Source organism: Algoriphagus confluentis (genome assembly GCF_036245625.1).
Lineage (GTDB): Bacteria > Bacteroidota > Bacteroidia > Cytophagales > Cyclobacteriaceae > Algoriphagus > Algoriphagus confluentis.
In genome coordinates, this window is the sequence record NZ_BTPD01000013.1 from 65,562 (window position 1) to 123,232 (window position 57,671).

The window sequence follows — 57,671 nt, forward strand, 5'->3', positions numbered from 1 at the left end:
ATCTTCGGTCTTCCGTCTTCCAGCTCATTTATTTACGATTTACGAGGTACGATTTACGACATCTACAGGAACCTCAACCCTGGTTTCCCCAATTCAAACTCCTATCTCCCATCTTCGGTCTTCCGTCTTCCAGCTCATTTATTTACGATTTACGACATCTACAGGAACCTCAACCCTGGTTTCCCCAATTCAAACTCCTGTCTCCCATCTTCGGTCTTCCGTCTTCCAGCTCATTTATTTACGATTTACGACATCTACAGGAACCTAAACCCTGGTTTCCCCAATTCAAACTCCTGTCTCCCATCTTCGGTCTTCCAAATAAACCCTCCTTTATTTACGATTTACGAGGTACGATTTACGACATCTACAGCCCTGGTTTCCCCAATTCAAACTCCTGTCTCCCATCTTCGGTCTTCCGTCTTCCAGCTCATTTATTTTCGAGGCACGAGGTACGATTTACGACATCTACAGCCCTGGTTTCCCCAATTCAAACTCCTGTCTCCCTTCATTGGACTTCGGTCATCCGACATCGGACAATACTTCCCAACTTTCCAACTTTACAACCTAACCATTTTTCAACTTTCCCCCTCAATTCCTTACCTTTGCGACTTACCAGCCCAAGGACATGATTTTCTTCTTTGAATCCCCTCAGAAACTCATCTACGGAGTTCAAGTCTCTCACCCGCTCAGCACCGATGACATCACCAAACTCACCTGGCTTTTTGGCGAAGCACAGCAAATCCAGAGTGAAAAAGTAGCCGGAAAATACTCCGGACCAAGAAAAGAAATGATCACCCCTTGGTCTACCAATGCCGTGGAAATCACTTTGAATATGGGAATCCAAGGCATACAGCGCATCGAGGAATTCTTTCCCATGGCTGAAGGAGACCAAATCGATCCCATGCTTCAAAAGGCCTATGACGGTCTCGATCAGGAAATATTTGACATTCACCTGAAGCCCGAACCCATCAAACCGGTCACTGATATCGCCGCCTACAACAAGTCCGAAGGCTTGGCGCTAAGTCAGGAAGAGGTGGATTATCTGGAAAATATCTCAAGGCAATTGGATAGGCCACTGACCGATTCGGAGGTATTCGGCTTTTCACAGGTCAACTCCGAGCACTGCCGACACAAAATATTCAATGGTTCTTTTGTGATTGATGGACAGGAAAAGCCCATGACACTTTTCCAACTGATCAAGGAAACCTCCAAAAAGCATCCCAACCGGATCGCTTCGGCTTATAAAGACAACGTAGCCTTTATCCAAGGTCCCAAAATCCAGCAGTTCGCCCCAAAAACTCAGCATCAGGCTGACTTCTTTGAAACCCGGGATATCGACTCGGTGATTTCCCTAAAGGCAGAAACTCACAACTTTCCAACCACGGTCGAGCCGTTTAATGGCGCAGCGACGGGTTCTGGTGGAGAAATCCGAGATCGATTGGCAGGAGGAACGGCTTCCATCCCTTTGGCTGGTACGGCAGTCTACATGACTTCTTATTCCCGAGCTGAAAAAGGAAGAAGCTGGGAGGAAAATCTTGCCGAGAGACCTTGGCTTTACCAAACCCCCATGGATATCCTAATCAAAGCTTCCAACGGAGCTTCTGATTTTGGAAACAAATTCGGACAGCCCCTGATAGCAGGGTCTCTGCTCACCTTTGAGCATGAGGAGGGAGAAAAGCATCATGGATTTGACAAAGTAATCATGCTGGCTGGTGGAGTTGGCTTCACGAATGCCAACTACACCAAGAAGGGAGAACCTGGCACCGGAGATCAAATCGTCATCCTGGGCGGGGACAATTACCGAATCGGGATGGGCGGCTCTGCGGTTTCTTCTTTGAATACCGGTGAACTTTCCAATGCCATCGAGCTGAATGCCGTTCAGCGTTCAAATCCCGAAATGCAAAAGCGGGTTTCCAATGTGATCCGAGCCATGGCCGAAAGCGAAAACAACCCAATCATTTCCATTCACGACCACGGGGCCGGAGGGCATTTGAACTGCCTCTCTGAATTGGTAGAAAGCACAGGAGGTACCATCCACATCGATCAACTTCCTGTGGGTGACCCTACCCTTTCCGCCAAGGAAATCATCGGCAACGAATCCCAGGAAAGAATGGGCTTGGTAGTCGGTAAAAAAGATATCACCACACTTAAGCAACTCTCCGAGCGGGAACGAGCACCTTTCTATGTAGTGGGCGAGACGACCGGAGACATGCACTTCAAGTTTGAAAATCAGAAGACTGGGGAAAAACCTGTCGATTGGGACTTGGCGTACATGTTTGGCTCCTCTCCCAAAACCATTTTGGAGGACCAAAGCGGATTGGGCACCCCTTTCTCCGAGCCTGAATTGGCTCCTTCAAAACTTAAATCCTATATCCAGGAAGTCCTTCAGCTGGAAGCTGTAGCCTGTAAGGATTGGCTGACCAATAAAGTGGACCGCTCCGTAACCGGACGGGTGGCTACCCAACAGACCGTAGGAGAAATCCAAGTTCCTCTGAATGATGTTGGCGTGATGGCTTTGGATTTTACCGGGAATAAAGGGATCGCCACCTCCATCGGCCATGCTCCCGTTGCAGCTTTGGCCAATCCTGAAGCCGGTTCTCGATTAGCGATTGCCGAAGCCTTGACCAACCTGGTTTTTGCTCCGGTAGCAGATGGCTTAAGAGGAGTTTCCCTTTCTGCCAACTGGATGTGGCCTGCCAAAAACAAAGGAGAAAACGACCGCTTGTATCGGGCGGTAAAAGCCTGTTCTGACTTTGCGATAGCACTTGGAGTCAATATCCCTACCGGGAAGGACTCCCTCTCCATGACTCAGAAATATCCTGACGGGAAAGTGGTGTACTCTCCGGGTACGGTGATTATCTCCACGGTAGGCGAATGTACCGATGTAAAAAAGACTGCGAAAGCTGCCCTTTTGCCTAAGGCACGTACCAAAGTTTTGTATCTGGACTTTTCCAAAGATGCAGCCAAACTAGCCGGATCTTCTTTGTACCAAATCCTCAACAAGGTGGGTCAGGAAACTCCGGACGTCACCGATGCAGCTTATTTTGCAAAAGCCTTTGAAACTGTCCAGCAATTGATCGAAAAAGGTCTGGTCCTGGCAGGACATGACATTTCCTCAGGTGGCATTTTGACCGCCTTGCTGGAAATGTGCTTCCCAAGCAAACAAGTCGGTCTTGCTGTGAAAGAAAGCCGATTGGCCGAATCCAACCTGATCAAGGCGCTTTTCTCCGAAAATCCTGGCATCCTGATTCAAGTGAAAAATGATCATGCTGCAGAAGAAGTGCTTGCTGCCTCAGAAATCGACTTTGTGGAACTGGCAGAGGTAACTTTGGACGGAAAGGTAAGCCTGGAATCCGAAACCTTGGAAGTGGCACCTTTGAGAGACCTTTGGTTTAAATCCTCTTACCTGCTGGACAGAAAGCAAAGCGGAGAAAAGCTGGCCAAAGACCGCTTTGACAACTATAAAAATCAAATCCTGAGCTATGAGTTTGCTCCCAACTGGACCGGTAGCTTTGCGAAACTGGGCTTAAATCCTGATCGCAAAGAAAAAGGGAAAGCCAAAGCCGCCATCATCCGCGAAAAAGGAGTGAACGGAGATCGGGAAATGGCCTATGCCCTTTGGTTGGCTGGATTTGAAGTGAAAGATGTTCACATGACCGACCTGATCTCAGGACGTGAGGATCTCAGCGACGTGCAGATGATTGTCTTTGTAGGCGGATTCTCCAACTCTGACGTGTTGGGTTCAGCTAAAGGCTGGGCTGGTGCCTTCCTTTATAACTCCAAAGCGAAGCAGGCTTTGGACAACTTCTACGCAAGACCTGACACCCTTTCTTTGGGTGTATGTAACGGTTGCCAGCTGATGATCGAATTGGGTTTGGTGACTCCAGATCACGATCAAAAACCAAAAATGCTGCACAATGCCAGCCATAAGTTTGAGTCCTGCTTTGTGAATGTGACTGTGCCTCAAAACAACTCCGTGATGTTGGGTAGCCTAAGCGGTCAGCGACTAGGCGTTTGGGTTGCACATGGAGAGGGTAAATTCTCACTGCCAAAGGGAGAAAATGCATACCACTTCGCGATGAAATACAGCTATGCTGCTTATCCAGGCAATCCAAACGGTTCCGACTTTGCGACAGCGGGAATTGCCTCTGAGGACGGCAGACATTTGGCGATCATGCCCCATATCGAGCGAAGCTTGAAGCCCTGGAATTGGGCCCATTACCCAAGTGAAAGAAATGACGATTTCACCCCATGGATGGAAGCGTTTGTGAATGCTAGGAAGTGGGTAGAAAGTCATTCTTAATTTTCCTTATTCGGTATTCAGTATTCGATATTGGAGCTTGATTGATTGAAAAATTGAAACATTGGAAAATTAGATAAGTCCCTTCGGGTATAAAATCTCAAATCTCAAATATCCGATTTCAAATCAAAATCCCCTTTGGAGCAATCTGGAGGGGATTTTTTTTGTGAAATTTTGTTAAGACAGATTCTCTCTACACTAAGTGGAATCAATTTCGCAGCATAAACCCAAACCAAATTTCTATGCGGATCACTGCAACTCTTTTCACCCTGTTCAGCCTTTGCCTGATAAGTACTTGGGCTTTCGGGCAGGAAGAAATCTCCGAACAAATCAAATTGGAGCGGGACTATCAGCTCAAAGAGTTAAACGAAAAGCTTAAAACCAACGAAGAGCTAGTCAGCAAGCTCACGGAGAAAATCGCTGCTGCGGACAGTAGAACCGCCTCAGATAAGGAAAAAATAGTCGATCTGGAAAAACTACAGCTAGCACTGGACGACCGGCTGAAAATCCTGGAAGAAGCCCCCAAAACCAAAATCAATCTTAATGGACAACTGGCCTTTACCGAGCTACTCAGCATACAGCGCGACATTCAGCCGGTTGAGCTGTTTTTGACTTCCCAGTCCTTTTTTGATCAGCTGGGAAACGTGACCAAAATCCAGCAGTACAAGTCCTTTACTTCCTGGAAAACCGAATTTGACAAGTGGTACTCCAAGGAAGGTCAAAGTGACGGCATGATGAAAGTCATTCAGCAATCGCTCAACCTGATATCTACCGCTTCCGCCACTGTACCCCTGTATGGTACCATGGTCAATACGGCCATTTCAGGTGTGACAAGCATGGTGACCACCTTGGGCAAAAAGGAAAAGGAACTATATGAAAAATCCCCGGAAATGCTCCGGATTTTGACCGTGACAAGCCAGTTTGAGCAGCAAAAGTCCATTATCGACCACGAATGGACCCTGATCAACAAGGAATTGGAATTGCTCCAAAAGGAAAACAATCAATTGCTGGAGGAACAATTGACCTATTTTGGCATCGACAAAAACCAATTTCAAAACCGTTACCTCAAAGCCACCCTCGATTCCGAACGGGAAAGCTTCAAAAACGAATGTAGAAAGGCAATTTCAGATAAAATCGCCGCCTTTGAGCGCTCATCTGATTCCCGAGGCAAATGGCAGGGGCAGGTAGAAACCTACATGTACAAGGTTCAGTCGCTGAGAATGCGGTTTGGGACGCTTACCCTTCGCATGCAATCCAATATCGAACAATACGAAAATCTGATTCAGGTCTATGGAGATTCTGGCAAGTTCCCCACTGAATTTACTTCCAAAATTATGGGGCTCAACAATCCCTTGAACAACCTGAAAAACAAGTTTTACTCTTCCTTCAATCCTATTAAATACATCGAGGATTCTGCGGTGATGTATATCGAAAGGAATTAAGAATTACGACTTATTATTGGGGAGGCTCCTCGGAATTTCAAAGCTGATTTCTAGAAGCCATCATCTTAATGCCCTGAAAGTCAAAATCAAAAGTACAAATATCAAAATCCCTTCAGACTCCCCCTGAAGGGATTTTTTGTACTCATTCGTGTTTGTGCCAGTAGAGGAAATTCTAAGTGGAAGTGTAGGGAATGATCCTAGATTATTATTTTGAAATACCTCAATGTTATGAAAGAAGGGAAAACAGAGAGGTTCCTTAACAAAATGTATTTGTACTAAAAACATCCTTATCAAAGCAAACGATTCCGAAGAATTTGGAAGAACTTCAGAATTACCTATGTCAGCTTTTGCTAAATTGATTTCAATCCAGCCCAAAAATTAACCGATGAAATCGAGCAAGACCCAGACCTCAAATACTGAGACAGTCATTCCTTCTGTGAGATTCCATGCGGCCTTTGAAAAACAAAACACAAACACATGAAATCCACCCTACTCACCTTTTTATTCGCACTCAGCCTGATAGTCTGCAAGGCCCAAGAAACCAAACCCGGTCCGCAACTTCCTCCCGAAACAGGCGAAACTTTCAAAGTAGGAGTGGCAGGCTACACCTTCGTTCGATTCGACCTCGACAAAACTTTGGAAACCCTGAAAGCCTTGGACGTGCACTACCTCTGCATCAAGGATTTTCACTTGCCGATGAACACTACCGACGCTGAGATTGCGGAATTTCATGAAAAACTGAAGGCTCATGACGTAATTGGCTATGCAGTGGGACCGATCTATATGAGATCTGAAGAGGAAGTCGACAAGGCATTTGCTTATGCCAAACGAGTGGGCGTCAAACTGATCGTAGGCGTTCCCAATGTGGAACTGCTTCCCTATGCTGAAAAAAAGGTGCAGGAATACGATTTCAAATTTGCGATCCACCTCCACGGACCGGATATCAAAATCTATCAAGATGCCGACGAAGTCTGGAACCACACCAAAGATCTCGATCCCCGAATGGGCATGTGCTTGGATATCGGACATGACACTCGAAATGGCAAAGACCCTGTTGCGGACATGGAAAAATACCATACCCGGATTTTTGATATGCATATCAAAGACGTGACAGGACCGATCAAACAAGGCTATTCCATCGAAGTAGGCCGAGGGATTATCGACTTTCCGGCCATGGTCAGCATGATCCGAAAAGTGGGCTACACCGGCGTTTGCAGTCTGGAGCATGAGCGGAATATGGACAACCCCTTTTTGGGAATTGCCGAGTCTTTGGGTTATTTCCGTGGGGTGATCGAGGCGACCAAAGAATAAGGCTTCGTCATCATTTTTAGGCTGAAATCTGAAAGGGAATTCGGGGTTGCAAATCCCGAATAGCAAAGGGCAATAGCACAAGTCAGGAGACCTGTCCGTCCTCCAGGCGGGCTTGCCTTAGGTCCTGATTAGACTTGTGTGAATATTTACGGATTGCAAATCCTGAAATAAGTGATTCGAGATTGCAATTCTCGAACAGCAAGGAACCCTGACAACATTCTATCTTAAAGCCCTGAAGATCAATTGAAAGTCTGATTTTTGGACAATCATCGGTCATCGGACTTCTTACTCAAAATTCAAGAAAACTTCCTCAACTTTCAAAAAGGCATACCATCAGTAAAACTAATTCACTATTTTACATCCATGAACCGCAGACCATTTTTACATAAACTCGCCCTGGCGGGTACTTCCCTGATGACCATGCCTTTTATTACCTATGGGAAAATGGACTTCCCCAAAGCCACCCGACTCAAATTTATCACTGCCTCGGACGGACACTGGGGCCAACCCAACACCGACTTTGAAGGAAGTCACCGAGCCCTTATTGAAGCCATCCACCGCGAAAAAGACGTAGACTTTGTAGTCTTCAACGGGGATCTGATTCACGACGAACCCAGCCTGCTTCCCGAAGTGAAAAAGGTCTACAACCAACTCCAAGTTCCTTACTATGTCTGCCGGGGCAATCACGACCGGGTCAGCGAGGAAGACTTTATGCAAATCATGCGTCAACCGAGCAATTACTCCTTTATCGAAAAGGAAGACTTTGGCGTGCTGCTGCTGGACTGCTCCAATGAAAAAGGAGAATACCTCTGTGCCGATCTGGAGTTTTCAGGGCTGATCTTGGAAGAATACGCGAAGCTTCCCCACGTCTTTGTCTTCATGCATATTTCCCAAAATGACTGGACCAGGCACGGGGTGGACTGCAAACCTTTTCTGGACTTGGTAACGAGCTTTCCCAATGTGCGGGCGACTTTCCATGGACATGACCACGATGTGGACGGGCAGATGCTCTATAAGAAAAAACCTTTCCTCTGGTCCGGGCACTTCGGAGGCAGCTGGGGCAACCCCTTTCCCTCCTATCGGGTCTGCGAAGTGGGCGAAGACGGCAAAGTAATCAGCTACCTAAAAACAGTGAAAGACGGGACGATCCTTAACGGGCATAATCTTTAAGAATCAGTATTCTCTGGAAGAAGATTTGGCAATAGCTGGTTTTTTATAAATGAATTCCTCCTTCCTTCCTAACCCAATCAAAAAACCAGTAACTTAAAAAAAATCGAAGTGAACCTTCTTTTTGAATGGATTGCCAGAATTCGGGAAGGGGAAAATCAAAACATAGAAACCATGAAGCATTCATTTTTAGCGATTATTTTTTTGATCGCCGCAGTCAGCTGCCAACCGGGAAAAAAAGAAGATTCAGCAAGTGCAGATCAAATCGGAGCGAATTTAGAGCCGGTAAGCTCGGCTTCTGAATTTTTCAATGAAAACGGAAGGATAGTCACTCCAGAGAGCTATCCCAGGGACGAAACATCCCGGCAAATCCTTATGAGACAAAGTATGGGAGGAGTAAATACCTTTATTCACAGAAGACAACTTACCCCTACTGATGATCAACCAGTAGTCAGAATGAATCGGGATACCTACTATTCTATGGCAGTGGTGGATGTCTCAACAGGAGCAAGCGTTGTGATGCCAGAAATCCCCGAGGGAAAATACATTTCCGTACAGCCCGTCACAGAAGACCATCGGATTCAGGCCATGAAGTATGGTTCAGGATCTTTTGATCTATCCACACACAGGCACACATTTGTACTTGATTGTACGCTTGGATGGTACTTTTTCTGAGGAAGAGGCAAAAGCCATTCAGGATCAAATGAGCATTCAGGCGCAATCCGCTGATTTATTTAAAACTAAACCTGTCAACCAAGAATCATTTAATCGAGTAGAATCGGAGTTAAAATCCAAAATGCCGGCGATTCTGGAGCGGGATGGGATTTACGGAATGCGGGGAATGTTTACCGACCCCAACGATGCATCGGTCAAGGATTTTACCGAGGAAAAGTATCAGGTGGGAGCTGCAGTGGGATGGGGCGGAGCGCAGATGAGTGATAATATCTATGAGTCCTCCGGTAATTTCTCAACCGATAGCTGCTATCAGCTCACTTTTGAAGATCCGGGAAATGCTGGATTTTGGTCCATCACGGTCTATGATGAAAAGGGCTTTATGTTCAACGATCTGGTCAATTACAGTTCCAATACCGCAAAAGAAAATCAAGACGGAACCTATACGGTAAGCTTTGGATGTGGTGCAAATGCACCCAACAATCTGGAAATCGACAATCCTACAGGCGTATTTAATTTTACCGTGCGTCACTACCGCCCATCCGAACGAGTATATAAAGAAGGCTATCGACTTGTGCCCTTGGTCAAGACTGTTTCGGGAAAGTAAAAATCAGGATCCGAAGTGGAGAGATAAGTCCCCTCCAGAAGTAGAACGCTAGTATAAGCGGAGTCCCGACAGCTGTACGGGAGCAACTCCGCTTTTCTGTTTTTTTTAGAATTTGTAATTACAGAATCAACCTATCTGTTTACTAGCTCAGCAGACACAATTCCGCTACTTTATCCACTTCTGAAATAAAGCATCTGAATGTTTTTTGTCTCCAAAGAATAAAATCAAAAAAGAGGCGTATTAAAAATCTCCATTTTTTCCCTTAAAAGCGGTTACGTCAGGCCTACCCTCTTCGACATAAGACACCAAATATCATTTTCAACTTAATCGAATGGTTACCATGAAAAATTTCAAACTTATCAAACAGAATATCCCAACCCAGCCATTCCTGGATCAAATAGATTCCATAGCGAATGCTTGGGCCGGATCCACTGGTCGACAAGACAAAATTATGGTTCAACGTGAGGCACTTGCTATTCCTTTAAGAGGTCTGAGAAAATCGGCTATCGGAGGTAGAAAGCGTCGGGATGTACACGAAAGCCGATGGACTACAGCCAGCAAACAATACTCTTTTTTTGTGCAATTTCTAAAGGACTTTGCGAAGGAAAGAAATGAAATTCTGGGAAGGGCAAAAATTGTTTGTTTGCCTGCCGGAAAACAAGTGTACCCCCATATCGATCGAGGTGAATACTATCGTGTTCGAAACCGCTATCATTTAGTCTTAAGATCCAGCCTCGGGTCATGGATGAAAACAGGAGACGAGGAGGTACGAATGCGCGAGGGCGAACTTTGGTGGTTTGATAACAATGAGGTCCACGAAGCCCGCAATGACGGAGATCAGGATCGCATTCATGTGATTTTTGATATGTTACCAGCCGAACTTGAGCATGAAGTTTTTAAAGCCAATCCTGCTGCTTCAAAAGGTGTTTTGGCCAATTGATCAATTCCTCTGAGTTTTGCTCTTTATCCTGGGAGTAGAGCTCTTACCTAAGCGGAGTCCTCTGTAGCATCGGGAGTGGCTCCGCTTTTTTTTATTCTTAAGAATTTGCTATTGTTAAACTTTCCCCATCCTTAATGGATCAAAATGACTTATTTTTCCAATCGCTTTTTTTGCCCGCTCTATATCCCATAAATTAAGTCAACTCCATAGCCATGACACCCAAACCCAACCTTCTGATCATCTGCGGGAAAAACAAAAGACGAAGCAGGACGGGAGAATTTATTTTTAAAAATGATCCACGATTTCATGTTCGCTCAGCAGGGGTAAGCCCGAAAAGTGATCGGAAAATCTCCGAGGCGGACTTGAATTGGGCAGATTTGGTACTTGTAATGGAAAGCGAGCATCGAGCCAAAATCCGTGATCTATATCGGAATTTGGATCTACCGGTCATCGAAGTGCTCCATATTCCGGATGAGTATGCCTTTATGGACGAAGAACTTGTGGATCTCCTTACCGAAAGAATCAACCAATCTCTACAAGCAAGATTCGGAATTTAACCTACCTAAGCAGGGTCTAATTTGCCGAAGTATCCCTATATTCCAGTACAAGAAATTTTCGGAATTCAAGGAATGGCTTGCACTACTTTTTGGGATCGATTTTACTTGCCGATTCCAAAGGATATGGAAATGAACTACTTGACGTATAGCTGTTGTACCTAAGCATCCCTTTGCCTGGCAGACCAGTCTTTGGGTTCAAATTCCTACAAACCCCATAGCCTTGGCTCTGGGGCTTCATTAAAACCACTACTTATGAAGTATTTCCTCTATGCCGGTATTTTGGGATTTTCATTTTGGTTAGTATCTGAGGTAATGGAAATAATTGAGGGTTACACCCCTACAGTTTACTACCTGACTGCTGGGTACCATTTTTTGGCAGGAATTGGGATTTGGGGTCTCCATAAAGCTCAATCCCCCGGTAAAAACCCCCTGAGCCAACTTGGAGCTTTACTAGCCTTGATAGCCTACCTAGGCCTGACTTTTTTCCCAATTCAGGTGATGAATTCCGGAATGAGTATTTCTGAGTTTTTGGAAGCAAAACCATTATATAAAGTCCCCGGAGCAGTTTGGTTTGTTGGAATGATCCTGTTTGGGATATCGGTTCGCAATACCCGATTTTTTCCGTCTTGGACTCCCCTAGTATTTATTTTGGGGACACTTCTATTTACCGCAGGCCCATTGCTAGGCTTGCCTACACTTCTGGTCAATTGTACCAATAGTCTATTTGCAATCACCGTGATCTATATGTGTCTATTCGGATTGAAGCAAAAAATGTCGGCAAGTAGTCTACTTTAGGAAGTTTTTGACTTCCTCTTTATCACCATACCCCACTCAAAAGGTCAATTTTCACCATGTAAAACCAAAGAAATGAAATTTAAATTTTTATACCCCTTTCTGGTCACAGTCTTGATTATTTCATGCAATCAAGAAAATGACTCCTCAGATTTTGATAAATTTTCAGGCAGGTGGTCCCTAGCTCTAGTCGAAGTTCAAATGGATTCGAGTTCCATTTGGGTGCCTAGACAGGGCGACTACAAAAACCGAAAAGGCTTTATCATCTATGATGGCCAAGGCGGAATGGGCGTCCATCACGTGACTGAAAACTACGAAAACTATGTACTCGAAGGTACGGGAGGGCTAAATAGCCTGACAAAGGAAGATTTGAGGCATCTGGCTAACAATTTTGTGTATTTCGGGAGGTATCAAGTGATCGACTCCCTTCAAACCATCGAACATCATATTGAATCCGCCAATTTTCTAAATCTCTGGGGCACAGTCGCTAAAAGAAAATATGTGTTTTCGGGAGACACCCTGATTCTTTCTTCCATTACGGACAGGTATCCCAAGACTCGGCTCAAATGGGTACGCCTTAGGGACATCCAATAAAAACCACTCAACAATAAAGCCTTAACTTAAGTCGGATCCATAGTACTAATTCCAAATCATGAACTGCTTGAAATTGCCTATCCTTGCCTTGATTCTTTACAGCTGTAGCCAAAAGGCTGAAAATCCCAGCCATTTATCCAATTCAGAAATGGCTGAGCCCTTGGCAATAAGCGGAAAGGATAGCCTAGAGATCAAAAAAATAATCAGCATCCAAACTACAAATGGAAATTTCGAAGAGCGGGAAAAGGTCTGGGCGGAAGATGGACGATGGCTTCAGGCATTTGGACGGGTTTTCTACGGCAGAGACACCATCATCAGCTTTATCAAGGTGCTGCACTCCAATCCGGGATATGCAGAATCCACTACAAACCAATACAGCGATCCTGAAATCAAATTTTTAAGACCCGATGTGGTGGTCGTTCATCAATACCATGAACGGGAAGGACAAGTCATCAATGGTGAAGTAACGCCAACCCGGAGGATCAATACGACTTATATCATCACCAAAGAAAATGGGACATGGCTGCTTAGGGATAAGGTAACCATGGATGAAAGGCCCAGAACCCAAAACTAAGCATCAAAAGGACCTTTGATCACAGGTTCTACATCTGCTTTTTGTCCAATATTCGGCTATTTTTGTTTTCACTTAGCGGCATCCTTGCAATAAAGATTTTCTCCTTCTTCGCATGCTAATTGCACATCGCCTATTGAGAACTTAATAATTTTTCGACCTATTTAGGACTACCTGCTCCTGAACTTGAAACAAATGGAAATTGCCGTAAAAAACATCATCAACTACTTTGTCAAAAAACCAGCTAGGCTTTTTCTGGTAGACAGCATCGGTGCAGCCTTGACCGCATTTTTATTGTTTTTTGTATTACGACAATTCCAGGATCATTTTGGAATACCGACCTGGGTATTGATCTATTTATCTTTAATCGGCCTGATTTTCTGTCTTTATTCCTTGACTTGTTTCCTCTTGCTCAAAGGTAATTGGACCCCATTTTTAATGCTGATTGCATTGGGCAACTTATTGTATTGTGTTTTGACCCTCGTATGCATGTACACTTATATTGAAGAGCTGACCAAGTTGGGAGGGATATATTTTTTGCTAGAAATAGCTACCGTACTTGCAATCGTATTTGTGGAATTTCGAGTGGCAGCTGCCTTAAAAAATGATAAAAAGCTTTCTTCTGGATAGAAAATGGGGATTCCGGAGCAATAGGTCGAGCTCAGAAAAAAAAGTGCCTTGCTAAGCAGTCTCTACTTTTTTAGCTTTTTTTGAGATTGCTATCCTTCTACTAAAAGTAGGCGAATCCATTTTTTATATCATGGATTTAGCCATCAGAAGCAGCTTTCCTTTCCTTTTTCCAAGAAAATTCCATTCCTTTCCACCTTTGCATGGATAAAAAACTTAGAGTAAAGTCCTCCCCAAAGAAAGCAGAACCAAACCCGTCCACATCCAAGCCCTCCAGCGATTGACCTGTAGAAGTTTGGGAAGATGGCCTTCTACTGTTTCATCTCGATCGATAGCTTCGTGTATGGGAACGGCAATGAAAAAGGTATTGATCCAAATCCCTCCCAAAATCAATCCATCCAGCAGAAATACGAGGGGGTCAAACAGGAGTTGCAGAGCGATCACTCCTGTCTGAATAAACATCAAAGGACCTACGAAATAGAGGATTTTTACCGTGTAAAGCCGGTGCCAATAGTTTAGCCTTTCTCTGTCGATATACAGAAATGAGGGATAAATGATGACTTGCACCAACCAAACCAAAATAAAAAGTCCGGAGTCTACCGAAAGACGAATCCAATCCATGATTATCTATTTTGGTTCACCGGAGTTGCCACTGCGTCTCCGTATGTACTCGCTTAAGGATCAGGAAAAAAGGAATCCACCAAATCAGATCATTGGTGTAGAGGGTGTAGCTGAATTCAAAGGGGATTTCCTTCAGGACCAGATGATTGAACAAGAACCCCAAAGGGCCGAATATCTTTCCCAAAAAGCCCACTGCCACAATGGGCCAATGCTTGAGCGGATGATAGCTGGCCCACCAATAGCCCAAACCATAGACCCCGACAATCATTCCCGTCCCTTGCCAAATGGTAGGGTGCTGCAAAGGCGCCATTCCTGTCCATTCAAAAAAGGCATGAGGCCAAATCACCACCCAAGCTCCCCAGAGAATATTGTAAACTGCTGCCAGTTTGAGGCAGGTAGCCATCCATTCAGGGTAATTTTTTTCCATGTCCTAAGGACAATCTCCAAGACAAAAAGTTTGAGAATGTCCTTAATCTTTTTCGATCCTGTTCTTTCGATGGTCAAATTTCCAAACTTGAAACGAAAACAGGCACAGGCTTGGGGATATTAATCTCTTTTCCTGATCCTTAGAAAAAAATCCCGAAAAACATCCCTTTTGAAGTTATAAGCTCCCCCTAAAAGTCGGCTTTTTAAAAGTTGAATTGAAATTATCAACTTTTAATGGTTATTGTGAAAAAATCGAGATTCACAGAAACTCAAATTGTAAATGCAATCAAAGCTCATGAGGCGGGCAGAAAAGTCGGGGAACTGACCTTTGGTTTCCACCTCACCCCATAGGATAAATTGGTACTTTAGCGCATGCTGTCCCTGAAAACCTTCACGCAGTTACTTCTGATATCCAGGCCTAACTTTCGCTCATGAGTGAACCTCTATTGAAAAATCTATGAAGTGGATTACCAGAGAACGCCCTAAAATCGACAGACTGGCTTGTCCTTGGCTGATCAAAAGATTTATTGATCCCGAGGCTGAATTTTTCTTCGTTCCTGCTGTCGAAGTTTTGAACAAAAGCAAAGAGATGGGTGCAATTCCGTTTGATATTCCTCATGTGGAATACAGTCACTTTGAAGAAAAAGTAACCTTTGATTATTTCCTGAAAAAGCATCAGCTTTCTGACCCTGCTTTAAACAAACTAGCAGTGATAATTCGGGGAGCCGATACTGACCGGCATGATTTAGCTCCGGAAGTAGCCGGGCTTTACGCAATTACTTTAGGACTCAGCCACAACATCAAGGATGACTATAAACTTTTGGAAATCGGGTGTATACTCTATGATGCACTATACTCTTGGGCCAAAGAACTCACTGAGGTAAGGCATCTCGCAGGGAGTCCTTTTGAAAAAATGCTGCACGAAGTCTATGTGAAATTTTTGAAAACTAACAAAATAAACTCCCCCGCCTGGGTGAATGAAGTAAAAGCCCTAATCCAAGACCAACTCGACGCCCAATATAACATAGAGTTGCAAAAGCTATCCGAAGAACTCAATCTCAATTCGACTTACATTTCCAGAGAATTTCCGAGGTATTTTGACAACCTAAATTTTGGAAAATACATCCAGAATGCACGAATCCAAAAAGCAAAGGACCTTTTTACCCAACCAGAGTACTCTTTAAGTGAAATTGCCTATTTGACAGGATTTTCAGACCAAAGCCACTTCACTAGAGTATTCAAGCAGATTACCGGAGAAAATCCATCAACCTTCAGAAAAAAATTGCTCAAAAGTAAAGCTTATTCAAAAAAGTAAAACCTGTGCTATTTTACAGGTGCCCACGTATTTACTTTTGGGTATAGTCAAAGATAAATAGCGTGAAAAATGACGAAAATCCAGGTTTTGCTCTTCATTGGTTTTTTTTTCCTCACTTCCTTGGTTGCGCAGGGCCAAGATACGACCTCAAATCAATCCCACTCTAAATTTGACATAGGCCTAGAAGGAATGATAGGTGTCTCTTTTGGCAGGGACTTTTACTCGATGAATGTGGGGGGACCAAGCCTATTTCTTATTCTGGGTAAGGATTTGAAACTAGGTGTTGGGGCTTTGCCCTCTCTCTACTTATTGGAAGGGAAGCTGGGAGCGAGGCTAGGAGTAGCTCCAAGAATCGATTACAAAAACATGGTTTTTTTCGCCCCGTTTTTTCATCGGGACAAAACAGAAGAATGGATTGCCTCGGTGGGTTTCGGCTATAAATTCCATCGAAAAAAGTCAAGCTGATCCAGCGGAAGAAGGAAATTCTATCGCTATTCGCAGGCCATTGGAAGAGGAGAAGAAAGCAGCAACCTTGTACCAGATAAATGGAAGATTTAGCAGCTTATTTTTCAAAAGGGGTTCTGACCAAAAAGTCCAGGTTCATGTTCTGGAACTTCCCATGATTTCCCTGCCAATCCTTTTCAAAGCCAATTCATTTGAATAAGGAGATTTAGGTGTTTGGAATCGCTTAGCGAGGTCCCTATGGAGACACCCGGAAAGCTCAGGAATCCAAGTCTATAGCTGAGTGGAAAAAGAGCTGTCAATCCAAGCTTATGATAAAAATTGGTATTTTTAAGCTGTTGGGAAAACAAATCAGAAATAGGGAGCAGTAAAAAAATATCTCTTGCAGGTACAATCCTGCAATGCACAAGCAGCGTCTCGTCAGGCTTTTTCAAATCAATGTATTACCATGAGATTAGTACCGCTTTTTCTATTGCTGATCGGCTGGGCAACCTCTTGTGACGCCAATCAAAAAATTGACAGCTCCCAAATCGTCCAATTCCAAGTCACTTTAAACCTGCTCAAAGAGGCAAAGACAGAGAAGGACAGCGTGGAAATAATCAATTTTCACTACATAAACAGTAAAAACAAGGACGTTAGCCAGTTTTTCAAATCAAAGAATATAACTGCAAGGTCAATCTATGAAAATATAAAGGCCTACCCTAAGTTTTTTGAAGGCCTGGAAGGCACAAGAATCGATATCGATTACTTATCAGACACCCTGGCTCACATCAATGCTTCGTTTCTAGAATACTTTGTTCACTTTCAAAAACCCAACATCTACCTGGTTGTTGGGGATTTAAGTGTAGGCGGTACGATAAAAGGAAAAAATCTTTTTATCTGCTTGGAAATGGTTTCAGATAATGGAATTGAAGATAAATCAGAATTGCCGAGCTATTTGGAAAAAATCACCAATAAGGCAAATCTCCTCACCTACATCTGCCATGAAACGGCCCATACCCTGCAACGCGGTTTTCCACTTTCTGATCTTTGGGGAATGATCCAATTCAACAAAAACAGCCTTTTAAACACCTGCTTGGTAGAAGGTAGTGCCGATTACATCATTTACCACTTGTTTGGAATGAATCTCAATGAAAACTTGAGGCTTTATGTAGAAGAAAACCAATTTAACCTTTGGGAAAGGTTCAGGACTGATCTCGAGAAAGAGCCATTCAATTACCAGGATTGGGTATACCACTTTAGGCCCAGAGACCAGAGTCCTCCAGACTTGGGTTATTTTCTTGGCTTTCAAATCTGCGAATCCTATGTGAATAATAGTAAGGATAAAAGAAAGGCACTGCTGACCCTAACCAAGAAAGGTCAATACAGAAAAATTTATCTGGAAAGTGATTATTCTCCGAAGGATTGAATAACAAAGTAAAGGAAATCATTGCAGATAAACCTAGTCGGAAACTTGAGCAACCGCTTGGCCAACAGCGGAATAACCACCTACATGCAGAAACCTATTTGATCAAGAGATAAGTTGCGAACTATCGACCGAGAACCTATATCCGCAACCTTTACCCAAAAATTTTCCTTTATTGGCCTGATTGACCGAACTACATCTGACTGAAAATCAAATATTTACTATCCATCCTGTAATTTTTTAAAAAAAATAGAACAAAAACAGGGAAAGTAAGCCTGGAAAAAGACTAACTTAATAAAAAGTTGAGCTTCAGGCAAATAGCCATATTTTAAGTCATGGTCATTTTTCACCTCATCTAATTCTTTCGAGTAGCCTTACCATTTGGGATGCCCTAGTATTTTATTCCCAAATCTTTATTGATTATCAGTAAAAACCATTTTACCAGTAAAGATCATCACACCATCAACCATTAAAGCATGAAAAAATTATTTGCTTCTTTTTATGCAATCAGCCTACTCTTGGCAGTGGCTTGCAGCCCGAACACACCAACTAGTAATCCAAAACCCAGTAGTGGAGATGGTTTGGACCGAACGGTACTTCCGATAAAAGAGCCGACTTACGAGGCGGTAACTGAATTGGATGCCAGAAATACGAATCCCCCTCCACGATTTGAAGTAAAAGCCCCGGAAAAAGCCCCAAATGTGGTTATCGTATTGATTGATGATCAAGGTTTTGGTACTTCAAGCTCCTTTGGAGGTCCTGTGAATGAACCGACTGCGGATAGACTGGCCCGCCAAGGACTTCGCTATAATCGTTTTCATACCACAGCCCTTTGTTCCCCTTCCCGCACTGCCATTCTAACAGGCCGAAATCACCATCAGAATAACGCGGGAGCGATAATGGAATTGGCGACCGGATTTCAGGGCAACACGGGTATTCGCCCAAACAGCATTGCACCACTGGCGGAGATGTTGCGATTAAATGGCTATAGCACGGCCATGTTTGGCAAATACCACGAAACTCCACCTTGGGAAGCTTCCCTTTCCGGCCCTTTTGATCGCTGGCCTACCCGCTCGGGTTTCGATAAATTCTATGGATTCATTGGTGGGGAAACCAATCAATGGGCTCCTGCTGTATACGATGGGACCGTTCGGGTGGAAGTGGAGAGATCTCCGGATTATCATTTTACCACAGATATGACCACTCAGGCCATCAACTGGGTAAGTGCACAACAAGCCCTCACCCCAGACAAACCCTTTTACATCTATTTTGCCACGGGTGCAACCCACGCCCCGCACCACGCTCCCAAAGAATACATCGACAAATACAAGGGTAAATTTGATCAGGGCTGGGACAAGTTGAGAGAAGAAACTCTTGCTAAGCAAATTGAAATGGGAGTAGTGCCTCCGGGTACAAAACTTACAGAAAGACCTGCCGAAATTCCTTCTTGGGATAGCCAAACACCGGAACAGAAAAAGTTATTTGCCAGACAAATGGAAGTATTTGCCGGATTTGCGGAGCATACCGATTATGAAGTAGGCCGGTTGGTTTCTGCTTTGGAAGAAATTGGAGAATTGGACAATACACTGTTTCTGTATGTAATCGGGGATAATGGATCAAGTGCAGAAGGCGGCCCCCAAGGAACTTACAATGAAATGATGGCCTTGAACGGCATTATTGGAGAGGCTTCGCAAATGATGAACCATATAGAGGAATGGGGAGGCCCCAACACGTTTCCTCATTTTGCCATTGGCTGGGCACATGCCACCAACACTCCTTTTCAATGGACCAAACAAGTAGCCTCCCACTTTGGCGGAACACGAAACGGTATGGTCGTACATTGGCCTGATGGAATAAAATCCAAAGGTGAAGTCAGGTCTCAGTTTACCCATGTGACTGATGTGGCACCGACAGTTCTTGAAGCAGCCGGTTTACCTTTCCCAACCTCGGTAAATGGCACAGAGCAAACCCCCTTTGCGGGAACCTCCTTTGTCTATTCGTTTGAAGATGCCAAGGCACCGGAAACTCACACTACCCAGTATTTTGAAATGTTTGGAAACCGTGGCATTTATCATGAAGGATGGACTGCTTCCGCCCGACATTCGATACCTTGGCTTATGGCTGAATTGGCCCCTTTGGAAGAGGATATTTGGGAATTGTATCATGTGGATGAGGATTTTTCCCAATCCAACAACCTGGCTGAGTCTAATCCCGAAAAATTAAAGGAGCTTCAAGAGCTATTTATGAAAGAGGCGATTAGGAACCATGTCCTTCCGATTGATGACCGAAGAGTGGAGCGCTTCAATGCTCAGATAGCTGGAAGGGGAGATATCATGGGTGACAGGACTTCTCTCACTCTTTATGAAGGGATGACCGGGATCATGGAGAACGTTTTCATCAACAATAAGAGTAAGAGCTACACCATTCTGGCGGATATTGAACTCAAAGACGCTGGTGCAAACGGGGTGATTATCTGCCAGGCAGGCCGATTTGGGGGTTGGTCCTTGTATATGAAAAACGGCAGGGTACATCATGATTACAACTTCTTTGGGCTTGACCATACCAATATTGCAGCCCCCAAACCCCTGAATGCAGGTAAGCATCAAATCAAATATGAATTTATTGCAGATGAAGAATTAAAGCCAGCCACGGGCGGAAAATGTATCCTGTATATCGACGGAGAAAAAGTCGCTGAGGGTTATATTCCCAAAACACAACCCTTTGCATACTCAGGCGATGAAGGGGTGGATATCGGTACAGACAACGAGACCAATGTGACCAACGATTACAAGGAAGGCAACAATAAATTCAGCGGAAAGATCAATAAAGTGATCGTAGATATAGCACCGAAATAAATCCTTGATTCATCCCGGCTTTCCACCTCAAAAACACAAATCCCTTCATCAACCCTTTCTCAGCAAAAAAACAAGCTAGGAAAAAGAAGTCGGGAAGAAGTTGAAGACAATTAATTCAGCTCCTTTGGTTAGGTTTTTCGGTACTATTTAGTCAAAGATGGATTTCCATCAATGCAAAAACAGTCTTGTCTATTTTCCCATCAATCGAAGCCCTTTCAGAGCGATTCTGAAAGGGCTTTATGGTGAAAATTTGCAATTTACAGTGATTTCCTTGCTGAGGATGGGGAATTCCCGATAGGTGGATTCCCCTACTCCTTCTCGTATTCTATCTTTTTGATCATCCACTTCATCTGCATAGTCGGCGTTTGGACAACCGCCTCATCGCCTACTTCCTTTTTCAAAAGAGCTTGGGCCATGGGCGAATCGATGGAAATATAATCCCGGCGATCTATCATTTCCTCCCCTCCCACAATCCGGATTCGGAGCTTTTGTCCCTTGGCATTCTCGACCTCTACCCATGCGCCAAACATGACTTTTCCCTCTTGATAAGGGGTATAGGGAATCACCTTCAGATTATCGATGCACTTGCGAAGGTAATGTACGCGACGGTCGATTTCGCGTAAGCGTTTTTTGTTGTAGGTATAATCAGCATTTTCCGATCGATCCCCCAAACTCGCAGCCCAAGCCACTTTTTGGGAAATCTCCGGTCGCTCCACTTTCCAGAGATGATCCAGTTCGGCTTTAAGTTTTTCCAAGCCTGCCGGCGTAATCCACAGCGTTTTCATGGGGTAAAATTGGAAAATTTGAAGATCTAAAGATTGAAAATTCAAAAAAACAGGGTGAATAGACGCTAAAAACAAAACCAGCTATTTCATTTTGATTCATTGCTCATTGGTCATTGGTCATTGAGAATTGTCCTATTCCATTTCTTCCAGATACTTAATCAGATTGGAATAAGTCTCAAATGGACCTTCTGCCAGGGAAAGGTTCAGCAACCAGGCAGGAATCGAACCTCCCGGGTCCACCGAAAGCACGTGATTGACTTCCAGTCGATCTTTGCCATGGACTTGAATTGTCCAGCGCCCGTCACTTACCGGCACCCGTACAAATCCCTCCCTCAGAGGAATAAAGTCCGGTCTTCCTACCGTGGAGAAAACATACTCCCCTGGCTTGGTACCCGGAGCCATTTTCAAATGCAGAATCAAATCCCGGTCAGCAACGGGCCATGGAGCATCCAACTCCGCCCGGTAGATCAACTCTTCTTTGGAAATAGCCTGTAACAATTCCGCCTTTCTGATTTTGTACTGCCAAAGGTTAAAATTTTCCCAATCCAACAAGACCTCCGCAAGGACTGAGAAGGGAACGTTCACCTGAAATGAAGCCTGTATGGAATTGATTTTAGAACCTTCCATCTTACAGGTGTAGACTTCTAAATCTCCGGTGGATTTTCTGAGCTCGCAGTCCTTTTGCTGGGCCAAAGAGGTCCCTAGACTGAGGAACAAACACATAAGAGGTAAACTCTTTCGCATGGATTTGATATTTAGAAAAGAATCCTGGCCGAAAATAGAGAGAAAAAGGTCAATTCTATCTAGTCCCACAAAGAGGTGTACTTGGTTTGATCCAGTAATCAGCTGGAAATCGAAGGTCTCGATAAGTTGCCCATTTCCAATTTGAAGTCAGTGTTGAAGTGTTAAATGAATTGTCTCCAACTTCCTGAATTGACAAAGACTGCGTAATTTTTCAGCCTGATATCCCCTGTACCAAAGAGTCCATGGCTTGGCCCTTATGTTCTAGTATTTCTTAATTGGAAAACATTTCTTTGAAGATAATGCTTGATATATGCCATGAGAAATAAAGAAAAAACCGAGTGGATAGCCCTGATTTTGGGTTGGTTTGCCATTTTGGCTCAATTTGTATTGATCATCCAAAACAGACAATCGGATATACCGGAGACGATACTTCGTTTTTTCAGCTTTTTTACGATTTTGACCAACTTCCTGCTTGCTCTTTTTTTTACTGCCCAAATTGTAGGGCAACCAAAATTCCCACTCAAATGGTTTTTCAAAGGAGGAACAATCACGGCACTGACCTCATTTATCTTGATTGTTGGTTTGGTGTATCAGATAGCCCTGAGGCCACTTTGGGCACCCACAGGACTTCAATGGCTTGTCGATGAACTTTTGCATACCCTTATCCCACTCTTGATGCTGGCCTATTGGTTTTTCCAGGTTCGCGCAAGAGATGTCAAGGCAAGCTCCGTTTTCAAATGGCTGATTTATCCGATCCTCTATGCCGTATTCATTTTGATTAGGGGTCATTTCTCCGGCTTTTATCCTTACCCCTTTTTGAATGTCAGGGAAATTGGCTACCTAAAGACCATGCTCAATATGGGAGGAGTAGCGTCCATGACTTTGGTAATCATGGCTGCCTTGGTTCTCTTGGGAAAGAGAAAAACTAAGGAATTGAGGACGGAAAACTGAGATTGGAAAATTCATTTTAATAATTATTCCTAGGATGTCTGTAGAATAAAATGGCTTCGACTCGGTTCGAAAAAGCTCACCAAGCCTCGATCGGCCTCTGGATAGGGGGTAATGATTGGAGCTGTGGAAATTGAGGCGGCGCATCAATTTCCACAGCTCCTCAACTAAAAAATATCTTAGGGTCTTCGAGTGAAGTCGAGGGGAATATTCCTGGAATTTGGTTACTGGTAATCATACGGATAGGTATATCTATTTTCATCTGGTTCTCTTTTTTTAAACTATTTGATTTTCCATTCTTTACTAGGCGTGCCTGATTTATTACCGGTGAAAAAACCAAATTTAGGTATTCATCTAAAGCGCACTCCTGCCAAGTGGGTTGCCGGTCAATCTTGGACGATTATCCGCAAATTTTCCAAGGTGGATTTTCTCAGCTGGCACGATTGGAACTGATCCTACTTAAATCTTGAAGGAGTTTTTTCCCATACTCGACTGATCTTAATCCCTTGGCTTATTGGGTTTTCACAATTTTCTGAATAGGAAACAAATACCCTTTGATACTAGCTATTTTTTCATTTGATTGAGTAGAGTTTTATTCAATGTAAATGATGAAAAGATCGGTTTTTCTTGTCCCACTGGTTTTTCTGATTCTTGTCACCTTTAAGGGATTTAGCCAGGTTTTTACCAACAAAGAAGTTGGCAAGAAAAAACTGGACCTAATTGACAGCCTGAAAACAGCAGATTATCCTTATGCTCTTCCGATTTGGGGAGACAAAGCCACCCAACTGGGCTATTCCTTACCCTATTCAGCGGGAATCAGTGTGCAGTATTTTGGACAGCGGTCGGATTTTATCATCGAAGACCTCATGGTAGGTTTCAATGATGGCAGAATGTTTGACCTGGACGAAGTGGTGAGGTTTGATCGTGCCATATCGACTGCCTCAGCGATCACGGTCAGGCCGGATATCTGGTTGTTTCCATTCTTGAACATCTATGCTATCCTCGGCAAGTCCAGCGCATCGACGGATATCGGATTTGGAGTATGGGTTCCTAACGGGTCCAATGAATTCGTACAAATTACCACTGCCCAATCACTTGTTGAATTTGATGCTTCTTCTTTTGGAATAGGAATGACCCCAACCATAGGTGTCGGCGGAGGCTTTATGGCCTTGGATCTTAATATAGCCTGGATTGACGTACCCCAACTTTCCAAACCTGCCCGTTCCTTTGTATTTGGACCCCGATTCGGGAAAAATTTTCAACTGAAAAAACCTGAGAAATCCCTTGCTCTTTGGGTGGGTGGATTTAGAGTTTCTCTGAATTCAGACACCCGGGGATCCATTGCCATGTCTGAAGTCATCCCTCCCGGTACTTTGGGAGGAAGAATTGAAGAAGGCTTCCAAAGGGTAGAAAATGCCCAAAATCAAGTCGACGCTTGGTGGAACGGACTTAGCCCTTTAGAGCAAAACAATCCCATCAATAAAGCGAAATACCAAAGCGCCAATAGTATTCTCGAGCGTGCCAGTAACTTCCTGGTCGCTGCGGATGGGGCTGTAAGCACCATCGAAAGCTCAACTGTGCAATATTCTATGCAAAAACGGCCTGCAGACCGTTGGAATTTCATCGTGGGTGGACAGTATCAATTCAACAAGCACCTAATGGCACGTTTTGAATACGGCTTTTTGGGAAGCAGAGAGCAAATTATGGCTGGCATCCAGTACCGGTTTGGGCTATAAGCTTCAACAAACTTTCATCCTATCGACCCATACCGAGACAACCATGAATAGAATTCTTCCCAAGTGGACTTTTTGCCTTGCGGTTTTCTGCATGCCCTTTTGCGCCCAATCCCAAGTTTTGATCTCCCTTATCTTCGGAGATGCGCTCAATTCCGAAAAAGTGGAGTTTGGCTTAACTGGCGGTATGAACCGGTCCTATCTGAGTGGAATCACCTCTGCTGAAGGATTGAACAACTTCAATTTGGGTTTTTACTTTCATATCCGCATGAAGGAAAACTCCTTTATCAGTACAGGAGTCTTGGTCAAATCCAATGTGGGTGCCAAAGGAATGCCTACCTACTCATTGGATGATCCTGCATTTGACGGGATTTTTGAGGAAGGCTCTTTGACTAAAAAAATCAACTATTTCTATGTGCCTATCATGTGGCAACAGCGGATCCAAAAACGCTGGCTTCTGGAGGGTGGCATTCAAGCCGGCCTTCGGTCCAAGGCCTTTGATATTTTTGAAGTAGAAAGAAATGAGGGAGACTTGGAATTCAAAACCGAAGTAGGAGATCAATTAAGCCGACTTGATGCCGGACTGGTGGGAGGATTAGGGTACAAGCTCAAAGAAGACCTGAAAAGCATGAGTGTGGGAATTCTCTACTATCAAGGCTTGGTCGATATCGCCAAATCAGATAGCCAAATTTCAAAAAACTCCTCTTTGAACTTTTTCCTGAGAATCCCAATAGGAGCAAAAGGAGAATAAATCCCAGCTTCCTACTGCTCATTTACTCCCGGATCGTCTAGTCCTCTAGCCGGTGATCATTCATCTCCGATTTGTCTCTGGGCCATCCTTGCTCTCTAGCAAGGCGGGGACTTAAGAAATGTTAAAAATTCACCGGATCTGTCAACCTAATACAACGCAACCGGTACAGTAAGCATCTACCGTTAAATATCATTAATGGCATATTATGAATCGGAAAGCATTTTTAAAGACTTGCATGCAGATGGGGTTGGGAATACCGCTGCTTTCGACTTGGAGCTGGGAAGCACTTCCGGAAAGTGAAAATGACAAAAATATCCCCCATTCTAAACCGCCAAGGAAAATCCTGATAATTGGAGCGGGTGCCTCAGGGATGGCCGCTGCTTTGCTGCTCAAGTCCATGGGGATTGATTTTACTATTCTGGAAGCATCCAATCGAATAGGTGGCCGAATCAAGCAGGCTGCGGATTGGGCAGATTACCCTATAGACTTGGGTGCAGAATGGATCCATACCGATCCTAAGGTTCTGAATGAACTTCTCCTTAAAAAAGAGGAGGAAGGATCCTGGGGAGTCATGGATTATTCCCCTCAGACGATCCAAGCCTGGAATAATAAAAAGCTTAAATCCCACCATCTTTTAAAACATTTTTATGCTGAGTGGAAATTCAAAAGCAGTACTTGGTTCTCTTTTTTTGAGACGCAAATCTACCCTGATATCCGGGAACATGTTGTGCTTGGGAAGCCGGTAGAACAAATCAACTATGCCGAAGATTCAGTAGAAATTCTGACCCGGGACGGAAGCACATTTTCGGCAGATAAGGTGATTTTAACTTGTTCGGTAAAGTGCCTTCAAAATAATAGCATTCGGTTTATTCCTCCCTTGCCCGATGATACCAAAGCGGCTCTGGAACAGATTTATATGGGAGATGGCATCAAGGTCTTCATCAAATTCAAAGAGTCTTTTTACCCGGATTTACTGTTTTTTGGACCGATCCTGAAAGCAATTGCAAACGAAAACAAGTTTTTCTACAATGCTTCTTTTGGAAAAGACACCTCAGCCTGTGTACTGGGCCTACTAGCCATCAACCAAGAGGCAGTTCCCTACGTCTCCTCCCCCTCGGAAAACGATTTGATTCAACTCATTTTGAAAGAATTGGATGCCGTCTTTGAAGGAAAAGCAAGTCAACACTATGAAAAACACCTCATTCAAAACTGGAGCAGGGAGCCCTTTGTCCAAGGTGCTTATTCCTATACCTATGACGGGTCTCAAAAACGAATTACCGAGGTATTAAAAACGCCCGTTCAAAAAAGGATTTATTTCGCAGGGGAAGCTTTAGGCGGAAAAAATCATTCCACGGTCCACGGAGCTTGTCAATCCGGATTTGCCGCGGTGGAGGAAATTCTAAAATCAACCTAGCCCCTGAGAATGAAAAGGTGGGAGTTGGTCGGCTTTTAAAAAAATCGGATCATAAAAGACATGGGAGATGATAGGATTATAGGTGTATCCGGAACATTGCACGTAGGTCTCAAGTTGCAAATTTTTCTTTATGAAAAATCCTCCCTAGCCCCCTTTTGGAAAGAGTGAATCCGCCTATTTGGAACCTCAAAACCTAATTTAAATTGATAACGTGCAAACATGCAAATACACATTTAGAATCATCCAATTTCTTCACTGTTGGCCATACTCCTTGAACAATTTCTCTTTTGAGGTTCAATTTTTGCCGGCTTCGGTCTTCCGCCCACTCCTCCAAAGGAATTATGGACCAAGGTGTACTAGCGGATAGTCCTAGTGATTATCCTTAGAATGCAGGCTGATCTATGGGCGCAGGTAGGAGTAATTTTAAATAGTGCGATTATCCGCTATCCTGGCAGCAATTCAAAATGGCCTCGACTTGGATCGACTATGCTCACCAACTCTCGCTCGGCCTCCGGATTTGCGGTTAACTCTGGTAGGGATGAAAACACGGCTATGCCGCATTTTCATCCCCACCCCTATTTTGCACCATAACGCTCTCCAAGTGAAGTCGAGGTGAACATAAGATAATTTGGTTACTGGAAAGAAAGCGGCCATTCCTATTGAATATTTACCTCTTAGCCTGAAAAGGCATAAAAAAAGCGACTCAAAAATTAGAGTCGCTCTTTATTTTTATAATCATGTAATTAAGAATCAAATCGATCCAGATTCATCACTTTAGTCCAAGCTTTGATGAAATCCTTGGCAAACTTAGCTTTGCCATCTTCGCAGGCATATACTTCTGCATAGGCTCTCAGCTCAGAGTTGGAACCGAAGATCAAATCCGCCCGGGTTCCTGTCCATTTTGGTTCGCCGGTTTTTCTGTCACTTCCTACAAATACATTCTGCTTGTCAGAAGTAGCTCTCCAAGTGGTGCTCATGTCCAGAATATTGACAAAGAAATCATTGGTCAGCTTGCCCGGGGTAGAAGTCAATACTCCATGCTTTCCGCCATCCCAGTTAGTTCCCAATACGCGCATACCACCCAGTAGCACGGTCATTTCCGGAGCAGTCAAGGTGAGCAGCTGTGCTTTGTCAATCAATGCTTCCTCAGCTTTCACACTGGATTCAGCACTCATGTAATTACGGAATGCGTCAGCCCAAGGCTTCAGCCACTCGAAAGAATCCACTTCTGTGTCATCCTGTGCAGCATCTGTTCTTCCCGGGGTGAAGGGTACGCTTAGGTCAAATCCCGCGTCTTTGGCCGCCTTTTCGACCCCTGCACAGCCTCCCAAAACAATCAGGTCAGCCATGGAGATTTTCTTGCCTCCACCGGCAGTGGAGTTGAATTCCTCCTGAATGCTTTCCAACACTCCCAAGACTTTGTTCAACTGGGTAGGATTATTTACCTCCCAGCTTTTTTGCGGCTCCAATCGGAGTCGACCTCCATTGGCTCCACCTCGGAAGTCAGAACCTCTGAAAGTAGAAGCAGAAGCCCAGGCGGTAGAGACCAATTCTGAAACTGTCAGACCGGAAGCCAAAATATTGGCTTTTAGGCCGGCAATGTCTTTCTCATCTGCAAGAGGATGGTTCACAGCAGGAACAGGATCCTGCCAAATCAAGTCTTCGGCAGGTACTTCAGGTCCTAAATATCTGGATTTTGGCCCCATATCCCGGTGAGTCAATTTGAACCAAGCTCTGGCAAAAGCATCGGCAAACTCATCCGGGTTTTCATAAAATCTTCTGGATACTTTTTCATACTCCGGATCAAATCTTAAGGACAAATCCGTAGTCAGCATAAATGGCTTATGAAATTTGCCTGGGATATGCGCATCAGGAATGATGGCCTCGGAATTTTTAGCCACCCACTGATGGGCTCCTGCAGGACTCTTAGTCAATTCCCACTCGTGCTCGAAAAGAAACTTGAAGTAGTCATGGCCCCACTTGGCAGGAGTCGAAGTCCAGGCCCCCTCGATACCAGAGGTGATGGTGTCTTCTGCATTACCTTTGCCATAGCTGCTGTTCCAGCCGGTACTCATCTCTTCAATAGAAGCACCTGCAGGCTCAGCACTCACGTATTTCCCTGGATCTGCTGCACCATGAGTTTTTCCGAAAGTGTGTCCACCTGCAATTAGAGCTACTGTTTCGTAGTCATTCATTGCCATTCGTCCAAAAGTCTCCCGGATAGCATGGGCTGCCAAGAGAGGATCGGGAACATTGTTAGGGCCTTCTGGATTGACATAGATCAAACCCATTTCAGTAGCCCCTAGGGGGTTTTCCAAAGCCTCAGGACTTCTGTGAGCCTTCCATTCTTTTTCTGATCCCCAGTATACATCCTTTTCAGATTCCCATACATCCTTTCGGCCTCCGGCAAATCCAAAGGTCTCAAAGCCCATAGATTCCAGAGCCACATTTCCGGTAAGGATCATCAAGTCTGCCCAAGAAATTTTCTTTCCGTATTTCTGCTTTACCGGCCAAAGCAAAAGCCGAGCTTTGTCCAAGTTGGCATTATCAGGCCAAGAATTCAGTGGCGCAAATCGCAAAGTACCTGTTCCGGCACCACCACGACCATCCTGTACCCGATATGTCCCAGCGCTGTGCCAAGCCATTCGTATCATAAATGGACCATAATGGCCATAATCAGCAGGCCACCATTCCTGAGAAGTAGTCAGCACTTTTTCAATGTCTGCCTTTACCTCTTTGAGATCCAAAGTTTGGAATTCCTTGGCATAATCAAACCCTTCGTCCATTGGATCAGAGAGAGAAGAATGTTGCCTAAGAATGTTGACATTCAATTGATTGGGCCACCAATCCACATTTTGCTGGCCTTTTCCTGCTGCCGCAGTCATTGTCCCGTTGTGGAAAGGACACTTGGAGATGTCTCCTCCATTGTTGTGATGTGTATCCATAGTATAAATTGATTTAGTGATTACTTAGATGACGAAATTAATGAAAACTATCCGTATTTAATTTTTTTTTCGATAGATAAAAACTATGACTCTTCTATTAATCCTGTTCCTCTCAATTTCCAAAATAGGCCTTGATTTCAAATAGAAGGGTATTTTCTGTGAGAATCAGTTAGATAAAATGAATCGCCCTTCGAAAGGCTGACAAAACTCAGCTTACTAAAATTCAACGCCCAAGCTCCACTTTTGTTTGAAGAGGCAAAAGGGGATTAATCTAAATGAAGAAAATAGAATTCCCTACCGGAATTCAGATGTAGAGAATCCAGAAAAAAACAAACACGCCAAATCCCATTCCCACGATAAACACACTGTAGGCCCTATTGAGTAATCGGTATTTTCGGCTTAGTATTTTCCCCTGGTAATAAAGAGAGACAGACATCTGATCCATGATGTCGTTTTTGCCTTGCAAAACCTGATGGGTTTTTTCCAGGTATTCTTCCAGATTGTAATATTCAGTGGTGCCGAAAAAAAGCACACTGAAGGAAGGCTTTTCCCCCGGATTTTTGGGTTTCCCTAAAATCTTTGGCTTGGCGACCTGCACCGCCAATACAGTTGAGATAATTATAATCCCCAGAAAAATCAAAATGGGGAAAAGGACCAGTAAATTGTCGATCTCCACTTGGGAGGAGATTGAGCCATAACTAATGAGGGCGATCATGGAAGAAAGAACTAAGGCATTGATGCTGATAATGATATTAGCCTTATTGTCTGCGATTTGAAGAAGGTTGCTGGAGTTTTGGAAAGCTACCCGATAAAAGGTCTGCCGTTCTCTTCCTGCTTTATCCTTTGGCTCTTTGTGAAAGAAATTGGTTTCCATAGGCAATGATTGATTTGAAGATAAGCAAAAAATCAATTTAGGGTTTCCCTCCTGTTTTTTTCTTTTCTGAGATCCCCTCCTTGCTTCAATGCCTGGCTTCCCGGCACAAGTTGAAATCAAGGCCAAGCAGTAGAATCCTCACTGTTTCCGGCTTTTTCCCCATATTTGAGTACGAATTGTGACTATGAAAAATAACGACATCCTAAAAATCCTGAGATATACTTTTGATCTGAATGATTTTGTCATGATGGAAATTTTTGCAAACGGGGGTATTCAGGTAGACCGTTCTCAGGTCAGCAATTGGCTCAAAAAAGAGGAAGACGAAGAATTCAAATCAATTTACGATGTGGATTTGGCAGCTTTTCTTAACGGATTCATCATCCTAAAGCGAGGAAAAAAGGAGGGAGATTCTGCACCCGAACCCGAAAAAAAACTGAACAATAACCTTATCCTTAGAAAACTAAAGATAGCACTTACCCTGCGGGATGAAGACATGCTGGAGTTGTTTGGGCTCAGAGGGTTCCGCATTAGCAAGCATGAGCTCAGTGCATTTTTCAGAAACCCTTCCCAGCCTCAATATCGGGAATGCAAGGATCAAATTCTGAGAAATTTTCTGATGGGGCTGCAAATGAAATACAGACCTTAGGCCTTTCTGTTTTCAGGAACATACTTACTTTTTTGACGGCAACTTTTTCTTGCCGATCGTCCCCTTATCTTGCATTTCCAAATCTTTTCTTGCCCTTTTCCCCTCGATTTCTTATACCTTTTAGGCTGACCTGACCAATCTCAACCATGGATAAGCTGAAAAAAGAAGACATTCCTCAGGAGGCATTTGATCTGTATGACTACTATTGTCACAATAAGCTGGACCGGAGGACTTTCGTGGAAAAGCTGTCTGCCTATGCAGTAGGTGGAATTACTGTCACTGCACTCATGAGTTCGATGATGCCCGATTACATCAACACCCGAACTGTAGAACCAACGGACGAAAGGCTGCAAAGCTCAGACTACGTCTTGTACGACTCTCCAAAGGGAGGAGGACAAATCAAAGGATTACTATCCAAACCGGCAGGAAGTGGGAAATTTCCCGGGATTGTGGTAGTTCATGAAAACAGGGGACTCAACCCCTATATCGAAGATGTGGGAAGAAGATGCGCAGTGGATGGATTTATTTCCATTGCCCCTGACGCCCTGACCCCACTTGGCGGATATCCCGGTAATGACGATGATGGAAGAGCACTACAATCTCAACGCAATAGAGATGAAATGCTGGAGGACTTCATTGCTGCCTACGATTACCTGAAAAACCATCCTGACTGTGACGGAAACGTGGGCGTTGTCGGATTCTGTTTCGGAGGTTGGATTTCGAATATGATGGCTGTACGAATCCCAAGTTTGAAGGCTGCAGTGCCCTTCTACGGAGGTCAGCCTGCCACGGAAGATGTCCCCAAAATCCAAGCTCCTCTATTGGTGATTTACGCCGAATTGGACACCCGGGTGAATGCCGGCTGGGAAGCTTACGAAGCAGCCCTTAAAGCCAATGGAAAGAAATACGTGATGATCAATTATCCTGGGGTGAACCATGGGTTTCACAACAATACCACTCCCCGGTACGATGAAACTGCTGCCAAACAGGCTTGGGATAAAACCATCGCCTTTTTCAAGGCCAATCTGAAATAAAAAAAGAGGCTGTCTCGAAAGTAGAGTTTTTCACATTGAGTCTTAAATATTCGATAAACATACAAAAAGGAAATGACGGGTCATTCGCCTTTTAGTAGTATCACTGTCACCTTGAGCGGAGTCGAAAGGTCCTCGTACTTCCCGACTCTCGTCGGAAAGGTGCTCGGACTGACTAAATTTCCTGCCTTTAATATCAACCCGCAATTGGTAGCGAAGTCGAAATTGGTAGCGAAGTCGAAATGTGTTCCAGATAACTGGAAACGACCTTCGATTTCGAGACTCTCGTCTCTCAATTGCTCAGGCTGACAACGATACGATTTATGAGACAGCCCCAATCATACTTTTTTAACTCCTGATTATTTCAATGAAAAGAAATTATTACCACGTGGTATGCTTCAATTTTGGAAATGCTCTGACCACATCACTCAAACTGATTTGACCTACCAACCGCCCTTCTCTGAGGACAGGGAACCTCCTTATCTGATAATCCAAAAATTTCTGCGCAGCATCGAACAAGCTGATATCCGGACTCAAAGTCATGACTTCTTTGGTCATCAGGTCCTTCACTTGTGCAGGAAACCGAACTGTATTCGTGTATTTGCCTTTTATAATTTCACGAAGGCAGTCTACCTCGGAAATAATTCCCACCAAACCACCAGATTCGTCCACCACCGGAGCACCGGAAATTTTTCTCTTGGTCAAAATCTCCATAACCTGATCTATCGTATCCTCCGGCCGAAAAGTGACCAAATTGGTACTCATGTGATCTTTGACTAAAATCGGCTGTGCGGGGGTCTTGGACTCTACCATCCTCACCCCTTGAAAACTTTTTACCATGATAAAATAATTATGTGAAAGAATAATAAGATACTGATTTTAGCCAAAAAATAAAATTAATCAACCCTATTTTTAGAAAGAAAAAAATATTATTGATTAAAAATACCAATTTAGCAAAATTATATTTTGACAATCCCAAACATCTTTCAAACTTTAAGAATAAAATCTTAGTAAAATGCACTTTGCCTGTCAAAAAGCTAGTCCAAGCATAATCAAGGCTTTAGCTGGTTTTTCAAGATTACAAAAGGTCTCCAATTGCCTTTTGGTGCCTGATAGAGCTCATTAAAATCGAAAGCCCCCACGACCAAATCCTGATCCCCATCTCCATCCAAATCTCCTTGAGTGAGTGTCAACCAATGCATATCCGGAGACGGGGCCAATACATAGGGCTGAAAACCATCATTTTCCTGATGAAAATAAACCAAATCCTGTCTGGGTTTTTGATTGGAATCCGGAAAAAAAGCAATCACAAAGAGATCCATTTTTCCATCTTGGTCAAAGTCTCCAACTTCCAGCCCACTTGCCCCGTGGAGAGGGTAAAACCAGGATTCTTCAAAGCTGCCTTTACCAGTATTCTTAAAGATTCTTACCCCATGATAATTCTTCAAAATTTGGGACTGATCTGCATTATCTCCATTTACCAAAACAAGATCTCTGAGCCCATCTCCATCCATATCCACCCAACGGAAATCACTCGAACCAAAGGCCGGGTGGAATTCCAAAAGCCTTTTTTCACGGAAAGATCCCTGACCCTGATTTTCAAATAAAAGCACAGACTCCTTGGCCTGAGTCATCAAGACCAACAGATCCAAATCCCCGTCACCATCCCAATCTGTGGATATGGAGCGCCTAGCACCCGGGTCTTTTTTAAGAATCACCTCTTGATGCCCTTCTGGCTGACTGAGATAAAGAGAAAACTTACCGAGGTGATTCCCAAAGTGGCAAACCGCATAGTCCTCTCTCCCATCCCCATTCCAATCGTCAATTGAAATATGAACCGGCCGAATCAGCTGATCGAAAACAGGAGTAGCTTTCCAAGATGCCCCTTGTCTGGAAAAATCTGACCAGTTTCCCAAGGAATCATTCGCCGGGTCCATTAGCCCCATACTCAGCAGCTGGAAGTTGGAAGAATCCTTCCAGCGGATCTCCACCGGTGCCACGGCGGTAGGAATGGAATCTACCTGTGAAAATCCTTGAGAAGAATTCAGTTCAAACAAAGCACGGAAGCGATGCCCCAACCACAAATTTCCCGTTTCGGGATGGATTTGCAGCATGGTCACCAAACTGGGACGAATAAAATCAAACTCAGGAATCTCCAGCTTAAACCCGGGAATCCCCGATTTGGGTTCTGCCTTCTCAGCTTGAGGGAGCGGGCCCTCCGGAGCAGTCTGAAGGTAAAATTCCTCAATTTTGACCCAATTCTCTCTTGAAATCAATGGCTGATTGGAATAAATCCCTTCCGGCACTCCCTCATCCTGAGGCAGTGGAGTTCCAAAATCTTCCTCCAAATACAAGCCCAATCGCTTTCGCATATCGGGAAGTACCCGAGCCCAAGTTTTTTGGTCCAAGATATCAGGATCGGGCATCAAATGACAGCTCCCGCAATAGCCTTTGGCCAACTGCTCCCCGGAAAGATTCAGATCACTTTGGGCAAGTTCATAAAGCGAAGGAGGAGGCTGCTTTCGCTCTCCGATCTGACCACAGGCTGAAAACAACACCAAGACACCTACTACCCAACTTCTCTTCATGATTTTCAAAATCTACAGTACTCCATGAAATGCCCGAACCAGTTCCTGACTGACTCCCCACTGCTTACCATAATCCAAAGGTGCGGAAGAAAAGGAAAGTCCCGGGGTAAGATATTGATTGCCTGTAGCTTGCTCCAGCTTGCAAGAAGCATGCACTTCCTTCAAAAATCCGGTTGCCTTCAACGAAGGAACATGTTCAGGTTTGGTTCCTCCTCCGGGAAGGATGATTATTCTTTCTCCGGCTAGATTGAGCAGAGAAACGACCTGCTGAAGCCCTTCCGTCAAGGTATTCTTACCTCCTGACGTAAGAATTCTCTGAAAGCCCAAGGCAATGATTTTTTCCAGAGCATCAAATAAATCCAAAGAAGCATCGAAGGCCCGATGAAAAGTACAGGGCTTGCCATTTGCGGCCCTCAGCAGGGTTTCACAGGCTGCTTCATGGACTTTGCCCTGCTCATCCAAGACCCCAAAAACAAATCCATCTGCACCCAAATCTCCCAAAAGCTGAATATCCTGTTTCATGACCAACAATTCCTTATGAGAATAAACGAAATCACCGCCTCTGGGACGAATCATGACAAAAACAGGAACATCCACCTCACTTTTGACGAAGCGAAGCATTCCTGCGCTGGGAGTTTCTCCTCCCTCAGGAAAATTGGAACACAACTCCAACCGGTCAATCCCTTTTAGCGCTGCCTCAAGCGCTCCATGGAGATTAAATACAGGGGCTTCTAGTAGGATTTTGTTCATGATGAATAATAGCTTGCCGCGTCTATCAATACATTTCCGGACTCTGTCGCACGGGCATAGTTGAAACCGGGACGAATCGCATAAGCACCCACCTCTCCATATTTATTGATAGCTAAAAAACCGGCCTGAATACCATCCCCCTCCTTATTTTTTGCCACAAGACGCCTCACAGCTTCTTCGCAAGCTTCTTGGGGAGTTCTACCTTGTCGCATCAATTCCACAATCAAAAAGCTGCCACAAACCCGAATGATGGTTTCTCCCAATCCGGTGGCGGTAGCTGCACCGACTTCATCATCTACATACAGCCCCGCTCCGATGATGGGACTGTCCCCTACCCGTCCGTGCATCTTATAAGCAAGGCCACTCGTGGTACAGCTTCCTGCCAACTTACCTCCTGCATCGATTCCGATCATCCCGATGGTATCGTGATTTTCGATGTTGATGATTGGCTTATACTGGCTGGTCTTTTTCCATTCTTCGTAGGCCACTTTGGCTTTGGGGCTTAGTTCTTCTTTTTCCAAAGGAAAGCCCTGGGCAATGGCAAATTGCCTTGCGCCTTCCCCTGCAAGCATCACATGAGGGGTCTTTTCCATCACCGCACGGGCAAGAGAGATCGGATGTTTGATTTGTCTGACAAAGGCCACCGAGCCACAGGAACCGTCACCTGTCATGATCGAAGCATCCAGCGTGGTAATTCCCTCTCGATCCGGAAGCCCCTGAAGGCCCACGGTAAGATTATCCATATCCAGCTCGGTATTTCTCACTCCTGCCTCTACGGCATCGAGAATACTCCCTCCTTCCTTCAGCTTCGCCCATGCATCGGCATTGGCAGGGATCCCGTGATTCCAGGTGGAAAGGATAAGAGGTTTTTCTCCCGAATTTGGACTTTTCTCGGCGGTCTGGGCGCAGGCCGAAGCTACTCCAGGTAAAAAAAGAGCAGAACCCATCAGGCTTTGCTTGATAAACTTTCTTCTTTGGGACATGAATCTTATTTTAGAAATCAGCTTTCAAATTATCATTTTTGAAAGAAAGATTTCCTTCCTTTTCCACAAATCCCAAAATAAGTATGAGACCCTATCTACTCAAAGAAGCCAATTGGAAAGACCTTCAGCACGTTCGCTACGAAATGGCCGTGCTTCCTTGGGGAGCTACAGAAGCCCACAACTTTCATATGCCCTACGGAACTGATGTCTACGAAGCCGACGCAATTGGCGCGGAGAGTGGAAGAAAGGCCTGGGAACAAGGGGCAAAGGTGGTCATTCTACCCACCATCCCATTTGGGGTCAATACGGGTCAGGCAGACATCTACCTCGACATGAATATCTTCCCAAGTACACAGCTAATTATTCTTAAGGATATTTTGGAAACACTGAACCGTCAGGAAATCAACAAATTCCTGATTCTGAACAGCCATGGGGGGAATAATTTCCAGCCCATGCTGAGGGAATTGGGCTTGCAGTTTCCGGAGATGATGCTGTTTACCTGCAATTGGTTTCAGGCCTTGGACAAAAGCCAATATTTTGAGGAATCCGGAGACCATGCCGACGAAATGGAGACGGCCTTGATTCAGTATCTTCACCCCGAATTAGTGCTTCCTTTGAATGAAGCTGGCGACGGGGCAGAAAAAAAATCAGTCATCCGGGGAGTCCGGGAAAAATGGGCTTGGTCTGAAAGAAAATGGTCCCAAGTAACCGCAGACACTGGTATAGGAAACCCAAAAAAGGCGACACCTGAAAAAGGAAAGCGCTACTTTGACGATGTGACCGACAAAGTAGCGGATTTGATTTTGGATATCTGTTCGGCAAGACCTGGAGAGCTTTATCGCTAAGCTTTCTCAATCCCATCCGCTCAGCACACAGGTGAGAGGATTAAGGATTTGACTTTTGGAAAACGAGCAGTTTTCCCCTGTTTTGAGCTGCCGCAAAAAGGGATTGACCATTCGCTCCTTGAAGCTTAACTAGCCCTTTGGCATCTCCGGGGACTACAAAACCGCTATCTTTTGCCTTGACTGCTGTAAAACCTCCTTTTCCATCTCCCAAAAGCATCAATCCCAAAGAAGCATCCAATCTCCCGATGAATATTTCATTTCCATAATCATTTCCTGTAAGCAGGATATCCAAGTGACCATCCCCATTTACATCTTCAGTGGCAATGCCATATACCGGCGCCAATTGGGCTAGCGTGGGCAATTCATGAACTTGGAATTTCCCACCTCCAAGATTTTCTACCCACACGGTGCGATCGTAGTTTCCAGTCAGGATTAGCGCATCTTTTTTCTCCTCTTCGGTGAAAAGGGACTGCTCCGTACTCAGAGCAAAATACTTGTATCGCTCGAATTTCCTTCTGAATAGCGTGCTTTGCCCATTCAGGTCATCCCAAAAATGGCTGGGGAAAGAATTGTACCCTCCACCGATTTTATCTTTGTAATAAGAAAAGACCACCGGATCCACACTGCCATTGGAATCAAAGTCTTTGGCATAGACCTTCACAGGACGTTCGGCCGAGGGGTGATGGTGATTGTTCGCTCCTAGATTTCCTACTACCCAATCCATATCCCCGTCTCCATCCAAATCGGCCGTTTGGATTACATTCCACCAACCCAGATGATTTTCCAGCCCGGTTTGGGTCAGCTTTTGAAAATTGCCTCCGGAATTCTTGAAAACCGTAATCGCCATCAGTTCCCCTACTACCACCAAGTCCAACTGACCATCTCCGTCGATATCTGTCCATGCAGCATCCGTAATCATTCCCAAATTCCGGATTTCAGGAATTTTTTCCAGGGTCACATCCACCAAAGTCCCGCCCTGATTATGGAGCAAATAGCTTTGTTCAGGATAAGGAAACTGGGCTACTGGAGTTCGTCCCCCTACAAAAAGATCGACAAACCCATCCCCATCAAAATCCGCTCCTTTTACGGTGCTTCCATTTCCTTTGATTCCGGAGAAGTTTCTATCCAAAGTGAAATTTCCTTTTCCGTCATTGAGAAGCAGTCTATCCTCGTAGTAGACCGAATTAGGCGGAAACTCCGCACTTCCACTAACAAGATATAGGTCCAAATCCCCATCATTTTCCACATCAAAAGCAAGAATAGCCGCTTCTTCATAGGTAGCGTCCTCGCCCGGAATCAAGGGGTTTTCCGTAAAAGTACCGGAAGCATTTTGTGCATACCACATTGGCGCATTTCCCGAGGAAGAGCCGACAATCAAATCCTCCAACCCGTCGCCGTTCAAATCTCCAACAGCCAAAGCCGGTCCAAACTGAGAGAGTTTGTGGGGCAGAGTCCGCTGAATATTAAAATCAATTTTGTCCTCTTCCTGATGGATAAGGCTGATTCCAAGCTCATCAGAGACCTCTTCGAAGACCGTTTTTTCTTCACCCCAATCCATAATTGCGAAGGAATTGGTACCTATCGAGGCATTTTCATAGCTGATTTCCAAAACTTGGTTTACGGTTACCCCTGCCAGCTTACTTTCTTTTCCATCCAGCCATACCACTCGGATTTCATTAACTGAAGATGATTTACCCAAACCAAAATGGAGAATATTTTCCACTGAAGACATATACCCACGAGCTACTTGGGCTTCTTGAAAAAGCTGAAGTGAATCATTAACTGAAAGTAAAACTTTAGCGCCCAAACCATCCGGATTAAGGGCAGGGCCTTTAAGCTTAATCCTCAAAAAATTGGGAGCAGGAGTATTTTGATTCAACCTATTTTCAAAAACAAAGGCAGGGTCATTGATATTGTTCACCACATAATCCAAGTCCCCGTCCAAATCCAAGTCAGCAAAAATAGCCCCGTTGGAAAATGAAGGAATATTTAGCCCCCATTCTTCTCCGCTGTCTTCAAAAGTTAAATCACCCAGGTTACGGTAGGAGTAATTGGGGATTTTCACAATGGGAATAGAATCCAAAAGCTGTCTTACTGTGGCGACACTCCCCACATCAGCCCGATAATTGGCAAAGTCCTTATCAGTGATATCTCTTGGAAACCCATTGGTAATCAATAAATCCCTGAATCCGTCATTATCCACATCTACAAAAAGCGGAGCCCAGGACCAATCTGTCTGATAGACACCTGCCATCAACCCGATTTCACTCATGGGCAAGTCGGCCCCATTGTTCAGATGAAGCATGTTCCGGACATATTGGTATTCGTAACCCCATTGTTCGTTATTGATATAAGTCTGATATACATTCTTACCGATGGTAGTTTTCTTTCGGTAATTGTCCTCTCCCAACATATCTATGGTAATCAAGTCAGGCAAGCCGTCATTGTTGAAATCAGAAATATCCGAACCCATGGAAAACTGGCTTTGGTGGCGCAATCGGTCTTTGGTCTGATTGGAAAAAGACCCATTCCGATTATTGATGTAAAGAATGTCATTGGTGATGTAATCGTTGCTGATATGGATATCAGGCCAGCCATCATTGTTCATATCCGCGATGGCAATCCCCAATCCAAAACCCTCAATGGTAATGCCTGCTTCCAGCGTGACATTAGTAAATGTTCCATCTCCATTGTTTCTGTAAAAGGCGTCGTTGTTAACGGCAGAACCATCGGTTACCTTTTCTTTAAAATTGGTAGGTTTAGCAGTGACTTGTTCGTTATTGAGTACATAGAGATCCAAATCCCCATCCAAATCATAATCCAAAAAGGCAGCCCCCATTCCGTTACCAGGATCAGCGATACCATAGGACTCTGCCATTTCCAAGAAGGTGACTTCTCCCTTTTCATTTTTTCCCTGATTGACAAAAAGCAGATTATTTCTTTCCCCGGGTCCTTTAAGCATGGCAGCAGACACATAGAGGTCCGGCCACCCATCCGTATTGATATCTACCACGGTGACTCCTGTGCACCATTTTTCGGAAGCCATGATCCCGGCACTTTCTGAAATGTCCTCAAACTGAAGTTCGCCTTTATTCAAATAAAGTCGATTGGGAACCTGATTCCCGGTAAAAAACAAGTCCGGCAAACCATCCCGATCAAAATCCGCTATAGCGACTCCTCCCCCGTTGAAAATATACTCGTCAGTCAGAATATTGAAGCTGTCCGACTCAGTTATTTGATTATTGAATGTAATTCCAGTCTCATCCGAGGGCTTTAAGACAAAAAGTTTGTCCTCTTTTTTACAGGAAAAAAACAAGACCGATACCAAGAGAATGGAAAGAGGGTAATTGAATTTCATAAATTTCATTGGGTGCTTAGGGAAAGGAAAAATACCCATTTCCAACATGGAAATAAAGAAATCATCAAACAAAAGGGACAAAAAAAGAGAAGGCTTTTGGCCTTCTCTTTTAAAGTATTTAGCTGATTAAGATTAGAATCCAGGATTCTGAATCAGAATTCCCGGCTGAAGATCAATCTGATCCTGAGGGATAGGCACCCACTTAAACTTCTCAGTATATCGTGCGCCATTACCCAAAGCAGCAGGAAGCTTAGCTCCATCATAAGGGAAGTAGATATTGTTCAACTCTGCCTCGGCAGTGCCCCATCTCTGAAGATCATAGAATCTGTGACCTTCCATACCCAATTCAAGCAATCGTTCCATTCTCACCGCTTCTCTGGCGATATTGGCATCTGTCCAAGGAGAGTCATAAATTTTGATGTCATAGTTGGCCGCCATGGTGCCATCTTCTCTCATCAATTTGGAGTTGATCGCTCTTGTTCTTACTCTGTTCACATAAGTTCTGGCAGTTTCCAAATTGCCCACTTCGATTTCAGCTTCTGCAGCCAAAAGAAGAACATCTGCAAAACGGATGATCATGAAGTTGATCCCTGTGTAACCTGGTGTCCAAGAAGAATTGTCTTGGAAAGAACCTTGCTCGGATCTAGCATACACATATTTCCTTGGAGAGTATGGTCCTCCGTTAGGCTGGTTTCTGATCCAAGCCTGACCTGGATGGTCTTGCCAATCCAAATAAGGAATGCCTCTCCTTCCCACGGTGTGATCCAATCTTGGGTCAAGTGTTCCAGAATCTGGAGTAAATGGCTGATCAGAAGCTAATCCCATATCATTTTTCACCTCGTTAGCCGGACTGTTGAAGGACTTATCCAAAAGAGGGAGTCCATTTCTAGTTCGGAACGCATTGACGAAAGTAAAGCTTGGCTGGAAGAATCCGCAGCAGTTACCAGGACCAGCAGGACCGGTATTGTAGGGGAAATTCAAGTCAAACTCTGGGTTTGCATTTTGTACCGCACCCGTATTGGCTGCAGACTGGTAAGCCCATACTGATTCTTCATGATTGTCATTGGCAGCACGGAAAGCATCGTCATAGTAGGGTACCAAGTCATACTTCAGCCCATTGGAGGTTACCCCATTGGCAATCACATCGTCAAACAAAGCTTTGGCTCTGCTGTATTCTTTGGTGTACATAAATACTTTACCCAAATAAGCCTTAGCAGCCCATTGATTTACCCGGCCCACTTGGGGCTGAGTACTTGGAAGATTGGCAATCGCATATTCAAAATCTGCGATGATGAAAGGCCAGAGATCTTTGTCATTTTTCACCTCTTCCAAACCTGAACCATAGTCTACAGTTTCATCCACATAGGGTGTTCTATTATAGTCTCTGGCCAACTCAAAGTAGAAGTGTGCTCTCAGAAATCTCGCCTGTGCACTTAACCTGATTACGTCATTGTCTGTCACATCAGATTGACGCTTTTCCAACAGTCTCAAGACATTGTTGGCACGGGCAATCCCTTCATAACACACGTTGTATTTAGATCCCATTTCTCCCCCTGCAGCGTTATTTTCAAACCGCTGAATAGGATTGATTGTGGAAAAATCTCCAGGGTCGGTACCTTTATTCGCCTCTCCCCCTCTAATACTCCCCCAAACCCAGTTGGAAGGAGACCCTAATCTGTTTCCGCGACCGTTTACCTGAGAATAGGCTGCGATCAAAGACGCATCCAATCCCGCCAGAGAAGTCAACTGTGCTTCAGACAGCTGTCCCACCGGTGGTACTTCCAGGAAATCATCGCTACAACTCACTGCTACCATCATCGCTGTGGATGCTAGTAAGGCGCCGATTTTTAATTTGAAATTGTTCATTTTGTTAATCTATTATATGGTCTATAACTCGATTCTTGATAATTGGTTTGGTTTAGAAGCTTAGATTTAAACCAAATGTCCAGCCTCTGGTAACTGGGTAGTTTCCTACATCAATACCAAAAGTCAAATCCGCATCACCACCTACTGCAGGATCCAATCCCTCATAGCCGGTAATGGTAAACAGGTTGTTTACAGAAGCAAACACTCTAGCTCTTTCCATCTTCAATTTCTGAAGTAGGCTGGCTGGTGCAGAGTAACCCAGGGTCAGGTTTTGCAATCTCAGGTAAGAACCATCTTCTACATAGAATGAGTTGGCAACGTCAGAAGTAGAGAAGTTCGCAGTTCTTTCAACCACTGGAATTTCAGCATTCAAGTTTTCCGGAGTCCAGGCATTTTTCAAACGCTCTGAGATAGCAGCACCTTCGAATGTCTGGAAGAAGTCAGTAAACCAACGGGACTGATTCCAAATTTCATTTCCGATAGAAGTGTAAAGGTAGGCAGATAGGTCAAAACCCTTGTAACCCAAAGTGAAAGTCAAACCGCCTGTGAAATCGGGAACTGGATTACCCAAGAAGACCCGGTCATCGGGAGTAATCACTCCGTCGCCGTTTACATCTTCAAACTTAAATCGGCCCGGAGCAGCACCATCCTGAGTTGCATGTCTATCTACATCCTCTTGATCTCTGAAAAGACCTAAAACATTAAACCCGAAGAAAGAAGAAAGGGGCTGATCCACTGCATTTCGGATGGGCTGAATGCCTCTGTAGGAGGGGTTTACTGTGGTGATGAAGTCCAAGCCTGGGGAAAGAGAAACAATTTCGTTCTTCAAAGTAGATCCAGTCAATGTCAATTCATAAGTCAAATCAGAAGTGAAGTTACCTCGTGTAGTTACCAAAAGGTCCAAACCTCTGTTCAACATTTCACCAATGTTTACCGCTGGAGGGGCAGCATTGCTACCTGCAGTCAATGGAATTGGCACAGTAAAGAGCAAGTCTTTGGTATCTTTTTTCCACCAGTCGAAGATAATATCCAATCGGCCATTGAAGAAAGTACCATCAAAACCTATGTTTTGAGTAACAGCAGTCTCCCATCTTGCATTAGGGTTACCGATTCGGGATCTTCTGAATCCAATGATCGCACTGGAGTTGGTACCTCCGATATCATAGGAAGAAGCGTTGATATTCCCAGCAAACAAAGAGAATTGGTTATTGGGGTCTACGTTATTGGAGTTACCCATCTCACCCCAGCCGCCTCGGATTTTCAAATCATCAATCCAAGTGGTACCCTGAAGGAAGGATTCAGAAGAAATTCTCCAGGCTGCTGAGAAGGCAGGGAACACCCCATATCTGGAGTTTTCACCGAATCGGGAAGAACCATCCCGACGAACTACAGCACTGAACAGATATTTATCGTTGTAGGTATACTTTACTTGTCCGAAGTAAGAGTTGAAATTTACTCCCTTGAATTGGTTGGAGTTAACCTGACGGGTACTTACAGGCAAGTTGGAGATGGTAATGAAGTCAGGGTCCTGAGAGAATGGATTTTGACCCACCGCGTTCATATTTCTACCTGCACCGGTATTCAAAGCTTCCTGACCTAACAAGACGTCAAATGCATGCTTGTCAATTTTCTTTTTCCAAGCCAAGGTGTTGGTAAAAGTCCATGCAAAGGAATACCCTGCAAATTCATTGTACCCAAACGCTGAGTTGTTTTCAGAGTTTTCATACTGCAATCGGGTATAACCAACCCCGTAGAAGTTGTCATATTGACCGCCGATGGAGGTTCTGAAAGTCAAATCATCAATGATATCCCACTCCCCATACAAGTTACCAAAGGCGTTGGCGTTGAAGCTTCTGTTGTTCAACTGACCTTCTCTGTTAGCTACCGGGTTTCTAGGGTTGTTAAATCCTCTAGATGCAGTACCTGCATAGCCACCAAACTCATCGTAGACAGGAATAATGGATGGCATACGGAAGGCCTGAAGGATGTCGTTTTCGTCATCGGATACACCTCGACCTCCGGTACCCCCTTGCTGACCCAATACCTGACGGTAAGTGGCCTGGAAGTTTTGTCCGATCCGGATTCTCTTGGTCACGTCAAACTCAGAGTTAGCTCTCAAGGAATATCTTCTGAAGTCGTTTCCGATCATGATACCCGCCTGCTCCTGAAGGCCTACACCGACGAAGAATCGGGAAGTCTCAGAACCTCCGTTGAAGCCCAAAGAATGTCTATGTAATGGTGCATTTCTAGTAAGGGCAGCATACCAATCAGTACCTTCACCGGTCATGGCTCGAGTCAACTGACGGACTGTGCCTCGGGTAGGATCGATGTTGTACCATTCTCTTTGCTGATCAATTTGAGCTTGAGAAAGTGGTCCAGGTTGGCCTGAAGCCACACCTAAGGCTCCTGTAGCCGGATCTCGGGTGATTAAGCTCAGGTAATAAGGCATCACTGGAGATGAACCTGTACCGAATTGAGGATGTCCATAGGCTGGGGCAACACCGTTAATTCTAGCAGTATTGGTCTCCGCCAACCAGGTGTAGGTAGCATAGTCCTGTGGGTTCATCATATCCAAGCCAGTACCCGGATCAGTAATTCCATACATTCCATTGTAATCCACACGAAGCTTTTTGTTTCTGGAGCCTTTCTTGGTGGTGTAAACAATTACTCCGTTTGCAGCACGGGCCCCGTAGATAGAGGCTGCAGCCGCATCTTTCAATACAGTTGTAGATTCGATATCATCCGGATTCAAGAAATCAGTAGAACCTGTAGGAAGACCATCCACAATGTACAAAGGTTCGTTACCACCGAAGGCACCGAAACCCCGAACACGGATAATGGAAGAAGTACCTGGCTGACCGTTGGTAATTACGGTCACACCGGATACACGACCTTGGAGAGTTTGTTCCACGTTACCGGTAGGGATTACCTGAAGATCTCTAGGATCGACCGTGGCAATCGCACCGGTGGTTTCTCTTCTGGAGTCAATGGAATAACCCGTTACAATGAGTTCTGTGAGAGTTCTCTCATCAGGCTTCATGCTTACATCAATAATACTTCTTGGACCGACCACCTGCTCAATGGATGAATAGCCGATAAAAGAAAAGACCAAGGTTGCCTGGTCATTGGGCACATTGAGGGAGTACTTTCCGTCAATGTCTGTGGCAGTACCGGTAGTAGTACCTTTTACCAGGATAGAAACACCCGGCAAACCTACTCCGTACTCGTCAAGAACCGTACCCGTGACTGTTTTTTGCGCCATGACGGCACCAGCGGATAGGACTAAGAGCATGAGACACACACTTAGAATTTTGTAAACTTTTTTCATATACGTAGATAGATTGGGTAACAAGATTAATCTCAAAAACTTGTTCGTTTATTGTTTGTGCAATCGTTTGCGATTATTCTTAAAATAATAGCAATAGGAAAGACTCTGATTTTCAGACTTCTATTGCAACTATACCTGGTCTGAGTGTGACCTGCGAATTAAATAACCTGTAGGTTTGAGTGCATCGGATGATGCTAGGTGAGAGTAGGGAAATACTAAGTAATAAGGTGCATAGGCAGAGTAATTTTGGGTTAGTTGTTAATTCTTAATCGTCAATGTTAAATAATCTAAAACAAATTTCAAATGCAAAACCCTAAATATTATTCTGAAAAGACGTTTTTTTATTTACTAAAAATTTCTAAATAAAAAAAACAACCAAATATTCCCTTGAAAAGCAAGGGTTTGCTACCTCCTGCCATCGAAAAGAATTCTACTAACCTGAAAATCCGAATTTTCTTTTCTTTATCGGCGGGAATTGAATACCGAGAAAAACTCTTCTGTTTCTCTTAATTCCTGAAAAACAGGATCCTGAAAAGCCTTCTCTGCCAATTGCCGATTGGATTCTACTGCCCTTTTTAGATGAATCAGTGCTATTTCCGCCTGCCCAGAACCTGCCGCTATCATGGCCAAGCCGTAATATCCATAGCCAAAACTCCTTCCCAAAATCACCGATTCCTCAAATGCAGCATTAGCTTCCGAAAAATCCTCTATCAGGTAAAAGGCCAAACCTTTATTGAAATAGTCTTTGGGATCGGAAAATTCATAGTCAAACCTCAAGGTAGCCAACTTATAATCCCCTCTCAAAATATCCAATGCCCCACGGAGGGCCTCGTTTCTCCGGACCAAATCTTTATTCTGTATTCCAACCGAAGCTTCCGAAAGCTTTTTATAGGCATCCCAGTAGTTTCCTTTCAAAGCCAAAATCTGACCTTGATTGTGTAAAGAATAAGGATTCGCCTCCACGCGATAAGCTTGAACCAACAATCGGTCCGCTTCATCCCAAAGAATCTCCTTGGATCCATAATCCAAGGTACGCTGGGCCTGTCGCATGCGGACTACCGCCATGTTGTTGTAGGGCAATGGAGAGTGAAAATATTCCGTCATCTTGGAATAGATTAGCGCTTTTTCATCTAAGCTATTCGTGGCTTCAGCAGCCTGAATCCATTCCTCAAGGGTTAACAGTGAACCTGAAGTGGTATTTTTCAAGGCCACATTGAGCTTTCGAGTCTGCTCCATAGTCAAGCCTTTTCTGGGTTTGGCTACAATTTCAATTTTCACAGCTCGAAGCTTGGGAAACAAATCTTTCTGTACCTGTGAAAAACCCGGAATTTTGACTAATCTCGAATACTGATCCTGAAAAGATTCCCTGTTCATCAATACTGCATACATTTCATCTTTTCGCTGAGTGGATATTCCCTCATAATCCCTCAAAAGCAACCTCAAATCAAACCAGTCGTTCCATCTCGAATCTATACGAATAAGGGAGTCCGGAAATGCTTGCAAACGATCCGCAAGGCCTTTTTTGACCGCTGAAGCACGGGCCATTCCCAGTTGACTGGATTTGCCCTCAGAAGTTTCCGGAGATTGCAATCCGGTAATTTTGAAGGATTGAAGAAGAGGGAAATTCTGAAGAAAAACATCCAATTCGTTTAGGGTGGATTGATAAGCCGCATTTTTTTTGAGTTGGGAGGCTCCCGGATCAAAATAAACTACGAATTCCCCTTTTTGCGCAGCATCTTTATCTGTCTGTCCTGACAAAATGTAGGCCCCAACTTCCGGAATGGGCTCATCGGAATAGACCTCCCCCAGCTTGACCATCAGCTGTGGAGCAAGGACTCCTTTGGTCAGTAGTCTTTTTTCCAAAACCTCCTCACCTGACCGCTTTTGCTGAACAAACTGCAACTCCAAACTTGCGCCCAACATCCAGTCTTCAAAGAAAAGCGAGTACCCCTTTTCAAACCTGAAAACCGTCCCTTCTCGGATCAGGGGAATTTCCCCCAATTCCATTTTTCGGGACTGTGAGACAAAATAAAGCTTCAATTTACTGTTGCGGATTGCCATCACAGAGGCAATGGGAATATTGCCTTGGACTTCAAATCTCAAGGAGTCTCCTTCCAATTTTAATTTGTATGGGTAAACTGTGGCATTGTTCAAATACTTGCTTTCAGGCACAGTTCTTGCCAAAGATTCGCTACAATAGCCTGATAGCCAAAGAAAAATTGTCAGGTAGGAAAACAATCTGACAGAAAGTTTACTTATTGGAAAGACCGGCATTTATTCTATTTTTGATCAACTAAACCACCACAAATCATGGAAAAATTAAAACTGTTCTTCGAAGAAAGAGCTTTTGGCGTGTGTTCCCGCCTTGGGGAGAAATTAAATTTTCCAATTGACAGCATTCGACTATTTTTCATTTATTCCTCATTCATCACTTTGGGGTCCCCAGTCATCGTCTATGTATCGATGGCTATGATGATGAAAATCAGAAAGTATTTTCGCAAGATGAACAATCCAGTCCTATTCGATTAAAGTTCCGAAAACTTTCTTTTGCCCAAGATAAAAAAGTGCCAAAAGAGAAAACGCACAGGTCCAGACCGGAAAATACCCCGGTCTTTTTGTTTTTCCATCTGATTTTCGAACAAATGCCTGCTCTTCAGAAAATCCAAATAGCCTTTCACTATTGCCCGGGAGGCTTCTTTATCCCCTTTGAGGGAAAACTGAAGGGCCGATATGCTTTCCAAGATCCACTTCAATAAAAAAATCATCCAAAACCTGCTTTTGGATTCATTTTTATAAAGCATACTCAGACTGTTTCTGATATTGAGGTGAAGCTTTTTGGGACTGGAACGGGAAAGGGTGGCTCCTCCCTGATGATAGACTTTCACTGCTCCACAATACCCGATTTTTTTTCCGGAAATCCGCAATCTCCAACAGAGGTCAATTTCCTCCATATGGGCGAAAAAATGTGCATCAAATCCTTCCTGTTCAAAAAAATCGGCTGACCGAATGACCATGCATGCGCCGGAAGCCCAATCCACGGTCAAAGAATCGTCGTATTGCCCCTGGTCTGTTTCCAACACATCCCAAATCCTCCCTCTGCAGTAAGGGTAGCCCAAGCTATCCAAAAATCCCCCTCCCGCACCGGCATAATCAAACTGCTCCCGGTCGGACCACGAAAGAATTTTGGGCTGTACACAAGAGTAATCTGGATACCTTTCCAGCCAGCCTATCAGGTTCTGGTCCCAAGCAGGAGTCACTTCCACATCCGAATTGAGCAAAATAAGAAATTCATATTGTCCCTTGAGCGATTCAAGCCCCCAATTGTATCCACCTGCAAACCCAAAGTTTGAGGAGAGTCGAATGATTTTTACCAGAGGAAACTCATGCTCAAGCAAGGAAAGAGAAGAATCCGTGCTGCTATTGTCAATCACCCAGATATCCGATTGGCTATGGGCCAATACTGAGGGAAGGAAAGTTGGCAAGACCTTTTCTCCATTGTAATTGAGAATAACAACCGCGGATTTTTTCATAAAAAAAGAGGGCTTCTCTGATTTACCACAAAGGAAAGTTCCCAATAGAAATACCTTTTGTTGCTCATCCAAACATACTCCCCAAGTCCATACCCGGAATATTGGGAAGCATGCCTTGAGTAGCAGCTTTCATCTCTTCTTTGATTTTCACCTCAATGGCTTCCATGGCTTTGTTGGTAGCCGCCACGATTAAGTCACTCAGCATCTCCTTGTCATTTGGACTGAGCAGAGATTCATCCATTTCGATGGTCAGAACTTTCCGCTCTCCATTCACCCACACTTTGACCATACCGGCACCCGCCTCTCCTTCAGCACGCAGATGAACCAACTTGGCCTGAGCCTCTTTTATTTTTGCCTGGGCTTCTTTGACTTTGCCCATCATTCCCATCAAATCGAACATAATGCTTAATTTTTTTTCAAATATATCTTTTTCGGGAGGTAGAAATAAGCAAGCTAAATAAGATAATATTCTATTTGAATCTGGATAACAAAATATTATTCCGTTGTATCTCTTTTTATACCATTCATAAGAATATTTTAGCCAACTTTTACCTCATAAATTCTGTAAAATAGAATATAACTTAACCTCTTCGACCATGAAAACCATTACCCGGATCGAAAAAGAAGCGATCCGCAATTTAACCTTTTCGAAAAAAGAAGTCCTATCCACTGCTGAACAGAAAAAACTTAGAGAAGCATCTCTTCACCGATCTCAGACGCTGGGCAACCTACTTCAAACCAAGGTATACCTGACTTTCGAAACCGCTGATGGAAACGTATATCAGGTGCACACCACGGTTTGGGCTGTAGGGGCCGACTTTGTGGTACTCAAAGAAGGCATTTATCTTCCGGTATCTGCCATTGTGGAGGTGGATTGACTTAAGGTTTTTACTGCTTCTTCTATAGTATAGGCTTGCTGATCCCCGGATCTTAGGTTTTTCAGCGCCAAGGTGCCGGTACTGATCTCGGCATCACCACAAATCCCCACGTAGGGGATTTCTTTTTTGGAGGCAAATTCCAACTGCTTTTTGAGCTTGGAGGGATCAGGGTAGATCTCAGCTTTGATCCGGGCTGCTCTGAACTTACCTAAAATGGACAAGGCATAATCAAAGCCCTTTTGGTCAAAATAAGCCAAAAGCAGGCGGGTCCCCTGTAGGTTTTCTTCAGGAAATAGTCCCAACTCTTCCAATACATCGTAGATTCGGTCTACTCCGAATGAGAACCCTACTCCCGACACTCCCGGCATTCCAAAAACGCCGGTAAGGTCGTCGTACCTTCCTCCTCCACTTACAGACCCAATGGAGACCCCATGGACTTTGACTTCAAAGATGGCTCCGGTATAATACGAAAGCCCTCTTGCCAACAAAACATCAAAATCCACATGAGCCATATCCTCACCCATTTGCTTCAATAGTCCAAAGGCTTCTTCTAATTCCTGTATCCCTTTCAATCCTGTTTCTGAGCTTTTTAGAAATTCCCTGAGAAAATCCAGCTTATTCTTCAGCCCTTCTTCCATGTTAATCAAGGGAGCGAGTTTTTGAACAGAAGTCTCTCCAAATCCCCTTTGGGACAATTCCTCCTTTACTTTTTCCCAGCCGATTTTGTCCAGCTTATCCATCGCCACACAGAGAGGCCCTTCCTTGCCTGCCTCCCCAATCGCCTCGGCGATCCCGGTGAGAATCTTTCGGTTATTCACCTTGATGCTGTAGGATTTGAGTCCCAACTTGGCAAAGACTCTCCGGATCATGAGAATAATTTCCGCCTCGCATACCAGACTATCCGTACCCACTACATCCGCGTCACACTGAAAAAATTCCCTGTAGCGGCCCTTTTGGGGGCGATCTGCTCTCCATACCGGTTGGATTTGGTAGCGCTTGAAAGGAAAAACCAATTCATTCCGATTCATTACCACGTAGCGAGCAAAAGGAACCGTCAGATCATAGCGCAGCCCTTTTTCTGAAACTTTTGGAAGGATGGTGTGACTACCATTTTTAAGATCATCTTCAGTCAGGTCCTTGGCGAAATCCCCGGAATTGAGAATTTTGAACAAGAGCTGATCGCCCTCATCCCCGTACTTTCCGGTAAGGGTAGAAAGATTTTCCATGGCGGGAGTTTCGATCTGTTGGTAGCCAAACAGCTGAAAAGTCTCTTTAATGGTATCCAGAATGAAGTTTCTTCGACCCATTTGAAGGGTTCCAAAGTCTCGCGTTCCTTTGGGAAGGGAGGGCTTTTGCATGGTTTACTTGGTGATTTTGGCCCAAATTTACCCAAAAATCCCCAAAAGGCCGGAGCATCCTGGATTTTCTCCAAGAATAATTTGCCGGATTTTTAGGCATAAAAGAATTGTCTTCCTATCTTTGCCCCTCGTTTCGAATCCAAAAACTTAAACATATACGGCCATGGGTGTAACTACTCTAAAAAGAAAGTTGAGAAGAAAAAGACAGGGGCAGAATGCTCGCGTGATCAAAATCAAGCAGTTGAGTGCGAAGCCTGTGATAAAAAATGTCGATGTAGAAGAGCTTAAGGCTTCTTTCTCTAAGTAATTTCTTCCTTCAAGAAGACAAAAAGCGGCCAAACAGCCGCTTTTTTGATTTTCAGACTTTCCCTCTTTTGCCGAGTTCCACCACCCTCAGGTTGGTGATTTTTCCCTGGTCGAGTTCAAATAGCAAGAGCGTACGCATCTGATGAAATCCCTGCTGACCAATAGCCCCGGGGTTCATGTAGAGACAATTGAGTTCCCTATCAAACTCCACCTTGCAGATATGGGAATGACCGCAGACAAACAGTTGAGCTTTGGACTCCCTGATTAGCCTTTTAATTCCTTTGGCATAGCGGGGAGGTTTTCCTCCGATATGAGTCATCAGTACCTTCACCCCTTCGAGGCTAAACTCATTCCACTCCGGAAACCTTGCCCGGATTGATGCATCGTCGATATTCCCAAACACTCCCCGTATTGGAATTCCTTTAGGCAGTCTGTCCAGGACTCCTGCCTCCCCTACATCTCCGGCATGCCAAATTTCATCTACATTCTGGAGATATTCCAGCGTTTGGTGATCAATGTAACTGTGGGAATCGGAAATCAAACCGATCTTTTGGCGCATTTTGAGTAAATTTAAGTTCAAGTTTAACTTAAAGAGACAAAATAGCCTCAGGATACCCATCAAATAATTTCAATCCATTCCGATCATCAGCGCCATACTCTACCCATAAAAATCATCTTGACCTGCTCAAATTGAACCCCCATTTTATTACCTCAAAACCATTTTCTTTATGAAATTCTACCTCTTGCTCACTGTGTTCCTGCTGCTCTTTTTGAGCCATCCCACTTTTTCTCAGGAAGTCCCCAAAGATTCGATTCAGGTGATTTCCATCGACCAATTTGAAAAGATGTCTTCCAAAAAGAAAGCAAGAATCGTGGATGTCCGGACTCCTGAAGAGGTGTCAGACGGGCACTTGAACGGAGCCTTAAACATCAATTTTCTCGGGGAAACGTTTGCCGAAGAAATTGAGAAACTGGATAAAAAGAAAACCTACCTCCTCTATTGCCGTTCGGGAAGCCGCACCCGAAAAGCTGCAGATTTAATGCAGGATGCGGGTTTTAAACATGTATATATGCTCGAGGGCGGCATTACCGCTTGGAAAGAGGCAGGCAAACCCATTGAAAAATGAAATTGATTAAATCCATCAACCCATTTACCGACCAAATTCTGAAGGAGTTTGTGCCAGTCAGTCTGGAAGAAGCCAAATCTCATTTGGTCCAAGCACACCAGGCTTTTCAGGAATGGAAGGAGACGCCCCTCGAAAAAAGGGCAAGTTTAATGAAAAAAGCAGGGGAGCAACTCCGCGGTAAAAAAGAACACTATGCCCGACTAATTTCCTTGGAAATGGGAAAAGTGATCCGTGAATCCAGAGCAGAAATTGACAAATGTGCCTGGGTCTGTGATTACTATGCGGACTTTGCGGCGGACTTTCTCCAGGATGAGCCTGTAGCCCTTCCTGATGGCAAAAAGGCCAAAGTAATTCACCAGCCATTGGGTGTAATCCTCGCGGTAATGCCTTGGAACTTCCCATTTTGGCAGGTGTTCCGATTTGCAGCGCCTACCCTGATGGCAGGCAACGCCGGGGTATTGAAGCACGCTTCCAATGTACCTCAGTGTGCTTTGGCCATACAGGAAGTCTTTGAGCAGGCCGGATTTCCAAAGGGCCTCTTTCAATCCCTATTGGTCAGTTCGACTGTAACCTTAAGTCTTATCATGGAGCCTCAAGTCAGAGCAGTTTCCCTCACTGGGAGCGAGCATGCTGGACGGGCCATTGCCGCAGCTGCCGGAAAGGGACTGAAAAAAACCCTTCTTGAACTGGGCGGCAGTGATCCTTTCGTGGTTTTTGCCGATGCAAATCTGGAAAAAGCAGTGGATACTGCCGTCAAAGCCCGGATGATCAATTTTGGGCAAAGTTGCATTGCCGCCAAACGGTTTTTGATTGAGCAATCGATCTATAAACGATTTATAGAGTCGTTTCAGGAAAAACTAAGTCAATTAAGAGAAGGTGATCCTTTGGACGAAAACGCAGATTATGCCTGCATGGCGAGACCTGACTTGGCAGTGGATCTATTCAATCAGGTAAAAAAATCCCGGCTTTTGGGAGCCAAAATACCATTTGGAGGAGAAAAACCAGAACAAGGTTCTCCTTTCTTCAAACCCACCCTTATTACGGATATCCCCAAAAACTCCCCTGCGTTTCAGGAGGAGATGTTTGGACCTGTGGCTTCCTTCTTTTCTTTTGAAAGTGAACAAGAAGCCGTCCAAATCGCCAATGCAACAGATTTTGGACTGGGTGCATCCGTATGGACAAAGGATCCATCTCGAGCAGAGCGAATGAGCCAATTGATAGAAAGTGGCGCGGTATTCATCAATTCCATGGTGGCCAGTCATCCTTGGCTTCCCTTTGGAGGAATCAAAAACTCCGGCTATGGCCGAGAGCTTAGCCGTCAGGGTATTCTTGAATTTGTCAATTCCAAGACCGTCTATCTGGGGTAAAATCCACCTGGACAAAGAATCCGGCAACTTTTGCAAATGCCCGATTCCTTCCTATTTTTACGAGCCAAAATTTTGTCTTTAAATCATGAGAGAAATACAATTCAGGGAAGCTTTGAGAGAGGCGATGTCCGAAGAAATGAGACGGGATAAAAACGTCTTTTTAATGGGAGAAGAGGTGGCCGAATACAATGGGGCCTACAAAGTATCCCAAGGGATGCTCGATGAATTTGGACCTGACCGAATTTATGACACTCCTATCTCCGAGTTGGGATTTGCCGGCTTGGGAGTAGGCGCTGCAATGAACGGACTGAAGCCCATCATCGAGTTCATGACCTTCAATTTCTCTCTGGTAGCCATAGATCAAATCATCAACTCGGCCGCCAAGATGTATTCCATGTCTGGAGGAGCCTATTCCGTACCGGTAGTTTTCCGAGGTCCTACCGGAAACGCCGGACAACTCGGGGCTACCCACTCCTCCAACTTTGAGAATTGGTTTGCCAATACTCCAGGACTGAAGGTAATCGTTCCATCCAACCCATACGATGCCAAAGGGCTGCTCAAAGCTGCCATCCGTGATCCGGATCCGGTCATCTTTATGGAATCCGAATTGATGTATTCTGACAAAGGAGAAGTACCTGAGTCTGAATACCTCCTCCCTATCGGTGTGGCCGATGTAAAGAGAAAAGGGAAAGATGTTACCCTGATTTCCTTCGGAAAAATGATGAAAGTGGCCCTTGAGGCAGCAGAGGAAATGGCAAAGGAAGGCATCGAGTGCGATGTGATCGACTTGAGAACGGTACGCCCCATCGATTATGCAACCTGCGTGGAATCATTGAAAAAGACCAACAGAGCTGTTATCGTGGAAGAGGCAAATCCAATTGCTGCCATTTCTTCTGAATTGACTTACCATTTCCAGAGATATGCCTTTGATTATCTTGATTCTCCGGTCATTCGGGTCAACTCCATGGATATCCCATTGAGTTACTCTCCGACTTATATCGATGCAACCCTTCCCAATGTGAGAAGAACAGTCGAAGCCATCAACAAGGTGCTTTACAGAAACTAAAAATTAATCCTGGAGAAAATCCCGGATCCATGCAGGTTTTATCAACACTATACCAGCCTTTTTTTCCACAAAAAAGCCCTGACCGAATGGCCAGGGTTTTTTGTTACCCAATCTATCTATCATTTGTGGGAAAATGACGGAATGGTCAGTTCCGAACATTAATGTGGTAGTACAAACTAGCTGGAATATCAGGGAAAAATCCCCCATTTAAGCTCTTTTCAATCCAGAACAGCCCTTAAATACTCAGCGTGGACTCTCCAAATCAGGGAGTCTTTATCGGTTTCTCACCGGAGCACCTCCCCCATTTTCCATTCCACCATCTCCTCCGCCCTCTTTGAGGTCGTCGTTATTGATGGACTTTCTTCTTCTGGGTCTTTGGTCCATACTGAGCTTTCCGATACGGTAATTGAAGTTGATCTTGAAATTCAAATTTCGGATGGCATTGGTGCTGTTTTGGACAATGGTCGGGGTGATGATTTCATTTCGGACGACAAACTCCTTGGCTAGGAAGTTCTCAGCCCCAAAGCCAATAGAGCCTCTTTTCTCATTGAACTGCTTATTGAAGCTCAAGCCATACACTGCAAATCCTCCTGAGGTTCCTTGAAGCTCTACTCTTCTGCCTCTGGCAAAGGAGAACAGTTGCATCTGCCAGTTTTTAGGCAGGGAATAGTTTCCAAATAATCTTCCTGAGACTACAAAACCCTCATTTTGGGCAGCAAATTGAGGATCCGTAAGGCCATTGTCCAAGATCGCGTAGTACAAATCACCACCTCCATTGAGGGATAACTTGTTGTTGATATTGATATTGAAGAAAATGTTGGTCCCAAAGGCTTGCTCCTGACCTACGTTTTCATAAGTGGTAAAGATAATTCCGTCATTTTGAGTAGTTCTGATCGGCTGAATGGAACCCGTGGTATTCCGGAAAAATCCGGTAAAGTTGATCGTGGTACTTTTAATGAAGGTACTGTAGCCTAACTCATAATTATCCGTCAATTCAGGCTCCAATTCAGGATTACCCTGAGTGATCAATTGCGGGTTGACCGCTTCAATGTTCGGGTTGAGGAATCGAAGAGAAGGTCTCTGAATTCGTCTATTATAGGCTGCCTTGATCATGTTTCCGTTTTTCAGTCTTCGGCTGGCATTGATGCTGGGTACCAAGGTTCCATAGGAAGGAATTTCAGCTTCAAACTCCGTTTTGAAATCTGCTTCAATCATGGTGTATTCGTAGCGAAGACCTGTTTTGAGCGTGTAGTTTTTCAAAAGTGGAAGCGTATAGGAAAGATAGCCTGCAGTCACATTCTGATCATAGCTGAATTCGTTGCTCAGGCTTGGATCTTCCAACTGTACAAACGCTCCATCTGCTCCCTCTGCTGCGAAGTAGGAAAAGTCCGAGTAGGCTTTTCTAAGAATATTCTTGGCTCCGTATTCCAGGATTTGGTTTCCTTTTTGATCCAATGGGGTGACATAGTCAATCTGTACGGTAAACTCCTCGTTTTTGCTGGGGTTGATATTTCTGAGTCTGGAAAACACATCCACCTGATTTTCTTCAAAAAGGGTGTTGGTGAAAGAATTTTCCCGGTCGTTCACGGAATAAAGGGTCAAAAAGCTCAATTCTCTGCCTTTTTTCTCATAGGTACGGGTATAGTTTAAGCTGACATCTATCGAATTGGAATTGTCAATCGAATTGGTAGCGCGAAACTGTTCGCCTCTGAGTACATCGTCGAGGAAATTCTGGGTCAAGAAATCGTTTTGCCAGTTTTTGGAATTTCTGACTCCAAAATTGACT

At 44.3% G+C, this 57,671-nt stretch carries 48 protein-coding genes (1 of these 48 only partly in view); 29 read left to right on the forward strand and 19 right to left on the reverse strand.

The window, feature by feature from the left end; translation table 11 throughout:
- The 13 genes from AAA943_RS17830 to AAA943_RS17890 all read left to right on the forward strand — a co-directional run.
- On the forward strand, window positions 1-268 hold a 268-nt coding region (locus AAA943_RS17830; RefSeq protein ID WP_338225646.1), incomplete at its 5' end, for a hypothetical protein.
- A gap of 357 nt (window positions 269-625) precedes the next feature.
- The gene (gene purL / locus AAA943_RS17835; protein ID WP_338225647.1) at window positions 626-4,303 is read left to right on the forward strand and encodes a phosphoribosylformylglycinamidine synthase; all 3,678 of its coding nucleotides are present in this window, start codon (window positions 626-628) and stop codon (window positions 4,301-4,303) included.
- A gap of 239 nt (window positions 4,304-4,542) precedes the next feature.
- Window positions 4,543-5,742: a hypothetical protein gene (locus tag AAA943_RS17840; protein ID WP_338225648.1), complete on the forward strand. Its 1,200-nt coding sequence runs from the start codon at window positions 4,543-4,545 to the stop codon at window positions 5,740-5,742.
- A 477-nt stretch (window positions 5,743-6,219) separates the two neighbouring features.
- Entirely contained in the window at window positions 6,220-7,053 is an 834-nt protein-coding gene (locus tag AAA943_RS17845; RefSeq protein WP_338225649.1) for a sugar phosphate isomerase/epimerase family protein, read from the forward strand.
- Between the two features lie 363 nt (window positions 7,054-7,416).
- Window positions 7,417-8,223, forward strand: a complete 807-nt coding sequence (locus AAA943_RS17850; protein ID WP_338225650.1) for a metallophosphoesterase family protein — start codon at window positions 7,417-7,419, stop codon at window positions 8,221-8,223.
- 171 nt (window positions 8,224-8,394) lie between these two features.
- Entirely contained in the window at window positions 8,395-8,895 is a 501-nt protein-coding gene (locus AAA943_RS17855) for a DUF1254 domain-containing protein (protein ID WP_338225651.1), read from the forward strand.
- The gene (locus AAA943_RS17860) at window positions 8,816-9,499 is read left to right on the forward strand and encodes a DUF1214 domain-containing protein (RefSeq protein ID WP_338225652.1); all 684 of its coding nucleotides are present in this window, start codon (window positions 8,816-8,818) and stop codon (window positions 9,497-9,499) included. The genes AAA943_RS17855 and AAA943_RS17860 overlap by 80 nt, the downstream gene beginning before the upstream one ends.
- Before the next feature lie 340 nt (window positions 9,500-9,839).
- On the forward strand, window positions 9,840-10,439 hold the full coding sequence (locus tag AAA943_RS17865) for an aspartyl/asparaginyl beta-hydroxylase domain-containing protein (protein WP_338225653.1): 600 nt from the start codon (window positions 9,840-9,842) through the stop codon (window positions 10,437-10,439).
- Between the two features lie 212 nt (window positions 10,440-10,651).
- Window positions 10,652-10,996 carry a protein-tyrosine-phosphatase gene (locus tag AAA943_RS17870; protein ID WP_338225654.1) on the forward strand — a complete coding sequence of 115 codons (345 nt, stop codon included), beginning with the start codon at window positions 10,652-10,654 and terminating at the stop codon, window positions 10,994-10,996.
- Between the two features lie 252 nt (window positions 10,997-11,248).
- Window positions 11,249-11,791: a hypothetical protein gene (locus tag AAA943_RS17875; protein ID WP_338225655.1), complete on the forward strand. Its 543-nt coding sequence runs from the start codon at window positions 11,249-11,251 to the stop codon at window positions 11,789-11,791.
- 72 nt (window positions 11,792-11,863) lie between these two features.
- The gene (locus AAA943_RS17880; protein WP_338225656.1) at window positions 11,864-12,382 is read left to right on the forward strand and encodes a lipocalin-like domain-containing protein; all 519 of its coding nucleotides are present in this window, start codon (window positions 11,864-11,866) and stop codon (window positions 12,380-12,382) included.
- Window positions 12,383-12,440: 58 nt separating this feature from the next.
- Complete coding sequence (locus AAA943_RS17885) at window positions 12,441-12,956, forward strand: DUF4440 domain-containing protein (RefSeq protein ID WP_338225657.1); 516 nt, start codon at window positions 12,441-12,443, stop codon at window positions 12,954-12,956.
- A gap of 192 nt (window positions 12,957-13,148) precedes the next feature.
- Entirely contained in the window at window positions 13,149-13,583 is a 435-nt protein-coding gene (locus tag AAA943_RS17890; RefSeq protein WP_338225658.1) for a hypothetical protein, read from the forward strand.
- Window positions 13,584-13,796: 213 nt separating this feature from the next.
- Here the strand turns inward: AAA943_RS17890 and AAA943_RS17895 are convergent, their stop codons facing one another.
- Together AAA943_RS17895 and AAA943_RS17900 are read right to left on the reverse strand one after the other, a co-directional pair.
- Window positions 13,797-14,201: a hypothetical protein gene (locus AAA943_RS17895; protein WP_338225659.1), complete on the reverse strand. Its 405-nt coding sequence runs from the start codon at window positions 14,199-14,201 to the stop codon at window positions 13,797-13,799.
- Between the two features lie 16 nt (window positions 14,202-14,217).
- Complete coding sequence (locus tag AAA943_RS17900) at window positions 14,218-14,628, reverse strand: alkyl hydroperoxide reductase (RefSeq protein ID WP_338225660.1); 411 nt, start codon at window positions 14,626-14,628, stop codon at window positions 14,218-14,220.
- A 456-nt stretch (window positions 14,629-15,084) separates the two neighbouring features.
- On the opposite strand from AAA943_RS17900, the gene AAA943_RS17905 reads away from it, so the two are divergent.
- The 4 genes from AAA943_RS17905 (at window position 15,085) to AAA943_RS17920 (ending at window position 20,664) form a co-directional block, all read left to right on the forward strand.
- The gene (locus tag AAA943_RS17905) at window positions 15,085-15,942 is read left to right on the forward strand and encodes a chromate resistance protein ChrB domain-containing protein (RefSeq protein WP_338225661.1); all 858 of its coding nucleotides are present in this window, start codon (window positions 15,085-15,087) and stop codon (window positions 15,940-15,942) included.
- A gap of 69 nt (window positions 15,943-16,011) precedes the next feature.
- A complete protein-coding gene (locus tag AAA943_RS17910) occupies window positions 16,012-16,407 on the forward strand; it encodes a hypothetical protein (protein WP_338225662.1) in 396 nt (131 codons plus the stop codon).
- Between the two features lie 445 nt (window positions 16,408-16,852).
- Window positions 16,853-17,812: a gliding motility protein GldB-related protein gene (locus AAA943_RS17915; protein ID WP_338225664.1), complete on the forward strand. Its 960-nt coding sequence runs from the start codon at window positions 16,853-16,855 to the stop codon at window positions 17,810-17,812.
- A gap of 473 nt (window positions 17,813-18,285) precedes the next feature.
- On the forward strand, window positions 18,286-20,664 hold the full coding sequence (locus AAA943_RS17920; RefSeq protein WP_338225665.1) for an arylsulfatase: 2,379 nt from the start codon (window positions 18,286-18,288) through the stop codon (window positions 20,662-20,664).
- A gap of 308 nt (window positions 20,665-20,972) precedes the next feature.
- On the opposite strand, the gene greB is transcribed toward AAA943_RS17920, so the two are convergent.
- Complete coding sequence (greB, locus tag AAA943_RS17925) at window positions 20,973-21,449, reverse strand: transcription elongation factor GreB (protein WP_338225666.1); 477 nt, start codon at window positions 21,447-21,449, stop codon at window positions 20,973-20,975.
- Between the two features lie 132 nt (window positions 21,450-21,581).
- Window positions 21,582-22,193, reverse strand: a complete 612-nt coding sequence (locus tag AAA943_RS17930) for an START domain-containing protein (RefSeq protein ID WP_338225667.1) — start codon at window positions 22,191-22,193, stop codon at window positions 21,582-21,584.
- 315 nt (window positions 22,194-22,508) lie between these two features.
- On the opposite strand from AAA943_RS17930, the gene AAA943_RS17935 reads away from it, so the two are divergent.
- From AAA943_RS17935 to AAA943_RS17950, 4 genes are all read left to right on the forward strand, one after another.
- A complete protein-coding gene (locus AAA943_RS17935) occupies window positions 22,509-23,144 on the forward strand; it encodes a Pr6Pr family membrane protein (protein WP_338225669.1) in 636 nt (211 codons plus the stop codon).
- A gap of 602 nt (window positions 23,145-23,746) precedes the next feature.
- Window positions 23,747-24,877, forward strand: a complete 1,131-nt coding sequence (locus tag AAA943_RS17940; protein ID WP_338225671.1) for a hypothetical protein — start codon at window positions 23,747-23,749, stop codon at window positions 24,875-24,877.
- A gap of 43 nt (window positions 24,878-24,920) precedes the next feature.
- Window positions 24,921-25,625, forward strand: a complete 705-nt coding sequence (locus AAA943_RS17945; protein ID WP_338225672.1) for an outer membrane beta-barrel protein — start codon at window positions 24,921-24,923, stop codon at window positions 25,623-25,625.
- 205 nt (window positions 25,626-25,830) lie between these two features.
- Window positions 25,831-27,039 carry a flavin monoamine oxidase family protein gene (locus AAA943_RS17950; RefSeq protein ID WP_338225673.1) on the forward strand — a complete coding sequence of 403 codons (1,209 nt, stop codon included), beginning with the start codon at window positions 25,831-25,833 and terminating at the stop codon, window positions 27,037-27,039.
- 743 nt (window positions 27,040-27,782) lie between these two features.
- On the opposite strand, the gene katG is transcribed toward AAA943_RS17950, so the two are convergent.
- The gene (katG, locus tag AAA943_RS17955) at window positions 27,783-29,984 is read right to left on the reverse strand and encodes a catalase/peroxidase HPI (protein WP_338225674.1); all 2,202 of its coding nucleotides are present in this window, start codon (window positions 29,982-29,984) and stop codon (window positions 27,783-27,785) included.
- A gap of 304 nt (window positions 29,985-30,288) precedes the next feature.
- A complete protein-coding gene (locus tag AAA943_RS17960) occupies window positions 30,289-30,858 on the reverse strand; it encodes a Pycsar system effector family protein (protein WP_338225675.1) in 570 nt (189 codons plus the stop codon).
- A 184-nt stretch (window positions 30,859-31,042) separates the two neighbouring features.
- Between AAA943_RS17960 and AAA943_RS17965 the strand changes: the two genes are divergently transcribed.
- Both AAA943_RS17965 and AAA943_RS17970 read left to right on the forward strand, forming a co-directional pair.
- Window positions 31,043-31,504: a YehS family protein gene (locus AAA943_RS17965; protein ID WP_338225676.1), complete on the forward strand. Its 462-nt coding sequence runs from the start codon at window positions 31,043-31,045 to the stop codon at window positions 31,502-31,504.
- A 146-nt stretch (window positions 31,505-31,650) separates the two neighbouring features.
- A complete protein-coding gene (locus tag AAA943_RS17970; protein WP_338225677.1) occupies window positions 31,651-32,538 on the forward strand; it encodes a dienelactone hydrolase family protein in 888 nt (295 codons plus the stop codon).
- Window positions 32,539-32,916: 378 nt separating this feature from the next.
- On the opposite strand, the gene AAA943_RS17975 is transcribed toward AAA943_RS17970, so the two are convergent.
- The 4 genes from AAA943_RS17975 to AAA943_RS17990 form a co-directional block, all read right to left on the reverse strand.
- Window positions 32,917-33,375 carry a CBS domain-containing protein gene (locus AAA943_RS17975; RefSeq protein WP_338225678.1) on the reverse strand — a complete coding sequence of 153 codons (459 nt, stop codon included), beginning with the start codon at window positions 33,373-33,375 and terminating at the stop codon, window positions 32,917-32,919.
- Window positions 33,376-33,587: 212 nt separating this feature from the next.
- A complete protein-coding gene (locus tag AAA943_RS17980; protein WP_338225679.1) occupies window positions 33,588-35,123 on the reverse strand; it encodes an FG-GAP repeat domain-containing protein in 1,536 nt (511 codons plus the stop codon).
- A gap of 12 nt (window positions 35,124-35,135) precedes the next feature.
- Window positions 35,136-35,873, reverse strand: a complete 738-nt coding sequence (locus AAA943_RS17985) for a copper homeostasis protein CutC (RefSeq protein ID WP_338225680.1) — start codon at window positions 35,871-35,873, stop codon at window positions 35,136-35,138.
- Window positions 35,870-36,856 carry an isoaspartyl peptidase/L-asparaginase family protein gene (locus tag AAA943_RS17990; protein WP_338225681.1) on the reverse strand — a complete coding sequence of 329 codons (987 nt, stop codon included), beginning with the start codon at window positions 36,854-36,856 and terminating at the stop codon, window positions 35,870-35,872. The genes AAA943_RS17985 and AAA943_RS17990 overlap by 4 nt, the downstream gene beginning before the upstream one ends.
- Before the next feature lie 83 nt (window positions 36,857-36,939).
- On the opposite strand from AAA943_RS17990, the gene AAA943_RS17995 reads away from it, so the two are divergent.
- A complete protein-coding gene (locus AAA943_RS17995) occupies window positions 36,940-37,701 on the forward strand; it encodes a creatininase family protein (protein ID WP_338225682.1) in 762 nt (253 codons plus the stop codon).
- A gap of 40 nt (window positions 37,702-37,741) precedes the next feature.
- Here the strand turns inward: AAA943_RS17995 and AAA943_RS18000 are convergent, their stop codons facing one another.
- The 4 genes from AAA943_RS18000 to AAA943_RS18015 form a co-directional block, all read right to left on the reverse strand.
- Entirely contained in the window at window positions 37,742-41,059 is a 3,318-nt protein-coding gene (locus tag AAA943_RS18000) for a VCBS repeat-containing protein (RefSeq protein WP_338225683.1), read from the reverse strand.
- Between the two features lie 132 nt (window positions 41,060-41,191).
- Window positions 41,192-42,925, reverse strand: coding sequence for a RagB/SusD family nutrient uptake outer membrane protein (locus AAA943_RS18005; protein ID WP_338225684.1), 1,734 nt, complete (start codon window positions 42,923-42,925; stop codon window positions 41,192-41,194).
- A gap of 52 nt (window positions 42,926-42,977) precedes the next feature.
- Window positions 42,978-46,253, reverse strand: coding sequence for a SusC/RagA family TonB-linked outer membrane protein (locus tag AAA943_RS18010; protein WP_338225685.1), 3,276 nt, complete (start codon window positions 46,251-46,253; stop codon window positions 42,978-42,980).
- Window positions 46,254-46,715: 462 nt separating this feature from the next.
- Window positions 46,716-48,437 carry a TPR end-of-group domain-containing protein gene (locus tag AAA943_RS18015; protein ID WP_338225686.1) on the reverse strand — a complete coding sequence of 574 codons (1,722 nt, stop codon included), beginning with the start codon at window positions 48,435-48,437 and terminating at the stop codon, window positions 46,716-46,718.
- A gap of 126 nt (window positions 48,438-48,563) precedes the next feature.
- On the opposite strand from AAA943_RS18015, the gene AAA943_RS18020 reads away from it, so the two are divergent.
- Window positions 48,564-48,782, forward strand: coding sequence for a PspC domain-containing protein (locus AAA943_RS18020; protein WP_338225687.1), 219 nt, complete (start codon window positions 48,564-48,566; stop codon window positions 48,780-48,782).
- Here the strand turns inward: AAA943_RS18020 and AAA943_RS18025 are convergent.
- Together AAA943_RS18025 and AAA943_RS18030 are read right to left on the reverse strand one after the other, a co-directional pair.
- Window positions 48,779-49,783, reverse strand: a complete 1,005-nt coding sequence (locus AAA943_RS18025; RefSeq protein WP_338225688.1) for a glycosyltransferase family 2 protein — start codon at window positions 49,781-49,783, stop codon at window positions 48,779-48,781. The two genes, AAA943_RS18020 and AAA943_RS18025, sit on opposite strands and share 4 nt — an antisense overlap.
- A gap of 64 nt (window positions 49,784-49,847) precedes the next feature.
- Window positions 49,848-50,183 carry a YbaB/EbfC family nucleoid-associated protein gene (locus AAA943_RS18030; RefSeq protein WP_338225689.1) on the reverse strand — a complete coding sequence of 112 codons (336 nt, stop codon included), beginning with the start codon at window positions 50,181-50,183 and terminating at the stop codon, window positions 49,848-49,850.
- 196 nt (window positions 50,184-50,379) lie between these two features.
- Here AAA943_RS18030 and AAA943_RS18035 point away from each other — a divergent pair, with 196 nt between their 5' ends.
- Window positions 50,380-50,661: a hypothetical protein gene (locus AAA943_RS18035; protein WP_338225691.1), complete on the forward strand. Its 282-nt coding sequence runs from the start codon at window positions 50,380-50,382 to the stop codon at window positions 50,659-50,661.
- Here AAA943_RS18035 and hisS read toward each other — a convergent pair.
- Together hisS and AAA943_RS18045 are read right to left on the reverse strand one after the other, a co-directional pair.
- Window positions 50,625-52,019: a histidine--tRNA ligase gene (hisS, locus tag AAA943_RS18040; RefSeq protein ID WP_338225692.1), complete on the reverse strand. Its 1,395-nt coding sequence runs from the start codon at window positions 52,017-52,019 to the stop codon at window positions 50,625-50,627. The two genes, AAA943_RS18035 and hisS, sit on opposite strands and share 37 nt — an antisense overlap.
- 358 nt (window positions 52,020-52,377) lie before the next feature.
- Window positions 52,378-52,884, reverse strand: coding sequence for a metallophosphoesterase family protein (locus tag AAA943_RS18045; protein ID WP_338225694.1), 507 nt, complete (start codon window positions 52,882-52,884; stop codon window positions 52,378-52,380).
- Between the two features lie 169 nt (window positions 52,885-53,053).
- On the opposite strand from AAA943_RS18045, the gene AAA943_RS18050 reads away from it, so the two are divergent.
- The 3 genes from AAA943_RS18050 (at window position 53,054) to AAA943_RS18060 (ending at window position 55,885) form a co-directional block, all read left to right on the forward strand.
- Window positions 53,054-53,452, forward strand: coding sequence for a rhodanese-like domain-containing protein (locus AAA943_RS18050; RefSeq protein WP_338225695.1), 399 nt, complete (start codon window positions 53,054-53,056; stop codon window positions 53,450-53,452).
- Window positions 53,449-54,819, forward strand: coding sequence for an NAD-dependent succinate-semialdehyde dehydrogenase (locus AAA943_RS18055; protein ID WP_338225696.1), 1,371 nt, complete (start codon window positions 53,449-53,451; stop codon window positions 54,817-54,819). The genes AAA943_RS18050 and AAA943_RS18055 overlap by 4 nt, the downstream gene beginning before the upstream one ends.
- A gap of 85 nt (window positions 54,820-54,904) precedes the next feature.
- Window positions 54,905-55,885, forward strand: a complete 981-nt coding sequence (locus AAA943_RS18060; protein WP_338225697.1) for a pyruvate dehydrogenase complex E1 component subunit beta — start codon at window positions 54,905-54,907, stop codon at window positions 55,883-55,885.
- 273 nt (window positions 55,886-56,158) lie between these two features.
- Here AAA943_RS18060 and AAA943_RS18065 read toward each other — a convergent pair whose 3' ends face one another.
- On the reverse strand, window positions 56,159-57,671 hold the 3' portion of the coding sequence (locus tag AAA943_RS18065; protein WP_338225698.1) for a TonB-dependent receptor. It continues 1,007 nt past the right edge of the window; only the last 1,513 of its 2,520 coding nucleotides appear in the window; the start codon falls outside the window, past its right edge; it ends in the stop codon at window positions 56,159-56,161.

Bases quoted from the DNA above. Each gene is read 5' to 3' on its own strand.
- AAA943_RS17960 (WP_338225675.1), bottom strand. From the start codon at position 30,858: ATGGAAACCAATTTCTTTCACAAAGAGCCAAAGGATAAAGCAGGAAGA.
- AAA943_RS17920 (WP_338225665.1), top strand. From the start codon at position 18,286: ATGAAAAAATTATTTGCTTCTTTTTATGCAATCAGCCTACTCTTGGCA.
- AAA943_RS17840 (WP_338225648.1), top strand. From the start codon at position 4,543: ATGCGGATCACTGCAACTCTTTTCACCCTGTTCAGCCTTTGCCTGATA.
- AAA943_RS17915 (WP_338225664.1), top strand. From the start codon at position 16,853: ATGAGATTAGTACCGCTTTTTCTATTGCTGATCGGCTGGGCAACCTCT.
- AAA943_RS18025 (WP_338225688.1), bottom strand. From the start codon at position 49,783: ATGAAAAAATCCGCGGTTGTTATTCTCAATTACAATGGAGAAAAGGTC.
- AAA943_RS17880 (WP_338225656.1), top strand. From the start codon at position 11,864: ATGAAATTTAAATTTTTATACCCCTTTCTGGTCACAGTCTTGATTATT.
- purL (WP_338225647.1), top strand. From the start codon at position 626: ATGATTTTCTTCTTTGAATCCCCTCAGAAACTCATCTACGGAGTTCAA.
- AAA943_RS18035 (WP_338225691.1), top strand. From the start codon at position 50,380: ATGAAAACCATTACCCGGATCGAAAAAGAAGCGATCCGCAATTTAACC.
- katG (WP_338225674.1), bottom strand. From the start codon at position 29,984: ATGGATACACATCACAACAATGGAGGAGACATCTCCAAGTGTCCTTTC.
- AAA943_RS17965 (WP_338225676.1), top strand. From the start codon at position 31,043: ATGAAAAATAACGACATCCTAAAAATCCTGAGATATACTTTTGATCTG.
- AAA943_RS17860 (WP_338225652.1), top strand. From the start codon at position 8,816: ATGGTTCAGGATCTTTTGATCTATCCACACACAGGCACACATTTGTAC.
- AAA943_RS17910 (WP_338225662.1), top strand. From the start codon at position 16,012: ATGACGAAAATCCAGGTTTTGCTCTTCATTGGTTTTTTTTTCCTCACT.
- AAA943_RS17945 (WP_338225672.1), top strand. From the start codon at position 24,921: ATGAATAGAATTCTTCCCAAGTGGACTTTTTGCCTTGCGGTTTTCTGC.
- AAA943_RS18020 (WP_338225687.1), top strand. From the start codon at position 48,564: ATGGAAAAATTAAAACTGTTCTTCGAAGAAAGAGCTTTTGGCGTGTGT.
- AAA943_RS18000 (WP_338225683.1), bottom strand. From the start codon at position 41,059: ATGAAATTCAATTACCCTCTTTCCATTCTCTTGGTATCGGTCTTGTTT.
- AAA943_RS17980 (WP_338225679.1), bottom strand. From the start codon at position 35,123: ATGAAGAGAAGTTGGGTAGTAGGTGTCTTGGTGTTGTTTTCAGCCTGT.
- AAA943_RS17930 (WP_338225667.1), bottom strand. From the start codon at position 22,193: ATGCGAAAGAGTTTACCTCTTATGTGTTTGTTCCTCAGTCTAGGGACC.
- AAA943_RS17850 (WP_338225650.1), top strand. From the start codon at position 7,417: ATGAACCGCAGACCATTTTTACATAAACTCGCCCTGGCGGGTACTTCC.
- AAA943_RS17970 (WP_338225677.1), top strand. From the start codon at position 31,651: ATGGATAAGCTGAAAAAAGAAGACATTCCTCAGGAGGCATTTGATCTG.
- AAA943_RS17935 (WP_338225669.1), top strand. From the start codon at position 22,509: ATGAGAAATAAAGAAAAAACCGAGTGGATAGCCCTGATTTTGGGTTGG.
- AAA943_RS17890 (WP_338225658.1), top strand. From the start codon at position 13,149: ATGGAAATTGCCGTAAAAAACATCATCAACTACTTTGTCAAAAAACCA.
- AAA943_RS18005 (WP_338225684.1), bottom strand. From the start codon at position 42,925: ATGAACAATTTCAAATTAAAAATCGGCGCCTTACTAGCATCCACAGCG.
- AAA943_RS17845 (WP_338225649.1), top strand. From the start codon at position 6,220: ATGAAATCCACCCTACTCACCTTTTTATTCGCACTCAGCCTGATAGTC.
- AAA943_RS18060 (WP_338225697.1), top strand. From the start codon at position 54,905: ATGAGAGAAATACAATTCAGGGAAGCTTTGAGAGAGGCGATGTCCGAA.
- AAA943_RS18050 (WP_338225695.1), top strand. From the start codon at position 53,054: ATGAAATTCTACCTCTTGCTCACTGTGTTCCTGCTGCTCTTTTTGAGC.
- AAA943_RS17870 (WP_338225654.1), top strand. From the start codon at position 10,652: ATGACACCCAAACCCAACCTTCTGATCATCTGCGGGAAAAACAAAAGA.
- AAA943_RS18030 (WP_338225689.1), bottom strand. From the start codon at position 50,183: ATGTTCGATTTGATGGGAATGATGGGCAAAGTCAAAGAAGCCCAGGCA.
- AAA943_RS17990 (WP_338225681.1), bottom strand. From the start codon at position 36,856: ATGTCCCAAAGAAGAAAGTTTATCAAGCAAAGCCTGATGGGTTCTGCT.
- AAA943_RS17855 (WP_338225651.1), top strand. From the start codon at position 8,395: ATGAAGCATTCATTTTTAGCGATTATTTTTTTGATCGCCGCAGTCAGC.
- AAA943_RS18045 (WP_338225694.1), bottom strand. From the start codon at position 52,884: ATGCGCCAAAAGATCGGTTTGATTTCCGATTCCCACAGTTACATTGAT.
- AAA943_RS17940 (WP_338225671.1), top strand. From the start codon at position 23,747: ATGATGAAAAGATCGGTTTTTCTTGTCCCACTGGTTTTTCTGATTCTT.
- AAA943_RS17900 (WP_338225660.1), bottom strand. From the start codon at position 14,628: ATGGAAAAAAATTACCCTGAATGGATGGCTACCTGCCTCAAACTGGCA.
- AAA943_RS17875 (WP_338225655.1), top strand. From the start codon at position 11,249: ATGAAGTATTTCCTCTATGCCGGTATTTTGGGATTTTCATTTTGGTTA.
- AAA943_RS17985 (WP_338225680.1), bottom strand. From the start codon at position 35,873: ATGAACAAAATCCTACTAGAAGCCCCTGTATTTAATCTCCATGGAGCG.
- AAA943_RS17975 (WP_338225678.1), bottom strand. From the start codon at position 33,375: ATGGTAAAAAGTTTTCAAGGGGTGAGGATGGTAGAGTCCAAGACCCCC.
- AAA943_RS17905 (WP_338225661.1), top strand. From the start codon at position 15,085: ATGAAGTGGATTACCAGAGAACGCCCTAAAATCGACAGACTGGCTTGT.
- AAA943_RS17995 (WP_338225682.1), top strand. From the start codon at position 36,940: ATGAGACCCTATCTACTCAAAGAAGCCAATTGGAAAGACCTTCAGCAC.
- AAA943_RS17950 (WP_338225673.1), top strand. From the start codon at position 25,831: ATGAATCGGAAAGCATTTTTAAAGACTTGCATGCAGATGGGGTTGGGA.
- AAA943_RS17885 (WP_338225657.1), top strand. From the start codon at position 12,441: ATGAACTGCTTGAAATTGCCTATCCTTGCCTTGATTCTTTACAGCTGT.
- hisS (WP_338225692.1), bottom strand. From the start codon at position 52,019: ATGCAAAAGCCCTCCCTTCCCAAAGGAACGCGAGACTTTGGAACCCTT.
- AAA943_RS18055 (WP_338225696.1), top strand. From the start codon at position 53,449: ATGAAATTGATTAAATCCATCAACCCATTTACCGACCAAATTCTGAAG.
- AAA943_RS17865 (WP_338225653.1), top strand. From the start codon at position 9,840: ATGAAAAATTTCAAACTTATCAAACAGAATATCCCAACCCAGCCATTC.
- greB (WP_338225666.1), bottom strand. From the start codon at position 21,449: ATGAAAACGCTGTGGATTACGCCGGCAGGCTTGGAAAAACTTAAAGCC.
- AAA943_RS18010 (WP_338225685.1), bottom strand. From the start codon at position 46,253: ATGAAAAAAGTTTACAAAATTCTAAGTGTGTGTCTCATGCTCTTAGTC.
- AAA943_RS17895 (WP_338225659.1), bottom strand. From the start codon at position 14,201: ATGGATTGGATTCGTCTTTCGGTAGACTCCGGACTTTTTATTTTGGTT.